Here is a 55,813-nt window from a genome sequence, read left to right as displayed (position 1 = left end):
AGCCGGTCGCCGATGTCGTGCAGCAGTGCCGCCACGATCCAGTCAAGATCCGCCCCGTCCCGCCGCGCCCGGGTCGCCGCCTGCAGCCCGTGTTCGAGCCGCGTGATCTGGTAGCCCGACAGCGTCTCCTCCGCCTGCGCGGCGAGTTCGCGCAACAACCGATCCGCCGTTCCCGCAAGGAAGGGCTTCTCCAGTTCTTCGAGCAGTTCGTAATCTTCGCGGGTGCCGTCTTTCATCTGGGTGAAGGAGACTGTCGGTCCGGATGAGGTCATCTGCGGTCCTTCCGGTTGCGGGTTTCATTCCTCGGCCGCCTCGGGCCACACCGGACATCGTGACGCGGGATGGCGAAAATGGCCAGAGCGCGGCCGCACCTTCCAGTTTCACCCCGAACGGAAAGAGGCCCTCTCCGGGGGGCGGAGAGGGCCAGTTTCGCCGATCAGGCTCATTAGTTTACCGCCCGAGCTGTTTTTAGTCTCGCCTGGGCCTTCTCGGCGTCTGGGACGAGCGCACCCGCCCCGGATCTCGTTGTTGCGCACGGCGGCGCTCAGTGCAGCGCCATCTCGCGCGCAGTCATCAGGGTGACGGTGGTCGCACCGCCGCCCATCCGGATATCGGTCACGTCGAGCGCGTGGTGATCGAGGTCGCCGCCGAGGCAGGCGATCTCGGTGCCCGTGAAAGTCGCGTCGATCAGCGAGGTCAGCCCCTCGCCCACCAGCTCGGCCTCGATGCCACCAGGGATGCGGCGCGTCGTTTTGGGGGTCACCCGCTTATTGCCGACGATCAGGTCCAATTTCCGCTCCTTGCCGCCTTTGGCGGTCGTTTCTGTCCCTCGGGCCGCGCCCGTCTTCCCTCGGCCCGGACAGACCGGACCGCGCCGTCGTCGTCGGGGCCCCGGCCGCCAGACCGAGACCCCTGTCCCTCAAGAGCAACCGCTGGTCGCCCCGCAGGTGTTGCACTTCATGCAGGTGCCGTTGCGCACCAGCGTGTAGTTGCCGCAATCTCCGCAAGCTTCGCCCTCGTAGCCCTGCATCTTCGCCTTGGCGCGGGCATCCATCTGGACCGAGCCCGAGGAGACCGCGGTGGAGCTGGAGGCACGGGCCTGCGCGCTTTGCGCGGGCATCTGCGAAGTCACCACTTCCACGCCGCCCTGCAGAGCCATCAGCTCTTGCGGCAGGCGCTTGCGCAGATAGCCGGTCGAGGAAATCTGGCGCAGCACTTCGAGCGACTTCGAAGCGTTCTCGGACATCGGCTCGACATTGCCGTCGGCGCGCTTGCCCTCGTTCTCGCCACCGCCCAGATCGTCGAAGCTGGTGCCCTGCGGCTTGATATGCGCAAGGTCGGTGCGGTCGAGATAGGACACGGCCAGTTCGCGGAACACGTAGTCGAGGATCGAGGTCGCGTTCTTGATCGAGTCGTTGCCCTGCACCATCCCGGCCGGTTCGAACTTGGTGAAGGTGAAGGCGTCCACGAACTCCTCCAGCGGCACGCCGTATTGCAGGCCCACCGACACGGCGATCGCGAAGTTGTTCATCATCGCCCGGAAGCCAGCGCCTTCCTTGTGCATGTCGATGAAGATCTCGCCCAACGTGCCGTCATGGTATTCGCCGGTGCGCAGATAGACCTTGTGACCGCCCACGACCGCCTTCTGGGTGTAGCCCTTGCGACGCTCCGGAAGCTTCTCGCGGTGGCTGCGGACGATCTCCTTGACCAGCACCTTCTCGACGATCTTCTCGGCGAGCACGGCGGCCTTTTCCTGGGTCGAGCCGGTGGCGAGGATTTCCTCGGCCTCCTCGTCATCCTCGACCAGCGCGGCAGCCAGCGGCTGCGACAGTTTCGATCCGTCACGGTAGAGCGCATTGGCCTTGATCCCGAGCGACCAGCTGAGCTCGTAGGCTGCTTTCACGTCTTCGATCGAGGCGTGGTTCGCCATGTTGATCGTCTTCGAGATCGCGCCCGAGATGAAGCTCTGCGCGGCAGCCATCATGTGGATGTGGCTCTCGACGCTGAGGTAGCGCTTGCCCTTCTTGCCGCAGGGATTGGCGCAGTCGAACACGCTCAGGTGCTCGTCCTTCAGGTGCGGTGCGCCTTCCAGCGTCATCGTCCCGCAGACATGGTCGTTCGCGGCGTCGATCTGCTTCTTGGTGAAGCCGAGGTGACGCAGCATGTCGAAGGTCGGATCGTTCAGCTTCTCGGCCGGGATGCCCAGCGTCTGGGTGCAGAACTCCTCGCCCAGCGTCCACTGGTTGAAGACGAAGCGGATATCGAAGGCGGTCGGCAGCGCGGCCTCGACCTTCTCGATCTCGCGCGGGCCGAAGCCGTGGCCGATCAGCGCGGTGGTGTTGATGTCGGGGCAGTTGCCAAGGCTGGCGTGGCCCACGGCATAGGCGATGATCTCTTCGATCTGCGCCGAGCTATAGCCCAGCGTTTCGAGCGCGCCCGGCACCGAGCGGTTGATGATCTTGAAGTAGCCGCCGCCTGCAAGCTTCTTGAATTTCACCAGCGCGAAGTCCGGCTCGATCCCGGTGGTGTCGCAATCCATTACCAGACCGATCGTCCCGGTTGGCGCGATCACCGACACCTGCGCGTTGCGGTAGCCGTGCTGCTCGCCCAGGGCCAGCGCCTCGTCCCAGGATTGTTTGGCCAGCGCGATCAGTTCCTGATCGGGGCAGCCCTTGTGATCGAGCGCGACCGGCTTGATCTCGAGGCTCTCGTAGCCATCGGTCTTGCCGTAAGCGGCGTTGCGGTGGTTGCGGATGACGCGGAGCATATGCTTCGAGTTCTTCTCGTAGCCCGGGAACGCGCCCAACTCGCCCGCCATCTCGGCCGAAGTGGCGTAGGAGACACCGGTCATCACGGCGGTCAGCGCGCCACACAGCGCCCGGCCCTCTTTCGAGTCGTAGCCCAGACCCATATTCATCAGCAGGCCGCCGATATTGGCATAGCCGAGGCCCAGCGTGCGGAAGTCGTAGCTGCGCTGCGCGATTTCCTTCGAGGGGAACTGCGCCATCAGCACCGAGATTTCCAGCGTCACGGTCCACAGGCGGGTGGCGTGCATGTAGCTTTCCGCGTCGAACTTGCCGTCCTTGTAGAAGGTCAGCAGGTTCATCGATGCGAGGTTACACGCCGTGTCGTCGAGGAACATGTATTCCGAGCACGGGTTCGAGCCGCGGATCGCGCCGTCTTCGGGGCAGGTGTGCCATTCGTTGACGGTGTCGTGGAACTGGATGCCCGGATCGGCGCAGGCCCAGGCGGCGTGGCCGACCTGCTCCCACAGATCGCGGGCTTTCACGGTCTTGGCGACCTTGCCGTCGGTGCGGCGGATCAGTTCCCAATCGGCATCGTCCTTAACCGCTTTCAGGAAAGCGTTGGTGACGCGGACCGAGTTGTTCGAGTTCTGACCCGAGACCGAAACGTAGGCTTCCGAGTCCCAATCGGTATCGTAGGTCGGGAATTCGATCGAGCTGTAGCCCTGCCGCGCATATTGCAGCACGCGGTTGATGTAGGTTTCCGGGATCATCACGCGCTTGGCGGATTTGATCGCGGCTTTCAGCGCCTCGTTCTGAGTCGGATCGACCGAGGTCTCGTCGGAGCCGTCGAATTCGCGGATCGCGGTGAAGATGCCGTTCAGCTCACGCTCATGCAGCTTGGAGCCCGCGACCAGCGAGGCCACTTTCTGCTCTTCGATGACCTTCCAGTTGACGAATTCCTCGATATCCGGGTGATCCATGTCGCAGATCACCATCTTCGCGGCGCGGCGCGTGGTGCCGCCCGACTTGATCGCGCCCGCCGCGCGGTCGCCGATCTTGAGGAAGCCCATCAGGCCGGAGGATTTGCCACCGCCCGAGAGGCTCTCGCCTTCGGCGCGCAGGCTCGAGAAGTTGGTGCCCGTGCCCGAGCCGTATTTGAACAGGCGCGCCTCGCGGACCCAGAGATCCATGATCCCGCCCTCTTTTACCAGATCGTCCGAGACCGACTGGATGAAGCAGGCATGGGGCTGCGGATGCTCGTAGGCCGAGGTCGAGGAGGTCAGCTTGCCGGTCTTGTGATCGACATAGAAGTGGCCCTGACCGGGACCGTCGATGCCGTAGGCCCAGTGCAGGCCGGTGTTGAACCATTGCGGCGAGTTCGGCGCGGCCATCTGTTCGGCCAGCATGAAGCGCATCTCGTCATAGTAAGCCTGCGCATCAGCTTCCGTGGTGAAGTAGCCGCCCTTCCAGCCCCAATAGCACCAGGCACCGGCGAGACGGTCGAACACTTGCTTGGCCGAGCTTTCGCCCGTGAAGCGCGCCTCTTCGGGGAGTTGGGCCAGCGCCTCTTCATCGGGAACCGAGCGCCACAGGAATTCCGGCACGCCCTTTTCCTTGACCTTCTTCAGCGCCGCCGGGACGCCGGCCTTGCGGAAGTATTTCTGCGCCAGAACGTCCGAGGCGACCTGGCTCCAACCGCTGGGCACTTCGACCGACTCGTTGCGGAACACCACCTTGCCGTCGGGATTGCGAATCTCGGATGCGGTCGTCGTGAACTCCAGCGCGCCGTAGGCGCCGGTTTCGTCGGTGGTGAACTTGCGTTCGATCTTCATTGCCCTGTCCCCGTTTGCAGTCAGTCAAATCCGGTGTCGGCGGGAGCCGCAGAGAACAGAAAGCCCGGGCCTCGCAGTCGACACCGCGAGGGCTGCGCGCCCCGGATTCGGGGGTGCAATGTCCGAAATCTGTCCCTTGGCCCTAGGCTCCACTACATCTGGTGGGTTGGCCTCCGACACCACACAACCTGCCGTAGGCGCACCGAGCCGTCAACGAAACTTTCACCTTGAGTCAGTCCATTTTTCAGTTGACCGGCCCCAAGGGAAGCGGACTGCACGATTCCTCCACATTTGGTTAACGCTAGGACGCCGCGCTGCGGCACCAATAAGGGCCAAATTTCATTGAGGATTCCCGCGCGTTTGCGGCTCATCTGGGAATTTCAATCCACAGCACGCAATATCTTGTGGATAGCCGCGCCGGCTTTGCGCAAAAAATGGGCAAATTCGCGGATCGTGTCGCTAGTGCCACAATCAAGACCTGCCACTAGATGTAGTCAGGGCCGGAATCGGCAATTTGGAGGGATGGTCGGGGCGGCGAGATTCGAACTCACGACCTTCTGTACCCAAAACAGACGCGCTACCAGGCTGCGCTACGCCCCGACGCCCTCTCCTTACAAAGAGGTTCGGCACAAGAAAAGGGTCATTCGCAGGGAAATGCGGCTTGTGTCGGATCGACGCTGGGATGCGCAAGCTCCGCACCCGGCGCGATCCCGTAGCGCGCGGCCATCCCGGCATTGATCTCGAGCACGTAGCGTACCGGCGCGCCGGAGGGAATCGGCGTGTCGTCATTGGGAGTGGTGTTCGCCGCGACCTTCACCACGCGCCCTGCCGGATCGATGAAAACCATATCGAGCGGCAGCGGCGTGTCGTGCATCCAGAAGGCGACCTCGCGCGGGCGGTCATAGATGAAGAGCATCCCTGCCCCCGCGTCCATCTCGCGCCGACCCATCAAGCCCTGCGCACGCTCTGCACTGTCATCGGCAATCTCGATGGTGAAATTCACCAACTGGCCATCGGTGCGCAGAATCGCGAGATCGTCGCGGCATTGCGCTCCGTCCGCCGCGGCGATGCCCGGCGCCAAACTCAGAAGAAGGGCGGCGCTCAGCGCCCGGATTTCAAACCAGCATCCCATGCGAGCACCTGTGCCGCCATCCGCCCCCTCTTGCCTTCGATCACCCGCAGGCACACCGCTTCGCCGGGGCTGAGATCGGCGAAGCCCGATCGACGCAGAACCTCCATGTGAATGAAAATATCCTCTTCGTTTTCGAAGATGTTGGCAAAGCCGAATCCCTTGGCCTTTTCAAACCACTTCACCCGCGCCGGTTCCAGCGGCAGGGCCGCGATATCGTCGAAACTGTTGTCACCCAAATCTTCGATCGGCGCGACGGGCTCGCCTTCCGGGGGTAAAATCTCCAAGACCTCGACCGCCTGCGCGCCGCGCGGGGTCAGCTGCATCTGGACACGAATCCGTGCGCGGTCAGCAATCGAGCCCTGGCCGAAATTGCGAAGCACATTCGCGTGTAGAAGGATATCCGGCCCCCCTTCGCCATCGACGATGAAGCCGAACCCTTTGACTGGGTCAAACCATTTAACGGTGCCGGTGACTTCGCGAGGCTCGGCCTCCGACTCCCCCAGCATCTTCCATCCCGTTTGCATACTTCGGGCTTTCCTGTTCGCATTTCCGCCCGCACCTCACTCAGGAGATGCGGTATTCACGCGACACTTCAAGAGAATTCTCAAAGTTTCAAGACCCTATGCAATTCACGAAGCGCGAGTTTCAGGGGTTTAGGCGGGTCACTTCCCACGCATCGGCAAGGGTTTGCCGGCTCCAACGGAAACGATCGTGAAGGCGAAATGCGCCGTCCGCCCAAAATTCCAACTCCAAGGGCTTGATTCTGAACCCTCCCCAGAAAGGCGGTCGTTCCGGATTTGTGCCATGACCCGCGGTCACCTTCGCGACCTCCGCCATCAGCGCGCTGCGCGAGCTCAGCGGCTCACTTTGTCGCGAGGCCCAGGCCCCGAGACGCGATTTCAAGGAGCGTGACTTGTAATAGACATCGGCCTGCGGCCCTTCTTCGCGTTCAACCATACCGCGAACCCGAATCTGGCGGCGCAATGACTTCCAATGCATCACGAAAGCAGCTTTTCCGGCGCTCTCGATCTCCTGCGCCTTCACCGATCCGTAGTTGGTGTAGAAAACGAACGCCCCGCCCGAGGGCATGTCGCGCCCCTCTATTTCCTTGAGGAGAACCATGCGCGCATTGGGCAGCCCGTCCGGATCGACCGTCGCCAGCGCTATCGCATTGGGATCGTTGATCTCGGTCTCTTCGGCTTCGCTCAGCCAAGCCTGCGCGATCGCGAAAGGATCGTCGCCCGCGAAAATTCCGGTTCTGTCACTCATACTCGCCTCCAGTCTGGCCCGTCGCATGGCACACCGTGCCCAACGCTCCGATCGGCAACACGATCCACACGATCATGCTTGACCGGAGGTCAGTAGCCTTGATGCGTCTTCACCTTTCGCCTAAAGCATTCGGACTTACCAGAGCGAAGCGGGGGACAACCTGACATGTCGAACAACCTGATGGCGGGCAAACGCGGGCTGATCATGGGCCTTGCGAATGACAAATCCATCGCCTGGGGCATCGCCAAGGCCCTCGCGGATGCGGGAGCGGAACTCGCCTTCTCGTTCCAGGGCGAGGCGCTCAAGAAGCGCGTGGGACCGCTGGCCGAACAGCTCGGCTCCGAGATCCTCGTCGAATGCGACGTCGCCAACGGCGACTCGATCAAGAGCCTTTTCGAGACGCTGCGCACGCATTGGGACAGCATCGATTTCGTCGTCCACGCGATCGGTTTCTCCGACAAGTCGGAGCTGCGCGGGCGCTATGTCGACACCTCGCGCGACAACTTCAAAACCACGATGGACATCTCGGTCTATTCCTTCACCGCAGTATGCAAGGAAGCTGCTGCGATGATGAACGAGGGCGGCTCGCTGCTCACGCTGACCTATTACGGTGCCGAGCAGGTCATGCCGCATTACAACGTGATGGGCGTGGCGAAAGCGGCGCTGGAAGCCAGCGTGATGTATATCGCAGAGGACCTCGGCAAGGACGGAATCCGCTGCAACGCGATCTCCGCCGGTCCGATCAAGACGCTCGCGGCTTCGGGCATCGGCGATTTCCGCTACATCATGAAGTGGAACGAGCTGAACTCGCCGCTGCGCCGCAACGTGACGCAGGAAGAGGTCGGCAAGGCCGCGCTCTACCTGCTCTCCGATCTCGGCTCCGGCACCACCGGCGAGACGCTGCATGTTGACGCGGGCTATCACGTCGTGGGCATGAAAGCGGTCGACGCACCCGATATCGACGTGGTCACCAAGCGGAAGGAATGAGATGACCCTCGCGGCCCTCACCGCGATCTATTTCGTGCATCTGGCCGCGGCGATGTCGCCGGGGCCAGCTGTGCTGCTGGCCGCGCGCACGGGACTGCGCGACGGGTTCCAGCGCGGCATCTGGCTCGCACTCGGGATCGGCTTGGGCGCGGTTATCTGGGCGGCGGCGGCGCTGTTCGGTCTCGCCCTCATCTTCAAGATCGCCCCTGCCCTGCTTACCACGCTGAAAATCGCCGGCGCGGCCTATCTGCTGTGGCTCGCATACAAGATGTGGCGCCACGCGGACGATCCGATGGACGATGAGATTCCCGACCTGCCCCGCACCCGCTCGGCTCCGCGTCTGATCTGGCTCGGCATCTCGACCCAGCTCGCCAACCCGAAACCCGCCGTATTCTTCGGCACCGTCTTCCTGACCTTCATCCCGCCCTCGGCGCCCGCATGGGCCTATGCCGCGATCCTCGGCATCGTGATGTTCAACGATGCGGGATGGAACGTCATCGTCGCGCGGATATTCTCGCTCGAGAAGACGCGCGCGGCCTATCTGAACCTGAAAACCGTGATCGAGCGCTGCTTCGGCGGCCTGCTGGCGCTGCTCGGTCTGAAACTCGCTCTGAGCTGAGGAGACCCCCGATGTCCGATCGTCTGCCGCATGAAAAAGGCTTCCACGTCAGCTGGGACCAAATCCACCGGGACGCCCGTGCGCTGGCATGGCGCCTCGACGGCAAGGGGCCGGGCGACGGCAGCTGGCGCGCCGTGGTAGGCATCACCCGTGGCGGCCTCGTTCCGGCGGCGATCGTCGCGCGCGAACTGGACATCCGCACGGTCGATACGATCTCGGTCAAAAGCTACAACCATCAGGAACAACGCGAAGCGCAGGTCATCAAGCCCACGCAGGAGAGCCTGATGGAAAACGGCGGCGAAGGCGTGCTGATCGTCGACGACCTCGTCGATACCGGCAACACGCTGAAGCTGGTGCGCGACCTCTTCCCGAAGGCGCAATTCGCGACCGTCTACGCCAAGCCGATGGGCGCACCGCTGGTCGACACCTTCATCACCGAAGTCAGCCAGGACACTTGGATCTTCTTCCCCTGGGACATGGCGCTGCAATATGTGCAACCCTATCGCGGCACGGACTGATCAGTGCGGTTCGGCGCACCCGGAACCCCTCTCGGGCGGTTCCTGCACTGGCTTTTCGAGGTCAGCCTGATCATCAAGGCGATCTTCGAGATTGCGGAAACGCTGTCCGGCCTCGCGCTTCTCGGGCTGCCGAAGAATGCGGTCTTCGACGCCGCGCATTGGCTGACCGCGCGCGAGCTGCGCGAGGATCCCAATGACCGCATCGCCAATGCGTTCCTCAACGCGGCCCATCACTTCTCGATCCAGACTCAGGATTTCTACGGTTTCTATTTCACCAGCCACGGCTTGCTGAAGCTGGTCGTGGTGATCCTGCTGATCCGTGGACTGATCTGGGCCTACCCGATGGCGATCGTGATGATGACCGGCTTCGTGGCCTACCAGATGTATCTCTACAGTCTGAACCATGGCGCAGGCATGCTGGCGCTGACGGTGCTGGATCTCGTGGTCATCGCGCTGACCCTACGCGAGTGGTATGTGCGGCACAGCTTCGCATGGCGCAACCACCATGAGGGACGCAGCTAGGGCGCGCTGCCCGCTTATCTGCCTCCGTTTGCGCCTCACCCCCGAGATATTCCCGACAAGAGGAAGCGCAGCCCCCTTCTTCTCGATCCAAATATCCCTGCCGGAGGCTCCCGCCTCTTGCCAAGCGCGCGGCGCTCTGCTGATCTCGCGCCGATCAGCCAAGAGGACCTTCATGCCCCATCCGCTCAACCCCGCCCTCGCCGCCACCTTCCCGCCCCCGGTCATGGAGGCGCGGCGCTGGCTCGACGGGGTCGAGTTCACCGCCGATCGCCCGCTGATCAATGTCTCGCAGGCAGCCCCCGTCGATCCGCCGCCCGAGGCGCTGCGCCAAGCCATCGCCGAAGCCGCGCTGAACGATCCGCAGGCGCATCTCTACGGACCGGTTCTGGGCCTTCCCGATCTGCGCGCGGAACTCGCGCATCAATGGTCGCTGGCCTATGGCGGCGAGGTCGCCGCGCGTCAGGTCGCGATCACCCAAGGCTGCAATCAGGCGTTCTGCGCGACGCTGGCCACGCTCGCAGGCCCGGGCGACGAGGTGATCCTGCCGACGCCTTGGTATTTCAATCACAAGATGTGGCTCGACATGGCGGGCGTGCACACGGTGCCGCTCGCCCCCGGCGCGGGGCTTCTGCCCGATCCCGAGGAGGCCGCCGCGAAGATCACCGGCAAGACCCGGGCGATCGTGCTCGTCTCGCCCAACAACCCGGGCGGGGCGGAATATCCGGCCGAGCTGCTGCGCGCCTTCGCCGATCTGGCCAAGCGTCACAAGCTCGCGCTGATCGTGGACGAGACCTATCGCGACTTCGACTCGCGCAATGGAGCTCCGCATGACCTGTTCTCCGATCCCGACTGGCCGGACTATTTCATCCATCTCTATTCCTTCTCGAAAGCCTATCGCCTGACGGGGCATCGCGTCGGCGCCATCGTCGCAGGCGAGGCGCGCCTCGCAGAGGTCGAGAAATTTCTCGACACGGTGGCCATCTGCCCCTCGCAGCTTGGTCAGATGGCAGCGCTGTGGGGGATGGTCCACCTGTCGCAATGGGTCGCGGGCGAGCGCGAGGAAATCCTGCGCCGCCGCACCGCGATGGAGGCGGCCTTCGCCGATCTCGAAGGCTGGAAGATGCTGGGCTGCGGCGCCTATTTCGCCTATGTCACCCATCCCGATCCGCGCCCCTCTCCTGATTTCGCGCAGGCTCTGGTGCGCGAGGCGGGCGTGCTGATGCTGCCCGGCACGATGTTCATGCCACAGGGCGCAAACGGAGCCGCGCAGCAGATGCGGATCGCCTTCGCCAATGTCGACAGTGACGGGATCGCGGCGCTGCGCGACCGGCTGGCGAGCCTCGCGCGCAGCTAGCCTTGCAGGCCAGTAATCAAAGCCCTAAACAGCGCCAAAAGACAATTCCCGAGGAGGACCCCCGATGAAGATGCGCAGCCACGGCAAGAGTGTCGTCGTCTGGATCTTGCTGGCCATGCTGATCCTTGGTCTCGGCGGTTTCGGGCTACGCAGCTTCTCCGGTTCGGCCAAGTCGGTCGGCGCGGTCGGCGAGACCAAGATCACCGTGGACGATTACGCTCGCGCTCTGCGTCAGGAAATGCAGCAGCGCTCGCAGCAGCTTGGCCAGGCGGTGACGATGGCGCAGATGAAGGCGTCGGGCGCGGACCAGCGGGTGCTGGGCAAGCTGATCGGTCAGGCCGCGATCGGTGAGGGCGCGCGGCGTCTTGGCGTCTCGGTCGGCGACAAGCAGCTGCAGCAGAAGATCTACGACATCCCGGCCTTCCAGAACGCCTCGGGCAAGTTCGACCGCGAGACCTACAAGTTCGCGCTGCGCCAGCAAGGCTATTCCGAACAGCAATTCGAAGCGCAGCTGCGCGACGATCTCGCCCGCTCGATCATTCAGGGCGCAGTCGCGGGCGGCGTGGATGCCCCCAAGCCCGTCGTGGATGCCTATACGCAATATGTAGGCGAGAAGCGCGGCTTCACTTGGGCGGAAGTGACGGAGAGCGATCTGACCAAGGCGATCCCGGATCCGACGGACGAGCAGCTCAAAACCTATTACAACGACCATATCGATCAGTTCACCGCGCCCGAGACGCGTGACATCACCTATGCCTGGCTGACGCCTGAGATGCTGGCCGACAAGGTGAAGATCGACGACGCCACGCTGAAGGCCGAATACGAGCGTCGGATCGACGAGTTCAAGCAGCCCGAGAAGCGCCTCGTGGAGCGTCTCGTCTATTCCGACATGGATGCCGCGAAAGCCGCTAAAGCCAAGCTGGACGGCGGCGCGACCTTTGCCGATCTTGCGAAGGATCGCGGCCTGACGCTGGACGATGCCGATCTGGGCGACGTGACTCGCGACGATCTGGGCAAGGCCGCCGACGCGGTCTTCTCGGCCGAAAACAACACCGTGGTCGGCCCCGTCGAGACCGATCTGGGCCCGGCGCTGTTCAAGGTGAACGGCATCATCGATGCACAGGAGACCTCGTTCGCCGACGCGCGCGACGAACTGGCGGGCGATGCCGAGGCCGAGAAGGCCCGCAACGAGATCGGCAAGATGAGTGAAAACCTGCAGGACCGTCTGGCCGGAGGCGCGACTCTGGAGGAGATGGCCAAGGAAACCGACATGGAGCTTGGCCAGATCGCTTTCACCGCCGACAGCACCGACGGCATCGCGGGATATGACGAATTCCGCAAGGCGGCGAACGAGGCGACGACCGACGCCTATCCCGAGCTGCAGACCCTGTCGGATGGCGGCGTCTTCGCGTTGCGCCTGAACAAGATCGTGCCGCCCCAGCCCAAGCCCTTCGACGAGGTGAAGAGCGACGTGGCCGATGCGTGGCGCGCCGATCAGGTCGTGCAGGCGGAAGAGGCCCGCGCCAAGGAGATCGTCTCTGCGGTCGAGGGCGGCAAGTCGCTGGGCGAGACCGGCGTGCTGACCACCAAGGTGGCGAGCATCGGGCGCGGCGGCTATTCCGACGAACTGCCGCCGCCCGTGGTCTCGAAGGTCTTCAAGACCGAACCGGGCAAGCCGGCGCAGATCACCGCCAGCGGCAAGGTCTATGTCTTCGTCACCGACAAGGTCATCCCGGCGGATATGGAAGATGCTGACACCAAGCTGATCTCGGGTCAGATCGGCAAACAGCTGTCGAACTCGCTGGCCAATGACCTGCTCAATTTCTACGCGACCGCCGTGGAGTCGGAGGCCGGGCTCGATCTCGACAGCCAGACCGTGACCGCGGTGCAGTCGCAGATGCAGTAAGGAGGCCCGTCGTGGTCGCTCTCTCCCCCTCTTTCGAGGCGTTCGAGGAACGCTGGGCCAAGGGTGAAAATCAGTTGGTCTACGCCCGGCTCGCGGCCGATCTGGACACGCCCGTCTCGCTGATGCTCAAGCTCGCCGAGGCGCAGCCGAATTCCTTCATGCTGGAATCGGTGACCGGTGGCGAGGTGCGCGGGCGCTACTCGATCGTCGGCATGAAGCCTGACGTGATCTGGGAGTGCCGGGGCGAGCAGGCGCAGATCAACCGCTCGGCACGCTTCGACGAGGCATGGGAAGATCTTCCGGGCCACCCGTTCGATAGCCTGCGGGCGCTGATCGCGGAGAGTCGCATCGACATGCCCGACGATCTGCCTGCCGCGGCGGCGGGTCTGTTCGGCTATCTCGGCTATGACACGATCCGGCTGGTGGAGAAGCTGCCGAACGTGAACCCCGATCCGTTGGGCGTACCCGACGCGATGCTGCTGCGCCCGTCGGTCGTGGCCGTACTCGACGGGGTGAAGGGCGACGTGATCATCTGCGCGCCGGCCTTCCAGTCGGCCGGTCTGTCGGCGCGCGCCGCGTATGCGCAGGCCGCCGAGCGCGTCTCGGATGCGCTGCGCGATCTCGACCGCACGCCGGTCGAGAGCCGGGATCTGGGCGAGAGCCTGCAGGTCGGCGAGATGCGCTCGAACTTCACCAAGGAGGGCTACATGTCCGCCGTGGAGACCGCGAAGGATTACATCCGCGCGGGAGACATCTTCCAGGTGGTTCCGGCGCAGCGCTGGTCGGCGCATTTCCCGCTGCCGCCCTTCGCGCTTTACCGCAGCTTGCGACGCACGAACCCCTCCCCCTTCATGTTCTTCCTGAACTTCGGAGGCTTCCAGATCGTGGGCGCGTCGCCTGAAATCCTCGTGCGGGTCCGCGAGGGCGAGGTGACGATCCGCCCGATCGCGGGCACCCGCCCGCGCGGGGCTACCCCTGCCGAGGACAAGGCGCTGGAAGAGGATCTGCTGGCCGACAATAAGGAGTTGGCCGAGCACCTGATGCTGCTCGATCTCGGTCGCAACGATGTCGGCCGCGTCTCGAAGATCGGCTCCGTGCACCCGACCGAGAAGTTCATCATCGAGCGATACAGCCACGTCATGCATATCGTCTCGAACGTGGTGGGCGAGCTCAGCGACGATCAGGACGCGCTCTCGGCGCTGCTGGCTGGTCTGCCTGCGGGCACTGTCTCGGGCGCGCCCAAGGTTCGCGCAATGGAAATCATCGACGAGCTGGAGCCCGAGAAGCGCGGCATTTATGGCGGTGGCGTGGGCTATTTCGCGGCCAATGGCGAAATGGACATGTGCATCGCGCTGCGCACGGCGGTGGTGAAGGACAAGACGCTCTACATTCAGGCGGGCGGCGGCGTGGTCTATGACAGCGACCCCGAGGCGGAATGGCAGGAGACGGTCAATAAGTCCAAAGCGCTGCGCAAGGCCGCCGAGGATGCGGGGCTGTTCGTGGCGACACGCGGCAACGGCTGAGCACCGTCACCACAGGCGAAAAGAGAGAAACGCGGGCTTACTGGCCCGCGTTTTCCATTTTCGGCTCGGTCTCCGGGGCGGGCGCAGCTTGCGTCACGGTATCAAGTGCGAGCGCCGAGACCGGGGTGAGCGTCACCTTGTCCTGCGCGTCAACATACCAATCCTCGATCCCCTGGAACGACTCCGGCCAAGCGGACAGCATTACCACCACCGAGCCATTGCGCTCTGCTTCGAAATCGGCGCGCGCCAGCATCCGCGAGATCACGGCAGCCTTCTCGCGCCCGTCATCGATCACGCGCCAGACCTGCGCGCGCGGCAGATCGGCGGAGATCGCGATCTGGTTGGCGCTGTCGAACCCCTTCTTCTGCGTGACCACGCCCAGCCCGCTGCGCCCGAGCGCCGAGACCATCTGACGCGCGAGCGGACGGTTGTTCTGGAACTGCGGCTCCGGCGGCTCCACGACGGCGACGGCCTCGGGGATCACGTGACGCCACGCCTCGAGCGCCACCTCGACATCCTCGGGGGCGGCATTGGCGGGCAGACCGGACGCAAGGATCGCGACCTCGAACCCCGCCGCGCGGAAGGCTTTGGCATCTTCGGCAGCGCCGTCCCGGGTTGGATCGATCGCGATGGTCATCGGCAGATCGCTCGCCGTGATCGTCGCCGGATCGAGCCCGCCCTTCGCCACGCCCGGATCGATCAGAACCAGCGAAATCTCCGGCTTGTCGCCGGCTGGCGCGGGGGCTGCGAATTTCTCGATCGGGCTCAGGTCAGCCGCATCGACCTGCGCGGTCCCCGGCGCATCCTGCGCGCCGCCGCCGTCAGGTCCGTCCCCGAGGGCGGGCGGCGTCGAAGGCGTCACCTGCGGCAAGCGATCCACCACGACGCCGGGCGCTGATTTGAACCCGCTCGCGGGCTTGCCCGGCATCGAGGGCGCATCCTGCAACGAGAAGATGCGCGGCTTGGTCGGCACCGCATCCCCGCCTTGCGGGAGGGCGCGCCCGGCGGGCAGGTCCGGGCTTGCCGATGGGTCGGTCGAAATCTCGGGTCTATCCGCCTGCGCGGTGTCGATCCCCTCCCCTTCGGACGGCAACCGATCAGGTGCGGGCATGTCCGCCAAAGACGGAGCCGTTTCGGGCTCCGCTTTGGGGGGCGTCAGTTTGGCCCCGGGCAGTGCCGGCATATCGGTCGCGACGACAGCCGTATTACCCTCATCGGCGGGCGGCGTTGCTTTCTCGGGCGCTTTCGGCGGCTGCAAGCTCACCTCCGGCAAGGCGGGCATCTCGGCTGCGGGCGCATTTTCTGCAGTCATATCCGGCTGCGCCTCGCGGGCGGCGGGCGTCGTCGCAGGTGTGTCCACGGTCGGCGCGCTCATCGCCGACGCGACATTCGGGGCTTCCGGCGATGTCTCGCGCGCAGGCGCGGGCTCGATCACCGGCGCAACCTCGGGTGCGGTGTCGGGCGCAGGCGCACCTTGCAGAGCGGAAGGCGGCGCGTTGTCCGGTTGCGCGCCCGCCTCCGGCGCGACCGGCGCGGCGAGCGCGACCGTCTCGCCTTGCGCTTCGGGACGCGGCTCGGCCATGTCGGTCGACATCTCGGGGCGCGCGGCGCTTTGGATTTCGTCGGCACTGGGCGGCGCGAGGCTTGGCTGCGGCTCGGACACGCGGGGCGCCCGGGTCGGTGCCGAGAGCGGCGCCCCGTCCGGGGTCGGCATCGCGGGCGTTCGATCGGTCGCCGGGCGCGAGAAATCGGAGCCCGCGGGCAAGTCCACATTCGCGGGTTCTTCGGGCGTCGGGCTTCCGGCGAGCTTGATCTCCGCGCCGGGCTCTTTCGGGGCCGGGAAGATCAACGACATCACCGCCGTGCCGAAAACCGCGACCAGCAGACCGGCCAGCCCGCCCTTCATCACAGATCGCATCATTGCCTGCCTCCATCTTCACCGCTCTTGATACGCGGCTTTTCCCGGGGACTGCCCTTGACCCCGGCCCTTCGCTGATAGCATCTATAGCCCGACCCGATCCCCGGTTCACCCCCCTTGATAGGCGCATCCGCGCCTGACCGCATCGGGGACGCCGGGGGCCAACAAACGAAAGGGCCCGGCCATGCTGCTGCTCATCGATAATTATGACAGCTTCACCTACAATTTGGTGCACTATTTTGGCGAGCTGGGCGCCGATGTGAAGGTCTGGCGTAACGACGCGCTGAACGTTCAGGACGCGATGGGCATGGGTGCCGAGGCGATCGTACTCTCGCCCGGGCCTTGCGATCCCGATCAAGCCGGCATCTGCCTGCCGCTGGTGATGGCCGCGGCCGAGGCCAAGCTGCCGCTGTTCGGCGTCTGTCTGGGGCATCAGACCATCGGTCAGGCCTTCGGCGGGAAAGTCGTGCGCGCCTCCCAGATCGTGCATGGCAAGATGGGCGAGATCCGCCACGAGGGCAAAGGCTGCTTCAAGGGCCTGCCCTCTCCGCTGAAAGCCACGCGCTACCACTCGCTGATCGTAGAGCGCGAGAGCCTGCCCGACTGCCTCGAGATCACCGCCGAGCTGGATGACGGCACGATCATGGGGCTGCGCCATCGCGAGTTGCCGATCGAGGGCGTGCAGTTCCACCCGGAATCCATCGCCTCCGAGCATGGCCACGCGATGCTGAAGAATTTCCTGACAGAGGCAGGCGTCAGCCTGAAGGTGCCCGCATGAGCCAGCCCATGAGCGAAGCGATGAAGCCGCTGATCTACTCGGCCTCCGAGGGTCCGCTGAGCCGCGCGCAGGCGGAGATGGCCTTCGAAATCCTGTTCAACGGCGAAGCTTCTCCCGCGCAGGTCGGCGGCTTGTTGATGGCGCTGAGGGCGCGCGGGGAATCCGTGTCGGAATATGCCGCTGCCGCCGCCGCGATGCGCGCGAAATGCGTGCCGGTCAAAGCCCCCGAAGGCGCAATCGACATCGTCGGGACCGGCGGCGACGGGATGCACACGCTCAACATCTCGACGGCTGCGGCCTTCGTCGTGGCGGGCGCGGGCGTTCCGGTCGCAAAGCATGGCAACCGCGCGGCCTCGTCGAAATCGGGCACGGCGGATGTGCAGTCCGAGCTCGGCATTGACGTGATGGCGGGGCCGGAGGCGACAGAGCGCGGTCTGGCCGAGGCGAATATCGGCTTCATGATGGCGCAGATCCACCACCCCGCGATGCGTCATGTCGGGTCGGTGCGTCAGGAGTTGGGCTGCAAGACGATCTTCAACATCCTCGGCCCGCTGACCAACCCCGCAGGCGTGAAGCGACAGCTGACCGGGGCCTTCGCGCCCGACCTGATCTTCCCGATGGCCGAGACGTTGCAGATGCTCGGCGCCGAGAAGGCATGGCTTGTCCATGGCTCGGACGGCACCGACGAGATCACCATCTGCGGCACGACCGAAGTCGCTGCGCTGGAAAACGGCCGGATCGAGTCGATCCAGATCCACCCCGAGGATGCCGGGTTGCCCGTCCATCGCTTCCGCGATCTGATCGGCGGCACCGCAGCCGAGAACGCCGCCGCCCTGCGCGCACTGCTCGAGGGTGAGCCCTCGGCCTATCGCGACGCGGTGATCTTCAACGCCGCCGCCGCGCTCGTCGTGGCCGACAAGGTCTCGGACCTGAAATCCGGGGCGGAAATGGCGGCCGAGAGCATCGACAGCGGAAAGGCCAAGACCGCTCTGGAAACGCTGGCCCGCATCACGCAGGAGGTCGCCGGATGAGCACGATCCTCGACAAGATCAAGGCCTACAAGCTTGAAGAGATCAAAGCGGCCAAAGCCGCCCGCCCGCTGAGCGAGGTTGAAGCTCAGGCCAAGGCGCAGGCGCCCACGCGCGGTTTTGCCAACGCCCTGACCGCGAAGGCGGAAACGGGCTACGGGCTGATCGCCGAGATCAAGAAGGCCTCGCCCTCGAAAGGGCTGATCCGCCCCGATTTCGACCCGCCCGCGCTGGCCAAAGCCTATGAGCAAGGCGGTGCTGCCTGCCTATCGGTGCTGACCGACACGCCGTCTTTTCAGGGCGCGCCGGAGTTCCTGAGTGCGGCGCGCGCGGCCTGCTCGCTGCCCGCGCTGCGCAAGGATTTCCTCTATGACACCTATCAGGTCGCGGAGGCCCGCGCCTGGGGCGCCGATTGCATCCTGATCATCATGGCTTCGGTCGAGGATGATCTTGCGGCTGAGCTGGAAGACGCAGCCTTTGGTTGGGGCATGGATGTGCTGGTCGAAGTGCATGACATGGAAGAGACCGAACGCGCGCTCAAACACCTGAGGTCGCCGCTTCTGGGCGTGAACAACCGCAACCTGAAGACCTTCGAGGTCACGCTCGACGTGACCCGCGAACTTGCACCGAGCATCCTCGCCGAGGGCCGCGATCTGGTCTGCGAAAGCGGCATCTTCACCCGCGACGACATGGCCGCGATGGCCGAGGTCGGCGCGCGCCGCTTCCTGATCGGCGAAAGCCTGATGAGGCAGGACGATGTCGCGGGCGCCACCCGGACGCTTCTGGAGGTCGCATGAGCCTGTCGCATTTCGACAAGGACGGTCAGGCCCATATGGTCGACGTCTCCGACAAGGACGTGACCGACCGCATCGCCGTGGCCGAGGGGCGCGTGGTAATGCTGCCCGAGACGCTGGATTATGTCCTGAAGGGCACCGCGAAGAAGGGCGACGTTCTGGGCATCGCGCGGATCGCGGGCATCATGGCCGCGAAGAAGACCTCCGATCTGATCCCGCTCTGTCACCCGCTGCCGATCACCAAGGTCACGCTCGATCTGGAACCCGACGAGGCGCTGCCTGGTGTGCGCATCCGCGCCACCGTGAAAACCTCGGGTCAGACCGGCGTCGAGATGGAGGCGCTGACCGCCGTGTCGGCGGCTGCGCTGACAGTCTATGACATGCTCAAGGCGGTCGAGAAATCCATGCAGATCGAGGGTATCCGCGTCGTGCTGAAAGACGGCGGGAAATCCGGCAAATACGAGGCTGAAGGGAGCGCAACATGAGCCTGTTGCCCGTCGAAGAAGCGCTTGAAAAGGTTCTGACGCTGGTCGAACCGCTGGGTACCGAACGCGTGAGCCTGCGTCATGCGCTCGGTCGTGTGATGGCGGAGCCCGCGACCGCGCAATTGACCCAGCCGCCCTTCTCGGGCTCGGCGATGGATGGCTATTGGCTCGACAAGGCCGACCACCTGCCCGGCGCGACGCTGACCGTCGAGGGCGAAGCCGCCGCGGGTCGCGGCTATGAGGGTCAGCCCAAGCCCGGCCAGGCGGTACGCATTTTCACCGGCGCGCCAGTGCCGGGGCCGAATGGCGTGGTCGTGCTGCAGGAGAACGTGACGCGCGAAGGCGACACGATCACGCTGCCGCAAGAGCTTGATAGCAATACCAATATCCGGCCGAAGGGTCAGGATTTCGCGCAAGGCGAGAGCTTCTGCCCCGACCGCCCGCTGACCGCGCGCGACCTCGGGCTGCTGGCGGCGATGAACGTGCCCGCCCTCACCGTGCGCCGCCGCCCCATCGTCGCGATCATCGCGACTGGCGACGAGTTGGTGATGCCGGGCGAAGAGCCGGGGCCGGACCAGATCATCTGCTCCAACAGCTTCATCGTCGCGGCATTGGCCGAGCGCATGGGCGCAGAAGCGCGCATGCTGCCGATCGCTCGCGACGACCGCGACAGTCTGCGCACCGTGTTCGACCTCGCGAAGGGCGCCGATATGGTGGTGACCTCCGGTGGCGCCTCGGTCGGCGCGCATGATCTTGTGGGCGACGTGGCCGAGGAACTGGGGCTCGAACGCAGCTTCTGGAAGATCGCGATGCGCCCGGGCAAGCCCTTGATGGCGGGCCGGATGGGCGAGGCCGCGATGCTGGGCCTTCCGGGCAACCCGGTCTCGGCAACGGTCTGTGCCGAACTGTTCCTGCGCCCGATGCTGCGCAAGCTTTCGGGCCTGTCGCCCGAAACTCGCGTGAAACAGGCAATCCTCGCGACCGATACCGGCCCCACCGGTCCGCGCACGCATTACATGCGCGCCACGCTCGTGCCCGGCGATCCCCTGCCCCGCGTCACGCCCTTCGACAACCAGGACTCCGCGATGCTGAGCCTCCTGTCGCAGGCCGATTGCCTGCTGATCCGCCCCATCGGCGACGGGCCGCGCAAGGCGGGCGAGACGGTCGAGATCCTGCCGCTCGACTGAGCCGCGCCCGCCTCGGCCGTTGACAGCCCCCGTGAACAAGGGTAGAACAATCCTTGAACATGTGCCTTGACCGGGGAACGGAGGGTCGCGGATGCTGACGCGCAAGCAGCTGGAATTGCTGGAATTCATTCAAAAACGGATGATGAAGGACGGTGTTCCGCCCTCTTTCGACGAGATGAAGGACGCGCTGGACCTGCGCTCCAAGTCCGGTATCCACCGGCTGATCACCGCATTGGAAGAACGCGGCTTCATCCGCCGTCTCGCTCACCGGGCCCGCGCGATCGAGATCGTGAAACTGCCCGAGGCTCTCGAGAAGAAATTCGGCGCGCCAGCGACCGAGGATACAGGAAGCTTTGCCCCCAGAGTGATCGAGGGGGACAAGGCCGATCCGCCGCGCGGCGCGATGCCGGTTGACGTGATCCACGCGCTGGAACTGCCGGTGATGGGCCGGATCGCCGCCGGTGTCCCGATAGAGGCGATTTCGGAGGTTTCGCATCACGTCGCCGTTCCGGGCTCGATGCTGAGCGGACGCGGAGAGCATTACGCGCTCGAGGTCAAAGGCGACTCGATGATCGAGGCCGGGATCAACGATGGCGACGTCGTGGTGATCCGAGAACAGGGCACGGCGGATAACGGCGATATCGTGGTCGCCTTGGTCGAAGGCCATGAGGCCACGCTGAAGCGTTTCTACCGTCGCAGCGGAATGATCGCGCTGGAGGCCGCCAACCCGGCCTATGAGACGCGGCTCCTGCGCGACGATCAGGTGAAGGTGCAGGGTCGCCTCGTCGGGCTGATCCGCAGCTACTGACATCCATTGAGTTTCTGGAAAAGGGCGTCCTGCGGGGCGCTCTTTTTCATTTGCTGCGCCGGTGGCAGAGGGCGAAGCCTCCGGCGGGCATATTTGCGAAGAGCGAAGGTCAGGGGCGCGTCCAGAGACGGCGACCCTTGACTTGCGCGGTCGTCGTGATTTCCCCGGCTGCACTGATCGCGACCGCGCCGGTTCCGCGCTGGCGCTGCGCGTCCCACAGATCGCAAGGGCCTATGGCGCTGTCGAATTTGGCGGAAGTTACGACAATTCCGCCTTTGGCGCAGACCGCAGGCAGCGCGTCTTGCACGGCTTTTCCCGTGAAATGGGCAAGCTGCGCCCCGCGAAACCGCGCAATCCGCGCGCCGCGCGGCCCGGAGAATGCAGGCCGCGCGGCCGCCACCTCCAGCGTCGCCGCGTCGCCATCCGCCGCAAGCCAGCGGTCCGAGATGAACCCCGCGCCGGGTTTCGACAGAGCCCGGCCTAGCGGCGTCATCACCCCGACCTGCCGGCCCTCGGGTGCGATCAGAAGTGCAGGTCGCTCGTCGTCGGCGCGCAGCCAAAACACGCAAGCCGTCGCAATGAGGCCGATGCTCGCTGTCCGTCCCGCGCCGCGGGTCAGGATCAGCCCCAAGGCTCCAAGCGCGATCAGCGGCAGCACATAAGGCCCCGGTTGAACGATGGCGAGAACGGAGCCATCGAGGTCGCTGACCCATCGCGCGACGCGCAAGATCCACGCCGTACCCTGCCCCACCGCCCAAAGCGCGGGGCCGCTCAGACCGAAGGGGGCCAGCAGCGCCGCGAGGACCCCCATCGGCATGATCACCAGCCCCATTGCGGGCACCGCGAACAGGTTCGCCAGAACCCCGTATTCCGACAGCCGGTGGAACTGCGCGGCCACGATCGGCGCCGTAGCAGCGCCAGCGATGAGCGAGGTCGCGACCAGCATCAGCGCGGGCCGCAGAAGCCGCGGCAGGTAGCGCGCGGCGCGGGTCCACGGCCCGAGCATCACGATCAGCGCGGTCGTCGCCGCGAAGGACATCTGGAAGCCGGGCGCGGTCAGGCTCTCTGGTTGCCAGATCAGCAAGAGCGTGGCGGCGAGCGCGACGGTGCGCAGGCTCAGCGCACGACGGTCGGCGAGCACGGCGAGGAGCATGATCGACACCATGATCCAGGCCCGCTGGGTCGACACTGCGGGTCCCGCGAGCCAGAGGTAGGCGCTGGCCGCGATCAGCGCCGCAATGGCGGCCAATTTCTTCGTGGGCCAGATCAGCGCGGGTCGGCCTGCCAGCGCCAGCCCGTAGCGCACGAGTCCAAAGACGAAACCCCCGAGGATTCCCATATGCAGCCCCGAGATCGCGATCAGATGCGCGAGGCCGGAGCGGCGCATAACCTCGCGCGAGACCTCGCTCAGACCCGAGCGGTCGCCGGTCATCAGCGCCGCCGCGACCGCGCCGGGCTGGCCCGCGATCCGCGCCTGAATCGCCGTCGAGAGCCGCATCCGCGCGCGATGCGCCGCCATCGCCCAATCAGCGGGATCGGGCGGCGCGACCCGCATCACCGGCGCGCGGGTATAGCCGATCGCGCCGAGGCGATCGAACCAGGCGGTGCGGCGAAAATCGTAATCCCGGGGCGCGGCTGGCGGCGGCGGGGGCAAGAGATTCGCCGTGAGCATGACCTGCGCGCCGGGCTCCGGGGTGAACTCGCTCTGATCGCCATGCAGCGTGACCCGGACCCGCGCGGGCGTATTTCCGGGGGGGACCCGGTCGATCCGCACCTGATCCAGCGTCAGCCGGATCAGGTCCGAGCGCGCGCGGTCGATCTTCACGATCCGCCCGGCGACGGGGCCGTAATAGCGGTATTGCAGCACCGGCGCTGCGACGAGATGGGCGCGTAGCCCCGCCAGCAGCAGGCCCAGAGCCGCGAGGGCAATGAGTGCCGCCGGCAACCGAAACCATACCGCGTCACGCAGCCAAAGCGTCAGAGAGATCGCGCAGATCGCGAGCGCGGTCAGGTAGATAAGCCAGCCCGGCTCCACCTTGAGCGTGAAATACGCACCGACCCCGCCCCCGAGCGCCACCGGCATCCACAGGAAAAGCTGCGCCCGCGCCCGCGCCAAGGCACCAAGCGGATCGGAGAGGCCAGCGAAAAGCGCCGCGATCAGACGAGAGCTGCGGCCCGCGCCCTTTGCGCCCTCCGGCAGCGCCCAGTCGCCCGGTTCCGCATTGATCGCCATGCTTGTCCTCGGCCCCGTCCCTGCTTATGCATCGAGCCGAGAAAGCCTATGCGCTTGATGGTTTCCGAAAGGTAAAGGCGGGCCGGTGAGAGCCCGCGAAGAAAGGCTCCGACATGTCCGACCAGATTGTCACCCGTTTCGCCCCCTCGCCCACCGGCTATCTGCATATCGGCGGTGCGCGCACGGCGCTGTTCAACTGGCTCTATGCGCGCGGGCGCGGCGGTAAATTCCTGCTGCGTATCGAGGATACCGACCGTGAACGCTCGACCCCGGAGGCGACGGCGGCGATCCTGCAGGGGCTCGAATGGCTGGGGCTCGACTATGACGGCGAGGTGGTGAGCCAAGCCGCGGGCGCGGCCCGCCATGCCGAGGTCGCCCATCAGATGCTGGAGAAAGGCCACGCCTACAAATGTTTCTCCACGCAGGAAGAGATCGCGGCCTTCCGCGAGGACCCGGCGAACAAGGGCCAGATGTTCCCCTCGCCGTGGCGCGACGCCGATCCCGCGACTCATCCGGACGCGCCCTACGTGATCCGGCTGAAAGCCCCTCGCGAGGGCACGACCGTGATCCAGGACGCGGTGCAGGGCGAAGTGACGATCCGCAACGATCAGCTCGATGACATGATTTGTTTACGTTCGGATGGCACACCGACCTACATGCTGGCCGTTGTCGTCGATGACCATGATATGGGCGTGACCCATGTGATCCGCGGGGACGACCATCTCGTCAATGCCGCGCGGCAGATGCTGGTCTATCGCGCGTTGGATTGGGACGTGCCGACCTTCGCGCATATCCCGCTGATTCACGGCCCCGACGGCAAGAAGCTGTCGAAGCGCCACGGCGCGGTGGGCCTCGAGCAGTATCAGGCGATGGGCTACCCGGCGACGGGCATGCGCAACTACCTCGCGCGGCTCGGCTGGAGCCATGGCGACGACGAATTCTTCACCGACGAACAGGCGAAGGAATGGTTCGACATCACCGGCATCAACAAGGCGCCGGCGCGGCTCGATTTCAAGAAGCTCGAGAATATCTGCGGCCAGCATATCGCGGTCACCGACGAGGCCGAATTGCTGCGCGAAATCGAAGGTTATCTCGCAGCTGCAGAAAAACCGTCGCTGGATGACGCACAGAAATCTGCGCTTATGCGCACGCTTCCCGTGGTAAAGGGATCAGCGAAACTTCTGCCGCAACTCCTTGAAAAGGCTCACTTCTCTCTGACGCAGCGCCCGATCGAGATCGAAGAGAAAGCGGCCAAGGCACTGGATGATGTATCCCGTGGTATACTGAGTGAATTGACCTTTGCGCTGCAACGCGCTAATTGGTCGCGGGAAGACCTGGAAGCCGCTGTCGGACAGGTTGCCGAAGCGCATGGGCTTGGCCTTGGGAAGGTCGCAGCTCCGATGCGGGCGGCCTTGGCGGGACGTGCGGCAACCCCCAGCGTATTCGATATGATGCTCGTTTTGGGCCGGGAGGAGACTCTGGCTCGACTCGACGATCAGGCGGCCTGAGGCCTGGCCGCCCTCTCCGGACGACTGTCCGGACGCGATAGACCGGCGCGGCCCAGCCGGAGGATGAAAGGGAATTTACATGGCAGACAACTCGAAGACCGCCACGCTCTCGCTTGACGGACAAACCTATGAGCTTCCCGTGCTCTCGCCCTCGGCTGGTCCCGACGTGCTCGATATCCGCAAGCTCTATGGCCAAGCCGACGTCTTCACCTACGATCCGGGCTTCACCTCGACCGCAGCCTGCGAATCCAAGATCACCTTCATCGACGGTGCCAAGGGTGAGCTGCTGTATCGTGGCTATCCGATCGACCAACTCGCGTCGAAGTCGCATTACCTCGAAGTGTGCTACCTGCTGCTCTACGGGGAACTGCCGACCAAGGCGCAGATGGAAGATTTCGAGTTCCGCGTGACGCGTCACACGATGATCCACGAGCAGATGAAGCAGTTCTTCCAGGGCTTCCGCCGTGACAGCCACCCGATGGCGACCATGGTCGGCGTCGTGGGCGCGCTGTCGGCCTTCTATCACGACAGCCTCGACATCTCGGACCCGTGGCAACGCGAAGTCGCCTCGATCCGCCTGATTGCGAAACTGCCGACGATCGCCGCGATGGCCTACAAGTATTCGATCGGTCAGCCCTTCGTCTATCCGAAGAACGAGCTGAGCTACGCCGAGAACTTCCTGCACATGTGCTTCTCGGTCCCGGCCGAAGACTACAAGATCGAGCCTGCGCTGGCCCGTGCGATGGACCGGATTTTCACGCTCCATGCCGATCACGAGCAGAACGCCTCGACCTCGACCGTGCGTCTGGCGGGCTCCTCGGGCGCGAACCCGTTCGCCTGTATCGCGGCCGGCATCGCCTGCCTCTGGGGCCCCGCCCACGGCGGCGCCAACCAAGCCTGCCTCGAGATGCTGCGCGAAATCGGAACCGTCGACCAGATCCCGGAATACATCAAGCGCGCCAAGGACAAGGACGATCCCTTCCGCCTGATGGGCTTCGGTCACCGCGTCTACAAGAACTTCGACCCGCGCGCGAAGGTCATGAAGGAATCGGCAGACGAGGTGCTCGACCTGCTCGGCATCCACGACAACGAGACGCTTCAGGTCGCCAAGGAACTGGAGAAGATCGCTCTGGAGGACGAATATTTCGTCTCCAAGAAGCTCTATCCGAACGTCGACTTCTACTCGGGCATCATCCTCGAGGCGATGGGCTTCCCGACCTCGATGTTCACCCCGATCTTCGCGCTGTCGCGCACCGTCGGCTGGATCTCGCAGTGGAAAGAGATGATCGAGGATCCGACCGGCAAGATCGGTCGCCCGCGTCAGCTCTATACCGGCGCGACCTACCGCGATTACGTCGATCTCGAGAAGCGCTGAGCATAGACCAGATCATTGCGGGCCGGAGGGGAAACCTTCCGGCCCGTTTTCCATTCTGCTACCCCGGTGACAGGGGACGGCGCCCCGCTTGGCTGCGCCGGCCTCCCCCGGGATAATTACGAAAGAGCGAAGACATAGCTGACCGTCTGACATACCGCCCGCATCATTTCCTCTGCTCGCTCGGGTTCGTGGGGAAGGGATATTCGGATGCCTTCACTGCGAACATGACCGATATCGTCGGGGGGCGACTGCGGCGTGTGGAAGGCGCGGCGGTGGAGATCGAAGTGGTGGGCGCGGCCGATGACATCTGCGGTCCCTGCCCGTCGCGGCGCGGGTCCGGTTGCACCGGGCAGGCGAAGATCGACCGGCTGGATGCAGCCCATGCGAAGGCATTGGGAATTGCGCCGGGCGATGTGCTCAGCTGGGGCGAGGCGCTGGAGCGGATGGCCGCCCTGCCCGCCGATGTCCACCAGACGATCTGCGCCGAGTGCCAATGGCTGAGCGAGGGCATGTGCGAAGCCGCTCTCGCTCGGCTTCAGGGCAAAGCGTAACGCCATTCCCAGCCGGGGGACAGCGCTTCGATTTCGAGGCAGGGTTCCGCCGCGTCTGCGCGGCGCCGACCAGTTGCCCGCGACGGCGAGTGGCGCAGCCGCCATTGCGCAGCATTGCTAAGCGGGCCGACTCGCCCGCGCGCAAATTCGCAAATCATCGGGAGAGGCTCGGATCGTGCATCTGACGCTTGCGCGAAGGCGGGCGTGGTGGCAAGAAACGCGCCATGAGCACGGATCAGACCCAAGACCCTTCGCAGGGCAAGAAACTGGCGCTAGTCACCGGCGCTTCGCGTGGCCTCGGCGGGGCGATTGCAGAGGCCTTGGCCGAAAACGGCTGGCATATCATGGCCGTCGCGCGGACCACCGGCGCGCTGGAAGAACTCGACGACCGGATTCAGGCGAAGGGCGGCACCGCTTCGCTCGGCCCGCTGGACGTGACCGACCCCGATCAGATGGCGCATCTCGCGCAGTCGATCGGCGCGCGCTGGGGCGGGCTCGATCTCTGGGTGCATACCGCGATCCATGCCGCGCCGCTCTCGCCGACGGGGCATATCGACGCCAAGGAACTGGCCAATTCGGTCAAGGTGAACGTGACCGCGACCGCGCAGCTGATCGGGCTGATCGAGCCGCTGCTGCTCGCCCGCCAAGGCACCGCGCTGGCCTTCGACGATCCGCGTGCGGGCCAGAAATTCTTCGGCATCTACGGGGCGACGAAAGCGGCACAGATGGCGATGCTGCGCTCGTGGCAGGCGGAGACCGTCAAGATCGGGCCGCGCGTGGTCATCGCCGAGCCTGCGCCGATGGCGACCGCCTTGCGCGGGCGGTTCTTCCCCGGCGAGGATCGCGACGCTCTCGCCGATCGCCATGCCGAAGCACGGCGTATCCTCGACACGCTCTGACGCCCCGGCCAAACGCCGCGGACCGCTTGGCCTGCGGCGCTTTGGCGACACATCCAGGCTGTTGCCTGCCCCCGCTTTACCCTTCATCCACTGCAAGGTAAGCATCGGGTGACGCGACGGGGAACTGGGGGCAACATGCGTATTCTCATCACCAATGACGACGGCATCGACGCGCCGGGTCTGGCCGTTCTTCTCGAGATCGCCGAAGAACTCGCAGGTCCCGATGGCGAGGTCTGGACGGTCGCGCCCGCCTTCGAGCAATCGGGCGTGGGCCATTGCATCTCCTACACCCGGCCGATGATGATCTCGAAGCTGGCCGAGCGCCGTTTCGCAGCCGAAGGCAGCCCCGCCGACTGCGTGATGGCCGGGCTTTACGACGTGCTGGAAGGGCAGCGGCCCGATCTGGTGCTCTCGGGCGTGAACCGGGGCAACAACTCCGCCGACAACGCGCTCTATTCCGGCACGTTGGGCGGCGCGATGGAGGCGGCGCTGCAAGGGGTGCCCGCGATTGCCCTGTCTCAATTCATCGGCCCCGAGGTCTTCAATGCCCCCGACATGTTCGAGGCGGCGCGGGTGCATGGCGCGGGGCTCGTGCGCAAGCTCCTCGATCAGGGCATCTGGGACGATGGCGATTACCGGGTGTTCTACAATGTCAATTTCCCGCCGGTGCTGGCAGCCGACGTCAAGGGCCACAAGGTCGCCGCCCAAGGCTTCCGCAAGGATTGCTTCTTCTCGACCGAGGCGCACCACGCGCCCTCGGGGCGGCGCTTCCTGTGGATCAAGGGTGGCCCGCAGCATACGCCGACGCAGCCGGGCACCGATGCCGCCGTCAACCTCGACGGCTATATCTCGGTCACGCCGATGCGCGCCGATCTGACGGCGCATGACGTGATCGCCGATCTGGAGGCCCGTCTGGGATGAGCGAGGATGCGGAAGAGGATCTGGCCGAGCGCAAGATGCGGTTCCTCTTCGCACTGCGCTCCAAGGGCGTGACCGACGCGCGCACGCTGCACGCGATGGAGGGGATCGACCGCGGCCAGTTTGTGCGCGGTATCTTCGCCGATCGTGCCTATGAGGACATGCCCCTGCCGATCGCCTGCGGACAGACCATCTCGCAACCTTCGATCGTGGGGCTGATGACCCAGGCCGCGGATGTCGGCTCGCGCGATACCGTGCTCGAGATCGGCACCGGATCGGGCTATCAGGCAGCCATCCTGAGTCAGCTCGCCCGACGGGTCTACACGGTGGATCGCCACAAGCGCCTCGTGCGCGAGGCCGAGGGCGTCTTCACGGCGCTGCGGCTCACCAATATCGTTGCGATTTCCGGCGACGGCTCGCATGGGCTGCCCGATCAGGCGCCCTTTGATCGAATCATCGTGACTGCCGCCGCGGAAGACCCTCCCGGGCCGCTCTTGGCCCAGCTGAAGATCGGGGGTATCATGGTTCTGCCCGTGGGCCAGTCGGACACGGTGCAAAGCCTGATCCGGGTGCGCCGGCTCGAGACAGGCTTCGATTACGAAGAATTGCGTCCGGTGCGCTTCGTCCCCCTTGTAGAGGGCGTGGCAAACGACTGAGTGGCAGGCAAGAACGGACCCCGTAGAGGTCTGAGAGACAGTGAGGACGAGCGGATGGCAACGAAGAATTCCCGGCTGCGGCTGATCCTGGCAGGTGGAGTCGCGCTGACGGCGCTGGCCGCCTGTAACCCGAACGGGTTCGATCTGGACATGCGCGGCTACGGCAATGGCGGGCTCGACACGAGCGCGGCTGCCCGGCAGGCCGTACAGGATCGCCCGCGCCCGAATGCGCAGGGCATCATCACCTACCCGAATTATCAGGTCGTCGTGGCGCGCCGCGGCGATACGGTCAACTCCGTCGCACAACGCATCGGCACCGATCCCGGCGCGCTGGCCCGCTACAACGCGGTCGCGCCCGACGCGGTGCTGAACGCGGGCGAAGTGCTGGCCCTGCCCAACAAGGTCGCGACGACAGCCGGCACCGCGGCGCCGGGCAATTCCAGTGCACTGACCTCGGAGACGATCGACATCACCTCGCTCGCGTCGAACGCGATCGACAAGGCGCAGGCGAACCAGCCCGCGAAGGCGACCCCGGCTTCGGCCCCGGTCTCCACAACCAGCCCCGAGCCGATCCGCCACAAGGTCGCGCGTGGCGAGACCGCCTACTCCATCGCGCGCTACTATTCGGTGCCGGTGAAGGCACTGGCCGAATGGAACGGGCTACCCAACGATCTGCGCGTGCGTGAAGGTCAGATGCTGATCATCCCGGTCGCCTCCGGCCGCCAACCTCCGAAGGTCGAGACCGCTACGGCCACGACGGCGCCCGGCACCGGCTCGCCGACCCCGGTGCCGCCCTCCGCGGCAGAGCCCCTGCCCGACAAGACGCCGCCGAAAGCCTCCGAGCCGGTCAAGACGCAGACCCCGGACATGAGCACCGATCGCACCAAGGCGTCGGACACGTCGAAGATGATGATGCCGGTTCCCGGCTCGATCATCCGCCCCTACAAGAAGGGCAAGAACGACGGTGTCGATATCTCCGCGTCGGCCGGAACTGCGGTCAAAGCCGCCGAGAGCGGCACCGTGCTGCTGATCAGCCAGGACACCGACGATGTCGCCTTCCTCGCGATCAAGCATCCCGACAATCTGGTGACGGTCTATTACAACGTGACCGGCATCACGGTGAAGAAAGGCGCGAGCGTCAAGCGCGGCCAGACCATCGCGAAGGTCGCGTCCGGCGATCAGGGCTATCTGCATTTCGAGGTCCGCAAGGGCATCGATTCCGTCGATCCGATGCCGTACCTCAACTGATCTTGCGCGGCGGGCCGGAGATATTCCGGTCCGCCCGCGCCCCTGCCCGCCTAGCCCGCAACAGGCGCGAGCAGCAGACAGCTCTCGCTGTTGAGCACCCCCGGAATTTCCCGAATATCGCGCAAGGCCCGGTCGAACTCGCCCAGAGTCTCGGCCCGGATTTCCGCCACCAGATCCCAGTTTCCATTGGTCGCGAAAACCGTCGTGACCTCCGGAATCCGGTGCAGCGCCCGGATCACAGCGCGCGACATCTTGCCCTGTAACTCGACCAGCGTGATCGCACGCACCTGCCCCTCGACATCGGTCTCGGTCTCGATGGTAAAGCGCCGGATTTGCCCCGACGCCACCAGCGCCTCCAGCCGGGCGCGTGCTGTGGTGCGCGACACCCCCACCTGCAGCGCAAGATCAGTCACCGAGAGCCGCGCGTCCGCCCGCAATGCGGTCAGGATCGCGCGGTCCGTATCGTCGAGCTGCATCGCCCCTCCGTTTTGATCAATCAATTAGCCAGGCTGATCAAATTTAGTTCCGATTTGCGCAAATTGACAAGCGAAACCTCTGCGCCATTTCGTCAGACTGAGTCCAACAAGGGAGATCACGATGACACGCACAGTATCGATTCTGGGCGCGCCTATTCAAACTGGCGCTTCGCAACCCGGCTGCGTCATGGGACCGGCCAGCCTGCGCATCGCCGGGCTGGGCGATATCCTGACCGAGCTGGGCTGGGAGGTGAACGATCTGGGCGACCTGTCGATCCCGGCGCAAGACCCGGTGCCGCACAAGAACCCCGCGATCCACGATCTGGCCGAGACCCGCGCCTGGATCGAGGCGTTGTCGGACGCAGCCTTCGATGCCGCCCAGAAGCACGACCGCCCGATCTTCATCGGTGGCGACCACGCGCTGGCTGCCGGCACGCTGAGCGGGCTGGCACGTCATGCGAAAACCCAGGATCGCCCGCTTTTCGTTCTGTGGCTCGATGCCCACCCGGACCTGCACACGCTGGAAACCACGACCAGCGGCAACCTGCATGGCACGCCCGTGGCCTACGTCACGGGACAGCCGGATTTCGAGGCATTCCCGCCGCTGGAAGCCAGCATCGATCCCAAGAACTTCTGCATGATGGGCATCCGCTCTGTCGATCCGGCAGAGCGCGAGCGCATCAAGCAGATCGGCTTGGAAGTCCATGACATGCGCGCCATCGACGAGACCGGCGTGCTGGCTCCGCTGCGCGCCTTCCTTGACCGCGTGCGCGAAGCCAACGGCCTTCTGCATGTCAGCTTCGACGTCGATTTCCTAGACCCCGGGATCGCGCCCGCCGTGGGCACGACCGTGCCGGGCGGCGCCACGTTCCGCGAGGCGCATCTGATCATGGAAGAGGTCGGCGACAGCGACCTCGTCACTTCGCTCGACATTGTCGAGCTTAACCCCTTCCTCGACGAACGCGGCCGCACGGCGAAACTGCTGTGCGACCTCGCGGCCAGCCTCTTCGGCCGCCGCGTTCTTGACCGCATGACACGGAGTTTTTGATGGACAAGTCCCCGCTCGCCCCCTCCGAACTGGCCTTCGTGCCCTTCGTTTCCGTCGCCAACATGATGAAGCTGGTGAACGAGATCGGCCCCGAACAGGTGATGCGCGACCTCGCCGCCTATATCGAAGAGGATTTCCGCCGCTGGCCGGATTTCGACAAGACGCCGCGCGTCGCGAGCCATTCTGCGGAGGGCGTGATCGAGTTGATGCCGACCGCGGATAGCGAAAATTACGGTTTCAAATACGTCAACGGGCACCCCAAGAACGGCCGCACCGGGCACCAGACCGTGACGGCGTTTGGCGTGCTGTCCTCGGTCGCTACGGGCTATCCGCTGCTGATGACCGAGATGACGATACTGACCGCGCTGCGCACCGCCGCCACCTCGGCGCTGGTGGGCAAATACCTCGCCCCGAAAGGCGCGACGGTGATGGGCATGATCGGCAATGGCGCGCAATGCGAGTTTCAGGCGCTGGCCTTCCGCGCTATCTGCGGCATCGACACATTGCGGCTTTACGACATCGACCCGAGCGCGACCGAAAAAGCCGCGAAGAACCTGATCGCGCAGGGGTTCAACGTCACCAAATGCCGCTCCGGCGAGGAAGCGGTCGAAGGCGCGCAGGTCATCACCACCTGCACCGCCGACAAGCAATATGCGACGATCCTGACCGACAACATGGTCGGCTCGGGCATCCACATCAACGCGATCGGCGGCGACTGCCCCGGCAAGACCGAACTGCATCGCGACATCCTCACCCGCTCGGAGATCTTTGTCGAATACCCGCCGCAGACCCGCATCGAGGGCGAGATTCAGGCGCTCGACGAGGATCACCCGGTGACCGAGTTGTGGAAGGTCATGCGCGGGGAGGCCGAGGGCCGCCGCGACGCGAAACAGATCACGCTGTTCGATAGCGTGGGCTTCGCGATCGAGGATTTCAGCGCGCTGCGCTACATCCATGACCGCGTGAAGGGTGGCGATTATGCGCAGATGCTCGATCTTATGGCAGACCCCGACGATCCGCGCGATTTGTTCGGGATGCTGACGCGGGCGGGCTGAGCCCGCTTGCGCTTGACGCGCGCGCGTGGCACCGAAAGCGAAACGCCCCTTTCAGACGAGAGCGCGACATGACCGACAAGACCCATCCCTATGCGGGCGACGGCAGACACACCGACAGCTACTACGCGGCTTCGGCCAACCCGGCCCCGCTCCGTCCGGAACTGGAAGGCGCGGTGGAGGCCGATATCTGCGTCGTGGGCGCGGGCTTTTCGGGCCTCTCGACCGCGCTGCATCTGGCCGAAAAGGGCTATAGCGTCACCGTCGTGGAAGGCGCACGCATCGGCTGGGGCGCTTCGGGCCGCAATGGCGGTCAGGTCGTCAACGGGCTGAACGCGAGCCTGGACGTGATCGAGAGCCGCTACGGACAGGACACCGCGAATTTCGTCGCCGGTCTGGTGATGGAAGGCGGCGACATCATCCGCGAGCGCGTCGCGACCTACGACATCCAATGCGACCTGAAGCCCGGCAACGTCTTCGCGGGGCTCACCGGCAAGCATATGCAGGAGCTGGAAGCGCGCTGGAAACTCTGGCGCAGCTACGGCATCGAAAGCCAGGAGATGCTGAGCCGCGAGCAGATGCGCGAGCACGCGGCTTCCGACCTCTATGCGGGCGGCATGATCGACCACAAGGGCGGCCATCTGCATCCGCTGAACCTCGCGCTTGGCGAGGCGGCGGCGGTCGAGAAACTGGGCGGCACGATCTACGAGATGTCCCCCGTCAATTTCGTCGACACCGAAGCCACGCGCCCGGTGATCAGGACCGCGAAGGGGCAGATCACCGCGAAGACGCTGGTTCTGTGCGGCAACGCCTATCTCGGCCATGTCGTGCCCACGCTGGAGCGCCGTGTGATGCCCGTCTCGACGCAGGTGATGGCGACCGAGCCGCTGGGCGAGGCGAAGGCACGCGAATTGATGCCGTCAGATGTCTGCATCGAGGACGTTCGCTACATCCTCGACTATTACCGCATGTCCGCCGACAACCGCCTGCTGTTTGGCGGCGGCACGGTCTATGGCGGGGCAGACCCGAAAGACATCAAGGCGAAGCTCTGGAAGAACCTCGAGAAAGTCTTCCCGCAGCTCAAAGGCACCAAGATCGACTACGCGTGGTCGGGCAATTTCGCGCTCTCGTTCAGCCGCGTGCCGCAGATGGGACGGATCGGGCAGAACACCTATTTCGCGCATGGCTACTCGGGGCATGGCGTGACCGGCTCGCATACTTTCGGGCGCATCCTGTCGGAGGCGATCAACGGCGATCTGAGCCGGTTCGATACGTTCGCGAAACTGCCGTGGATTCCGTTTCCCGGCGGGCGCACTTTCCGCGTGCCCTACTCCGTCGCGGGGTCGTGGTGGTATGCTCTGCGCGATCGGCTGGGGGTGTAAGCCCCCTACCCGCGCCTTGGACGATGCGGAGAGACGCGCTTACAGCGCGATCCCGCGCCGTCCGGCCAGATCGGTGAAATACTGCCATGCCACGCGGCCCGAACGCGCCCCGCGCGTGGCCTGCCATTCGATGGCTTCGGCGCGCAACTCCTCGTCGGAGATCTCTACGCCATAGCTGTCGCAATAGCCGCGGATCATCGTGAGATACTCGTCTTGGCTGCAGGGATGGAAGCCCAGCCACAGCCCGAACCGATCGGACAGCGAGACTTTCTCCTCCACCGCCTCGGAGGGGCTGATCGCAGTCGAACGCTCGTTCTCGATCATGTCGCGCGGCATCAGGTGACGCCGGTTCGACGTGGCATAGAGGATCACGTTCGCGGGCCGCCCCTCGATCCCGCCATCCAGCACCGCCTTGAGCGATTTGTAATGCTGGTCGTCATGACTGAACGACAGGTCGTCGCAGAACAGGATGAAGCGCATCTCCGGCGCGTCGCGCAGATGCGCGAGCAGACGCCCGACGGACGGCAGATCCTCGCGCGCAAGCTCCACCAGTTTGAGCGGCAGCCCCTCGGCCACTGCCGCCGCATGGGCCGCCTTCACGAGCGAGGATTTCCCCATCCCGCGCGCGCCCCAGAGAAGCGCATTATTCGCCGCCGCACCGCGCGCAAACTGCAGCGTGTTGGCCAGCAGCGTATCGCGCGAGCGGTCGATGCCGTGCAGCAGGCTCAGGTCGACGCGGTTCACCTGAGGCACGGGCTCCAGCCGATCCGGCGCGGTGTGCCAGATGAAGGCGTTGGCCGAGGCGAAATCCGGCGCGGGCTGTGGCGCGGGCGAGAGCCGCTCCAGTGCCGTGGCGATCCGGGTCAGCGTCGCGTCATTCATCCCTTGGTATCCTCGTCGTCTTCGTCTTCATCCCATTCGTCGGGATCGATCCAGGTGCCTTCGGCGCGCATTCGAGCTTCACGGGTCTTCTCGATCCGCTTCACGAGTTGGATGGATATCTCGTAGAGACCGTAGACCACCGAGAACAGGATGACCTGGGAAATTACGTCCGGAGGCGTCGCGATCGCGGCCACGACAAGGATCGCGACCACGGCGTATTTGCGCATATTCGCGAGGCCTTGCGAGGAGACCAGACCCGCCTTGCCCATCAGCGACAGCAGGACGGGCAGCTGGAAGCAGATCCCGAAGGCCATGACGAACTTGATCGTCAGGTTGAGATATTCCTGCACCGAGCCCTGGAAGCCGATGGCGGCCATCTCGTTCGCGCCGGACGTCGCGCCGATCTCGCCCTGCTGGAAGCCGAGGAAGAAGTTAAAGGCCAGCGGCAGGATGATGTAATAAGCGAACGCCGCGCCAAGGAAGAACATCACCGGCGAGGCGATCAGGAACGGCAGAAACGCGTTCTTCTCGTTGCGGTAAAGGCCCGGCGCCACGAAACGCCACATCTGGTAGGCGATGATCGGGAATGCCAGGGCGAAACCGCCGAGGAAGGAAATATTGATCGCGACGAAGAAACCTTCCTGCAGCTTGATCAGATAGAGGCCGCATTGCTCGCCGCGCGATTCCAGCGCCGAGCAGACCGGCCGGGTCAGGAAGTTGAAGATCGGGTTCCAGACCGTGTAGCAGACCACCATCGCCGCGATGAAGGCCCCCAGCGAATAGAGGATGCGCGTGCGCAGTTCCGCGAGGTGTTCGATCAGCGGGGCGGCGCTGTCCTCGATTTCGTCATGGTCGCTCATGCGTCACCCTTCTTCGCGGCGGGTTTCTTCGCCGCCGTCTTCTTGGCCGCCGGTTTGGCACCGGTTTTCGCGGCAGGTTTACTGCTCGACTTGGTCGCCGGCTTGGCGCTGGATTTCGCTGCGGTCGAAGCGCCCGTCTTCGCGCCAGTCTTGGCTGCGGTCTTTGACGCGGCTTTTTTCGCAGCGGGCTTGGCCGCCGGCTTGCTTGCCGTCTTGGAAGTCTCGGGTTTGGCCGTCTCGGCCGGGGTCGCCTCGGGTTGGGCAGCCTCGGGCTTGGGCGGCTCCGCCTCGGGATCGGGCTTGAGCGAGGTCCGCTCGGACCGGCCCGGCTCCCATTTCTCGAAAGCGTCGGTCGCCTTTTCCAGCGCGTCGAGCCCGAGCGACTTCTTCGAGGCCAGCGATTTCAGGTCGCGCACGGAGCCCGCGGCCTCGTCGAGCCCGGTATCCTTCGCCGCATCTTCCATCGCCCGCGAGAATTCGCGCGCCATCGACTTGGCCTTCGCGGTGATGCGGCCAAGCTGGTGGAACATCTTGGGCAGATCCTTCGGCCCCACGACGATCAGCGCCACGACGCCGATCAGCAGAAGCTCGCTCCAACCGATGTCTAACATGAGTGCTCAGGCCTCCGGCCAAATGAGGACGCAAAGGCAAACGGGCATCAGCCCGCAACCCCTAAAAGCGATCAGGCTCAGGCCTTGTCTTTTTCTTTCTGAACTTCGTCAGCCGGGGTCACGTCGCGTGCCTCGTCGACGGAGCCGTCTTCGATTTCCTTCGTGCCGTCGCTCACGCCTTTCTTGAAGGCGGTGATGCCTTTGCCGACTTCACCCATGAGCGAGGAAATCTTGCCGCGGCCGAAAAGAACCAGAACCACGACGGCGATCAGAAGCAGACCGGGAAGGCCGATATTGTTGAGCATTGTTGTCTCTCCTCTGGTCACGGGCCCGCCGCCCGCGCCTTATGTCGATCCCGAGTTTTAGGATCATGCGGGCCTCAATCCTAGACCGATTCCGCCCAAACGGCGCTGTGAGGCGCAGATTACTGACAGTTCATTGTCAGTTGCCCCGCCCCGCGCTACCCTTAGCTTGACCTCACGGGAGAGACCCATGACCCGCGACGAGCGGCTGCAACAGATCATCGCCATCCTGCGCGACGGCAAGATGCACCGTGCCAGCGATCTGGCTGAGCGGCTGGGAGTCTCGGTCCGCACGATCTGGCGCGACATGGCGGAAATCTCGGCCTATGGCGTGCCGGTCGAGGGCGAACGCGGCGTCGGTTATATCCTGCGCCGGGCGGTTGGCTTGCCGCCTCTTGTGCTGACCCGCGAGGAGTTGGCCGCGCTCGATCATCTGCTCGATCTCGCCGAGGCGATGGAGGATCCGCGCCTTGCCGGAGGCGCCGCGAGCCTGGCCGCTAAGATCCGCGCAGCCCTGCCCTCCGCGCCGCTCGAGCCGTCTGCCGAAGACGCCGGGGAAGGGCTGGCGGGCGGTCGGGGATGAGGCTAGGCTCGACGGCGAAACTTGGAAGGGATGCCCCTGCGTGATCGGTGCCGAATACATCACTGCTTTCGTGACACTTTTCGTCATCATCGATCCGATCGGGCTGGCCCCGGTCTTCATCGCACTGACCTTGGGCGAAAGCCATCGCGCGCGACTGCGCATCGCCCTGCGTGCTCTCATCATAGCCGCCGTGCTGCTGACCTTGTTCGGCATTTTCGGCGACAAGATCCTCGCCGGGATCGGCATCTCCATGCCCGCATTCCGCATCGCGGGCGGGGTGCTGCTGTTCCTCACCGCGCTCGACATGCTGTTCGAACGCCGCACCAAACGCCGCGAGGCGCAGGGCGAGGAGCACGAGGCCGACCCCGAAACAGACCCTTCCGTATTCCCTCTGGCGACGCCCCTTCTCGCCGGGCCCGGCGCGATGGCGACGATGATCCTGCTGGCCGGCCGCGAGGGCGGCGACTGGCTGCATGTCGTGGTCATCATCGCGATGATGCTGCTGGTGCTTTGCTGCGTCTTCGTGATGTTCCTGCTCGCCACGCCGATCGAGCGCGCGCTAGGGCGCACCGGCACGATGGTCGTCACCCGGCTTCTGGGGATGCTGTTGGCGGCGCTGGCGATCCAGTTCATCCTCGACGGGCTGCATGGCGCGGGGCTGATGGGCGGGAGCCCGGTAAGCTGAGGCAATCCGCCCTCTGGGAAAGCCGCGCAGGCGATCCTATCTGAATTAGGTTGGTAGGGGTAACGAGGATCATGGTCGAGACGATCATCAGCGAGAATTGGGGACGGCTCGTCTATCTGGGCCTCCTGCTCGTCGCCGTGGGCGGGTATTTCCTGCTGGAAATCCGTCGCCGTCCGGGGCGCACGCTGCAACAGGCCGCGATCTGGGGGCTGATCTTTCTGGGCACGCTCGCCGCCGTGGGGCTTTGGACCGACATCCAGCGACAGGTCTCGATCCCCGATCAGGCCGTGATGCGTGATGGGCGGATCGAAGTGCCGCAAGCGCCCGACGGGCATTACTACCTCACCGCCGAGGTCAACGGCACGCCGATCCGCTTCGTCGTCGATACCGGCGCGAGCCAGATCGTCCTGACCCAGCGCGCCGCCGAGCGCGCGGGCATCAAGACCGCCGATCTCGCCTATATCGGGCAGGCGCGCACAGCCAACGGCATCGTCGCGACTGCGCCGGTGCGGCTGGAGCGCTTCGATTTGGGCCCGATCCACGACAGCAACCTGCGCGCCGTGGTCAATCGCGGATCGATGGACACATCACTGCTGGGGATGACCTACCTCACCCGCTTCGCGAAGGTGGAATTCGCGCGGGGCACGCTGATCCTCGAACGCTAAGCGGACCCGGCCCTCAATCGCCGTGATCGTGCCTTTTTTGCGCCTCAATCTTTGTCGAGGGTCCCAAGGTGGCCGCCGTTCAGGCTCGGCCCTCCAGGCTTCGTTACGAGGAAAACGCCCATGGTTGCCTTCGACACCTTCGCGCTTGCGATCATCACCGTCGCCGTCATCCGCGAAGCCTATCTCCGTCTGCGCCCGATGATGCGCTCTGCCGAAGCAGAGCGCGGCTAAGCTAGCCTTTCACCAGAACCGCAAGATCGGCCACATTCGTGCCGGTCGCTCCCGTCATCAGCAGCGCATCCGCCGCCTGCAGGACGTGATAGCTGTCATTGCGGGCGAGCGCCGCATCGCAGTCGACGCCAGCCGCCCGCGCCGCCGCGCAGGTCCCCAGCCCCACCAGACCGCCCGCCGCATCCGTCGGCCCATCGCGGCCATCGGTACCGCCCGACAGGAAGCGCCAATCACCCTCGAGACCCGCCGCCTCCGCGGCACAAGCCACCCGCAGCGCGAGTTCCTGATTGCGACCGCCCAGCCCGTCGCCCTTGATCGTCACGGTGGTCTCGCCCCCCAAGACGAGCGCCCCTGAGGGCATATCGCGCAGCAGGGCCACGATCTGCGGCGCAAGGTCGGCCACGTCCCCGTCGAGCGCGAAGGGCGCGGCCTCGGCTCCGGCCGACACCATCGCCGCGACCGACAGCCCGTTCGCCCCGATCAGACGGTTGCGCGCCGCAGGCAGAGCTGGCTCCGCGCCGGAGGCTTCCAGATGCGCTCGCACAGGCGCGGGCAAAGCGTCCCAGATCCCGAGATCACGGCACAGCTGCGCTGCCTCGGCCCGCGTGCCGATCGGCTCGACAGTGGGCCCCGAGGCGATGACGCGCAGATCATCGCCCGGCACATCTGAAAGGATCAGCCCCGTCACGGGGGCCGCGCAGGCCAACAGCCAGCCGCCGCCCTTGAGCTGCGACAGCTGCTGGCGGATCAGGTTCATCTGCGTGATATCGGCCCCGCAACCGAGGAGAAGTCGGCTGACCTCGGCTTTGTCCGACAGGCTCAGCCCCTCTGCTGGTGCGACCGCGAGCGCGGAGCCGCCACCGGAAATCAGCGCAAGAACGCGATCCTCTGGGCCACAGGCTTGCAGGCACTGCAGGATCGCGCGCCCTGCCCGTTCACTGCCCTCCCCCGGCACAGGGTGATCGCCCGCGATCAGCGTGACACCCGCACGAGGCGCGGCCGCTTCGGCATTCTCGGGATTGGTCACGACGAGCGCTTGCGCATCTTCGGGCAAAGCCTCCAGCGCCGCAGCACTCATCGCCAGCGCCGCCTTGCCGAGCGCGACCACCTGCCAGCGCCCGCCCGGCCCCGGCGGGTTGTCCATCGCCCATCCCATCGCGCGGGACACACCCGCCGCCGGATCGGCCGCCTTCACTCCGATATCGAACAGCTCGCGTGCGCGTGCATCCAGATCCATGCCCTCTCCCTTCGCTTTTGCCCAACTATGCCCGGGGGGCGCCGGGGTGCAAGTGCGCCAGGCGAAGGCAGTCCTGGCCGTGGCGCAGAAACGAAAAGACGCCCGCGGGGAGCGCGGGCGTCGAAACACGATCAGGCGGAAGGGCCCTGTCGGTTTAAGTGAGCGGGAGCCGAGGCCCCCGCCCGGGGAGGGTCTTAGCCACCTTGGCTTTCGATATAGGCGAGCACCGCCTTGACGTCTTCGGGGTCCTTCAGGCCGGCGAAGGACATCCGGTTCTTCGGAATGTAGCCCTTCGGGTCGGCGAGATATTCCTCGACCGTCTGTTCGGTCCAGATCAGACCGTCTTCACCGTGCTGCTTCATCGCGCTCGAGTATTTGAACCCATCAGCCGTCCCGGCCTGACGACCGATCAGGTTGTTGAGCACCGGGCCGACGCGGTTCTTCGCATCTTCGCCGACTTGGTGGCAGGCCTTGCACTTCTTGAAAACCTTCTCGCCAGCCTCGACCAGGGCCGGATCGGCAGAGAGCGTCTCCTTCGGCTCGGAGGTGGTTTTCTCCACCTGCGCCGCCGCCGGAGCGTCCTGCGCCATCGCCTCGGCCGCGTCGCTCTGGGTAGCGTCGCCTGCGACGACGACGTCGGCCGGAGCGCTATCGTCCGCAGCCGCCGTATCTTCGCCGCCGCCCTGGTTGGGCGTCACGTCGAGCACGGTGGCTTTCTTGGTGATGTGCACGTCGGTCTTACAGTCGCTCATGCAAGCGGCTTCCGAAAACTTCGGCACTTCGACCTCGTCGCGGTTATCCACGATGAACCCGTCCGCGTTCGGCATCTCCACGTCGAGGAAGTTATCCTTCGTGAGGACGAAATCGTCTTCCACGAGGTAGTTCGAGTAGAGAATATAGGCGACGATGGCATAGGTCTCGTCGACGGTCAGCGTCTGCGCGTTGCCGAACGGCATCGAGCGGTGCGCATAGTCCCAGACGGTGGACAGGTAGGGCCAGTAGGAACCGACGGTTTTCACCGGATGCTTGTTGGCCAGCGTCCCTTCGCCCCCGGCCAGTTTCGGCCAGTTGTCGACGCCCTCGGCGAAGTCGCCATGGCAGACCGCGCAGTTGTCGGCGAAGATCTTTTCACCGTCGGCGACCGAACCCGAGCCTTCGGGAAGGTTCTTGCCATCGGGGAAGACCTCGACGGTCCAGGCGTTGATTTCCTCGGGCAGCGCTTCGCGTCCCAGACCGAATTTCTCGGCCAGGGCGGGCGTCGCGACGAGCGGAGCGGCCAGAAGCGTGGCCAGCAGCAGATTACGACGACACTTCGACATTCTCGGACTCCCCGTTTTCCTTGACCCACCAGGTCTGGATACCGTTGTTGTGATAGACCGAATTCTCCCCGCGGATCGCGCGCAGCGCGTCCTTGGTCGGCTGAACGTAGCCGGTGGAATCGGTAGCGCGGGACTGCAGGAGCATTTCCGAACCGTCCCAGTCGATCTCGAGATAGAAGCGCGAGACCGCCTTGTCGGCGCCCGGCTCGGCCAGACGGGCCTCTTGCCAGTTCGCGCCGCCGTCGAGCGAAACGTCGACCTTGGTGATGTGACCGCGACCCGACCAGGCCATGCCTGTGATGACCAGCGGACCCTTGCCGTGCTTGATCGGCATCTGCGGGCTGGGCGAGGTGACGACCGATTTGGCGTCCATGACCCAGGTCCACTTGCGCGACGTTCCGTCGGCGAGCGTGTCGGTGTATTTCGAGGTTTCTTCGCGCGACTGCACGGCCTCGTCGGTGACTTCGAGACGACGCAGCCACTTCACCCACATGTTGCCTTCGAAACCCGGAACCACGAGGCGCACCGGATAACCGTGCTCCTTGCGCAGCGCCTCGCCATTGGCCTTGATGGCTACGAGACAGTCGTCGAGCGCTTTCTCCAGCGGGATCGAGCGGCCGTTCGAGGACGCGTCGGCGCCTTCGGCATAGACCCACTTGTCCTTGATCTGGTCGCCGAGATTGGTGATCCCCGCTTCTTCGAGCAGCGTCCGCAGCGGGATGCCCGAATATTGCATGTTGTGGATCATGCCCTGGGTGAACTGCGCGCCGTTGAGCTGCGCACCGGCCCATTCCATGCCCGAGTTCGCGGCGCATTCGAGGAAGTAGGTGCGGTTCACACGCGGGAAACGCTCCAGATCCTCGTAGGTGAAGACCAGCGGCTTGTCGACGAGGCCGTTGATCATCAGGCGGTAGTCTTCCTTCTTCAGTTCGATCGCGCCCGAATGGTGACGCTCGAAGGCGCAGCCGGTGGGCGTGATCGTGCCGTCGAGGGCGTGGATCGGCGTAAAGTTGATCGACGAGATCACGTCCGCGGTCAGCCAGCCGACATTGCGGCGGATGACGTCATCTTCGAATTCGATCGGCAGGCCGTAGGGGGTGGCATCGACGCCGTCGCCCCAGCCCGAAGCCCAAGGCTGAACTTCGGTGATCAACGGATCGGGTTGCTGTTCTGCGCGCGCGGCACCAGCCCCTGCGGCCATCGCACCGACCGCAGCCCCTGCGCGGAGGAATCCGCGGCGGCTGAGGGCGGCATTGGTGGCCGGGTTGTCCTGGCGTTCCTTGTCGTCCATGTGTTTTCCTCCAGTCTCTAACCCCCTGCGGGGCGTAATCATCGACGGGCGGGACCGGCTCAGATGCCGGTCACGACCACCGAGTCATTCGGTTTCAAGTCAACGGTTTTGATCTTGCGCAGGTGATCGGCGATCACGTCCCAGATCTGCGGCCCTTCGGTACCTTCGTTGACCGAGGCCCAGCCCGTCACGACATAGTTGCGTGCCGGGTCGATATCGGAGCCGTCCTTCAGCAGCGTCATGTTGGAAATCCGCTCGCCGATCGGCTTCGAAACGTCGATGTGGTAGCCCATGCCACCCACTCGAACCATGTCTCCACCCTGCTGGTAGTAGGGGTCGGAGTTGAAGATGTTGTCGGCCACGTCCTCGAGGATGGTCTTGATCATCTCGCCCGACATTTCGGAGCGATAGTTCTCGCCATAAGTCATCGAAGTGGCGTTGAGCACGTCTTCCATGGTGATTTTCTGACCGGGGATCAGCGACGGTCCCCAGCGCACGCCCGGGCTCATCGCGATCTCGGCGTCACGCTCTTCGAGCATCGCCTCGCAGATCAGGTCGTCCCAGGTGCCGTTGAAGTTGCCGCGGCGATAGAGCAGCGAGTTGGTCTCGCCCACGACTTCCTCGAGTTCGGCCTTGTAGGGCTCGCGATGGCCCATGATGACGTCGGTCATCTCCTTGTCGGGCTCGATCACGTCGGAGAAGATCGGGATCAGCTTGTGGCGGAAGCCCATCATCTTGCCGTCGCGCACGTCGAGATCGACGCGGGAGACGAATTTGCCGTTCGAGCCCGAGGCGATCAGGATCGTCTCGCCTACGAGGATCGGCTCCGGAACGGCGTCATGGGTGTGACCGGTGAGGATCACGTCGATGCCCTTCACGCGGCTCGCCATCTTGTGGTCCACGTCGAAGCCGTTATGCGACAGGCAGACGACCAGATCGACGCCCTTCGCACGAACCTCGTCGACCATCGCCTGCATACGCTCTTCGCGGATGCCGAAGGAGTAGTCGGGGAACATCCAGCCGGGGTTCGCGATCGGCATGTAGGGGAAGGCCTGACCGATGACCGCGATCTGCGTGCCGTTGCGCTCGAAGATCTTGTAGGGTTCGTAAGCGGGTTCGTCCCATTCGGCGTCGAAGATATTCGCACCGAGGAAGGGGAAGGGAAGGCCGTCGACGATCTCGTTCACCCGGTCCTGGCCATAGGTCCATTCCCAGTGCGAGGTCATCGCCTCGACGCCGAGCTTGTTCATGATGTCGACCATGTTCTGGCCCTTGGTCTTCAGCGCGACCATCGAACCGTGCCAGGTGTCGCCGCCATCGAGGATCAGCGCGTCGGGGCGTTCGGCCTTGATCGCCTTCACGACGGTCGCCACACGGTCCATCCCACCCATCTTGCCGTAGCTCTTGGCGAGATCGGTGAAGTTCTCGTAGGTCAGCGCGTAGGCATCGGGGGTATTCGGCTCGATGTTGAACATCTTGAGGAAATCCGCGCCGGTGACGTGCGGCGGACGTCCCTTCGCCTCACCCACGCCGAGGTTGATTTCCGGCTCGCGGAAATAGATCGGCATCGCTTGCGCGTGGATGTCGGTGATGTGGATCAGCGTGACATTGCCCAGCGGCTCGAACTGCAGGAGCTGGTCTTGGGTAATCGACTGCTGCGCCATGGCGCGCGACCAGCGCGACAGGCCCGAAGCACCGAGGATGGTCGAGGCGGCCAAGCTCGCCTGAAGAAATTCCCGCCGGGATATCATGCGATGTGTCTCCTTCTTCTCACCGGGCCAGTGCGCCCGGCGGTCGTTTCATTCGGGTAAATAGACAAACGAATTCAGACAGATATGAAATTTTGAATATGTTGAAACGAAACGCGCGGGACAGGGAGGCCCTGCCCCGCGCATCAATTCACAGGTCAGGGACGGACGCCGCCACCCTCGATGTCGAGACCCAGGCCGCGCGAAGCGACGTAGAGTTCGAGATTGCGGAACTCGTCCGAACCGGGGCTGTAGGTTTCCGCGCGCGTGTCGCGGATGCAGCCCTTGAAGCGGTTGTGGATCGACACGACGCCCGCGTTCTTCAGACGGTAGGTCGGGAAGCCCTGGATCTGGCCTTGGCTAAGATGGTCAGCGCGGATGTAGTTGCCGTAGTTCTCTTCATGGCACGACGCGCAGGACAGCTCGAGCTGGCCATAGCGGGTGTAGTACATCTCCTTGCCCTTCTCCCAGAAAGGCTTGGCCTCGCCGTCGATCTTGACCGCGACCGGCATGCCACGCGACTCGACCGCGATCGCGGTGGTCATGTTGTGCATCGGAGCGCTGTCCCAACCCCAGGCTTCGGCGCCCATGCGGTTGGTGCGGCAATCGTTGATGTAATCCTCGACCGACCACAGCTTGCCGGCTTCGTTCACCTTAGGCATCGAGGCTCGCACGCCCTTCATGCCTTCGCTGATGTCGCCGTGGCAATCCGCGCAGGATTTGCCCTCGGAGCCGTCGGCGGTCGACCAGGTTTCCTGGCCCTGCTCGGCAAAGATCATGATCGGGTTGTCGAAGTCGTCCTGTTCCATCGCGCGGGTCTCGTCCGTGCGGAAGAGCCAGCCGGAATAGACCTCGTCGAGATGCCCTTTGAGGTGATCGGCGGCGGGCGCCTTCACCGTGATCGGGGTGTCGCCGTTGATGACGAGCTCGTCATCCGCCATTTCGGCGTGCAGCGCCGCGGTGCTGAGCGCGAAGGCTGCAGTGGCGGCAAGGATGGTGCGGCTGGTGCGCAACGTCATATTCTGTGTCCTCCCTGGGTGTGCCCCGCGCCCATCGATCTCCCCAAACAGGCGCGGTTCTCTGTTCTTGGTGAGGCGGCGCGCTCCCTCACGCGCCGCTGGCCGTTCGGCCGATCAGCTCACTTCGATCTTCTGGCTGTCTTCGTAGGTCGAACCGTCATCATCGTACCAGGTGAACTTGAACTCACCCGATTCCGGGACTTTCGCCTCGAATTCGATGTAGGGGTTCGTCGAGATCGCCGGCTCGAGGGTGACGTCGATGACGTTCTCGCCGTTGAAGTCGCAGGTGAAGCGATTGATGATCTCGCGCGGGATGACGTTGCCATCCTTGTCCTTGCGCTGACCCGATTCCATCGGGTGCGAGATCAGGGTCTTGATGGTGATCGTGTCACCGGCCGAAGCTTTTTTCGGCACTTTTACGCGGGGTCTCACGCCTTTCATGGTCTTGTCTCCTCAGATACCGAAAAAATTAGCCGCCGCAGCCGCCGATGGTGACCTTCACGGTCGATTTCGCCTGGACGTAGCTGCCGTCGGCCATCTTGGCGACAGCGATGACGTCCTGGGTCTTCGAGAGGCGAATCCGGGTCGAGGCCATCTGCGAGCCGGCCAGCGGACCGAACTTGAAGGTCACGACGTCGGGCGTCGGGTTGCCGGGCGCGAAGACCGCGATCTCGGTTGCGCCGGGCGCATCGACGGAGATCGGAACGGTATTCCCGTTCTCGGCGATTTCCGGCGCGGTCAGGGTGACGCCGTCACCCATTGCGGCATCTGCGCCGCCGGTGAACTTGGCGATGGCGTCAGCACCGGCATCGGCCAGCGCGGGCAGCGGCAGCATGGAAGCGGCAACGCCGCCCATCGCCAGCGCCAGCGCGTCACGTCTGGTCATGGTCATGTTGTATCTTCTCCTCTCGGGTTTGTCGTTCAGAGGGTCACTCGTCCTTGAGGGTCATCAAGAAAGCGACCACATCCTCAACCTGTTGTGCATTCAAGATCGGCGGCAGATCGGCAGGCGCAGCCTTGCCGGTGTACCCGTCGCCGGGGCGAATGAAGGGACCGGTTTTGTACATCGCCGGCATTACCGTGCCTTCGAAGGTGTGCTTGGCGTCGACGACGATGCCGCGCAGCTGCGACTCGTCCCAACGGTCGCCCGCGCCGTTCAGCTCCGGGCCGACATTACCTTGGAACGACGCGTCGAGCGCCGAGACCTTATGGCAGGCCACGCAGTTGCCCAGCGACTTGGTCGCCGCGACTTCTGCGCCCTTTGCGGGATCGCCCGGCTGACCGGTCAGCGACTCGGTCACCGCGCCCACATCGGTGAATTTGACATCCATCGGCGCGGTTTCTGCGATCGCGGCGCTGGCTGCGAAGGTGGCGGCCATTGCGGCCCACGCAACGTGGCGTTTCATAGAAGTCCTCCCAAATTCTCTCCCTGACTCACTTTTAAGCGAGCGCATCACAGCGGCGCAATGGATAAATTCAAAAATCCGCATATTTTCCAATATGTTCTCTGGAACATATCGGCGTATACCGCAGCATACCCAAGATTTCTTAAGCGAAATCAGAAACATTCGCGGGCGCAGCACGAATGCTGCGCCCGCGAGCACGAGATCACGACTCTGTCAGATTCGCGAAACTCGCGATCACTTCGCCATAACTTTGTCGGCAACGTACTTCTGAAAATTCACGCCACTCTCGTAGCCGTGAGTCTTTACCCACTCGAGCAAAGCCATCGTCGTACCCTTGCCGAAAGCGCCCGGCATCTGTGCAACGGCCTGCTTGTTGGCGGGCTGATCGGAGGCCTCTTCGGGGAAGAACATCATGGTCGGCGTGAACATCACGCCCCACTTCATCGCCATCTCTTTTTCGGGCAGAGCCTCGCCGTCGAAATCGGTCACTTCGACATCGCCGAACAGGTTCATCTGCACGACATAGTAGTTGTCGGTGATGTATTGCGCGATTTCGGGATCGGAGAAGACCTCCTCGTGCATCTTCTTGCAGTAGAGGCAGCCGCGCTGCTCCCAGATGACCATGAAGCGCTTGCCCTCGTCATTGGCCGTCGCGAGATCGTCCGACATGTCCTTGAACGTGTCGTGGAACCACGGCTCCTTGTGCAGCCCGTCATCGCCCATCTCGGCGGCGTGACCCGGCAGGGCCAGCATCGCCGCGGTGAAAGCGGCAGTCAGAAAATGACGCATGATCGTCCTCCCTTGAAACAGATCCTCAGCCAAGACTCCCGCTCGGCATGACGTCGATCAGAAACTCACCAATGTAGCGCAGCCCCCCGGTCACGATGAGAACCGCGAACAGGATCAGCATAACCCCCATCGCCTTCTCCACATAGCCAAGCTTCGCGCGATGCTTCGCCATGAGGGCGAGGAAGGGGCGCGTGAAGAAGGCCGCGATGATGAAGGGCAAGGTCATCCCGATCCCGTAGGCAAAGAGCAGCAGCCCGCCCTTGGAGATCTCTCCCATGCCCGACGCCACCATAAGGATGGCGGCGAGCGCCGGGCCCACACAGGGCGTCCAGCCGAAGCCGAAGGCGAGCCCCATCACGTAAGCGCCAAGGAAGGTCGTCGGATCGGTCTTCGCCTCCATCCGGGCCTCGCGATAGAGGAATGGGATCCGGATCACGCCGAGGAAATGCAGACCGAAGACGAGAAGGACCGCGGCCGCCACCCAGCTCAGCGGTCCCATCCATTCGCGGAACGCGGCCCCGAGCGCAGTGGCTCCCATCCCCATCAGCACGAAGATCGTGGTCACGCCCAACGCGAAAGCGACCGAAGAGGCGACCATCCGCGCCTGCGCACCGGGGACGATCTTGCCGTCACCGCGCAGCTCCGACATCGACAGCCCGGCCATGTAGGACAGGTAGAACGGCACCATCGGCAAGATGCACGGCGTCAGAAAAGACAGCAGGCCGGCAAAAAACGCCCCGCCATAGGTAATATCGATCGGCACTGTTTCCTCCCTCGTGACGCGCCCTAGCCTATATGGCCTCGGTCTCCCAACCGTCCTTGAAGGGGCCCGTCAAACACATTACGATCTTTATATGTAAAAAGGGGTCCGTCAATGTTCCGCATTGTTTGGCATACGATTTCCATGGCTGCGGCGCTGGCGATTTCGCTGAGCGCGACGGGCCACGCCTCATGGGCCGACGCCGCGGGGGCCGACGCCACGTCGCAATCCGCCGAGACGACGACCGATGTCGGCTCCGCGACCGAAGAAGCCAAGGCCGAGAGCGAGTTTCGCCTCCTGATGGTCGAGCAGGTCGGCTGCGTCTATTGCCGCATGTGGAACAACGACCTCGCGTCGATCTACCCCAAGACCCCCGAGGGCAAGACCGCGCCCCTGCAGCGGGTCGATCTGCACAAGCCCTTCCCTGACGACATCACGATCACCGGGGGCAAACCGCTCTTCACACCGACCTTCATCCTGCTGCAGGACGGGGTCGAAGTCGCCCGCATCGAAGGCTATGCGAGCGAGGACTTCTTCTGGGGGCTGCTGGATCAGGCCCTGAAAAAGAATGGCGCGGACTATCAGCCCCCCTCAAACTGAGGTTTGATGTGCGTGCTTTTGGCCCGCCCCGTGCGGGTTTTTGTTCTCTCGGGCTTTGTTCCGGCGAATCGTCATGCTAAAGCCTGAAACATTCGATTAATACGGTCGCGCTGCGCGCGGCTCCAAGGAAGGACGATGCGGTGCGGCATCTGGTGCCTGACGGTCATGCCGAAAAGCTTGCCTCTGCCACGGCCGAGTCGAGATGTGCCCGCATGGATGCAGAAGAGCTACTCGATCGCGCACAAGACGCCTCCAACCTCATGAAGGCGCTCGCCCATGAGGGACGGCTGATGATCCTGTGCCATCTCAGTTCGGGCGAGAAATCGGTGACCGAGCTGGAAAACCTGCTGGAATCGCGCCAGGCCGCGGTCAGCCAGCAATTGGCGCGGCTGCGTCTCGAGGGGCTCGTCAGCGCGCGCCGCGAAGGCAAGGCGATCTACTACACGCTCTCGGACCCGCGCGCGCGCCGCCTTGTCGAAACGATTTACGATATGTTCTGCGCCACCGACGGAACGCGGTGAGCCATGAGACCGGACGCTGAGTGATCCGGGGGGAGAAGGGCAATGGAACAGATTCCGATGGGCGCCATGGCGGCCCTGGTCGGGGCGCTCGGCGGTGTGATTCTCGGCCTCGCCGCGCGCCTGGGCGATTTCTGCACCCTCGGCGCACTGGAAAGCGCCGCCTATGGCGATGACCAGAGGCGCCTGCGCCTTTGGGGCGTGGTGCTGGGTGTCGCGATCTCCGGCGCCTTCCTAGCCGAGGCTCTGGGTTATGCCGACATCACCCACAGCTTCTATCAAACGATCAAGTGGTCGCCCTTGGCCTCGATCGTGGGCGGGCTGGTCTTCGGCTACGGCATGGCGCTCGCCGGAAATTGCGGCTTCGGGGCGCTGGTGCGTTTCGGCGGCGGCGACCTGCGCGCGATGGTGATCGTTGTCGTGATGGGGATTTTCGCCTTCGTGACGCTGTCCGGCCCCCTCGCGCATCTGCGCCTGCTGATCTTCGACCAGCAGGCCGCCACCTCCCCTCAAGGCATCGCGCATTGGCTCTCGGCGCGGACCGGGCTGCCGCCGCTGACCTTCGCCCTGCCCGTCGCCGCAGGCTTCCTCGCATGGGCGCTGAGCTATCAGCCGCTGCGCGCAGACAAACGCCGGCTCGCCTGGGGCGTGGCTGCGGGCCTTGCCGTGGTCTGGTGCTTCGTCGGCACCTCCTACCTCTTCAGAGAGAGCATGGGCGCGACCGGCGTCGAGGCCCCCTCCTTCACCGCCCCGCTTGGGCGCACGATCCTGTATTTCATGACCTCCACCGCGGGAGGGCTCACCTTCTCCGTCGGGCTCGTCGCGGGCGTTCTCGGCGGGGCCTTCCTCGGCTCGGCCATTCGCGGCCTCTTCAAATGGGAAGCCTGCGAAGATCCGCGCGAACTGGGCCGTCAGGTCAGCGGCGCCGCCCTGATGGGCATCGGCGGCACGATCGCCGTCGGATGCTCCATCGGCCAGGGGGTAAGCGCGATGGCCGTGCTCGCCTTCTCCGCGCCCGTCACGCTGGCCTCCATCGTGATCGGCGGGTTGATCGGCCTGCGCCAGTTGATCCACGGCTTCCAGCCCGAATAGGCCGGAGCCGCACGTCCCCCTCCCGTTTTTGGCTTGGCCGAAATATCCCGGGGGTGAGGCGCGGACGCGTCGAGGGGGCAGCGCCCCCTCTCCCCGCGAAGTCTTGCCGCACAACGCTTGCGAATCTGATCCGGGTTTCCTATATCGCCCCTCGAGAGGTTGGCGCGGGCGAGCGCCTCGCCAACCCGGTCAGGTCCGGAAGGAAGCAGCCGCAACGAGCCCCGCTTGGGTCGCTGTCCAGCCTCTCACCCCCCTCCTTCCCCACGAAACGCACCAAACTTGTCGGCGCGTCACCATGCCCGATTGTGGGCTGATGTCGCCGCGTTAAGCTTCCCGTCAAAGGGGAGGTTTCACCATGTTTCGTTTTGCTCTGGCCGCTCTGGCCATTCTGCCTGTGCCGCTCTTTGCCGGGACGCTTACCGCCGTCGAAGTCGCACCGAACACCTATGCGATCGAGGGCCCCTTCGGGCAGCGCGATGCCGAGAACCTCGGCAATAACGCGACCTTCGGGCTGATCGTCACGGATGAGGGCGCGGTGCTGGTGGATGCGGGCGGCACCTACAAGGGGGCGGCGGCGCTCGACGAGGTGATCGGCACGCTGACCGATCAGCCGGTGAAATATGTGATCGACACCGGTGGGCAGGATCACCGCTGGCTCGGCAATGGCTACTGGAAAGAGCATGGCGCCGAGATCATCACCTCGACGGATGCGCTCGCCGACCAGAAGGCCCGCGCCTCGCTGGAACTGACGATGCTCGACGCGCTGGTCGGCAAGGACGCGCTCGCCGGCACGGAGCCGGTCTACGCGGACACCACCTTCGACGAACGCTACACGCTCACCCTCGGCGGGCGCGAGATCGAGATCACCCATCCCGGCCCGGCCCACACTCCTGGCGACAGCTTCGTCTGGCTGCCTGCGGAAAAAGTGATGTTCACCGGCGATATCGTCTTCGTGGGCCGCATCCTCGGCGTGCTCGACATGTCGTCCTCGAAAGGCTGGGTCGAAGCCTTCGAGGCGATGGCCGCCTATGAGCCCACCCATATCGTTCCCGGCCACGGCCCCGCCACCGATCTCGCGACGGCGACTCGCGACACCTATGATTACCTGACCAATCTGCGCAGCCGGATGGCCGATTATATCGATGACGGCGGCGACATCATCGGCTCGGTCGACGTGGACCAGTCGCAATTCGAATATCTCGCGGACTTCGACACGCTCGCCAAACGCAACGCGCAGGCGGTATTCAGCCAGATGGAGTGGGAATGAGCCGGGTGGACGTCGACGCCCGGGGGGCCTAGTCTGGCGGCTGCTTATGATACCGGAGCTTCGATGACCGACACCCAATATCAGGTTCTCGCCCGCAAGTACCGCCCCGAGACCTTTGCCGATCTGATCGGACAGGCACCGATGGTGCGCACGCTCAAGAACGCCTTCGCGGCCGACCGGATCGCGCAGGCCTTCATCATGACCGGGATTCGCGGCACCGGGAAAACCACCACGGCGCGGATCATCGCCAAAGGGCTGAACTGCATCGGCCCCGACGGCAACGGCACCCCCACGACCGATCCCTGCGGCGTGTGCGAACATTGCCGCGCGATCATGGAAGGCCGCCATGTCGACGTGATGGAGATGGACGCCGCCTCGCGCACCGGTGTGGGCGACATCCGCGAGATCATCGAGAGCGTGCATTACCGGGCGGCCTCGGCGCGCTACAAAGTCTATATCATCGATGAGGTTCACATGCTGTCGACGAGCGCGTTCAACGCGCTCCTGAAGACGCTCGAGGAACCGCCCGCCCATGTGAAGTTCATCTTTGCCACCACCGAGATCCGCAAGGTGCCCGTCACCGTGCTCTCGCGCTGCCAGCGCTTCGACCTGCGCCGGATCGAGCCCGAGGAGATGATCGCGCTGCTGCGCCGGATCGCCGATGCGGAAGGTGCCGAGATCGCCGATGACGCGCTCGCGCTGATCACCCGCGCCGCCGAAGGCTCCGCGCGGGATGCGACCTCGCTGCTCGATCAGGCGATCGCGCATGGCGCAGGCGAGACCACGGCGGAACAGGTCCGCGCGATGCTGGGTCTGGCCGACCGTGCCCGCGTCCTCGACCTCTTCGACATGATCCTGCACGGTCAGGCCGCCGAGGCGCTGACCGAGCTCGCCGCGCAATATGCCGACGGCGCCGATCCGATGGCGATCATGCGCGATCTGGCCGAGATCACCCATTGGGTCTCCGTCATCAAGGTCACGCCCGAAGCCGCCGAAGACCCGACCGTTCCGCCCGAGGAACGCACTCGCGGTCAGGAGATGGCGGCCGCGCTTCCGATGCGTGTGCTGTCGCGGCTCTGGCAGATGCTGCTCAAGGCGCTCGAAGAAGTCGCAGGCGCGCCCAATGCGATGATGGCCACCGAAATGGCCGTGATCCGCATGACCCATGTGGCTGACCTGCCCGACCCGGAAACGCTGATCAAGAAAATCCAGCAAAGCAACACCCAGACCCAAGCGGCAGGCCGGGGCCCCGCGCCTTCGACCGGGCCGGTGCATGGCGCGACGCTGCGCGCCCGGCGTGCCGGTGGCGGCGCTGTTGCCGCCGCCGCCCCCGCCCAACAGCACGATCCGATGGCCGACGCGCTTGCCCGTTTCGCCAGTTTCGACGACGTGGTCGACCTGATCGCCCGGATGCGCGACATGACCCTGCTGCTGGAGGTCGAGAGCAACCTGCGCCTCGTGAATTACCGCCCCGGCCGGATCGAGTTCGAACCGACCCCACAGGCCTCGCGCGACCTCGCCGCGACGCTTTCGGCAAGGCTGCAGGGCTGGACCGGCGCGCGCTGGGGCGTGTCGGTCGTCTCCGAAGGCGGCGCGCCGACCATAGCCGAGGTGAAGGCGGAAGAGCTCGCGAAGGCCGAGGCCGAGGCGATGAAGAACCCGCTGGTCGCAGAGATTTTCGCCCGCTTCCCCGGCGCGAAGATCGAAATCCTGCCCGAGGAAGACACCACCGCGATCGAGGCCGAGGCCCTGGCCGAGGTCGAAGACGAATGGGATCCCTTCGAGGAAGGCTGAGCCGCGCCGGGGGCGCTCCCGCGCAATCGCACGCGCCGTCCCTGCCGCGCCGTTTTCCCAGCTTGTCCCTTGTTCCTCCGCGCAGCGATGCGTATCTCTCACTCAAGCCAAACGTGACGGAGAAAGCGATGTTCAAGGGATTGGGCGCCATGGGCGACATGGCCAAGATGATGAAGGCCGCCAAGGAAATGCAGGAGAAGATGGGTCAGCTCCAGGAAGAGCTCAAATCCATCGTCGTCACCGGCGAGGCCGGGGCCGGTCTCGTACAGGCCCGCGCCACCGCGAAGGGCGAATTGACCGGGCTCTCCATCGATCCCTCGATCCTGCAGGCCTCCGAGAAGGAAGTCGTCGAAGACCTGATCCTCGCTGCGATCAAGGACACGCAGGAAAAGGCAAAGTTCCGCGAGCAGGAAGAGCAGAAACGCCTTCTGCGCGAATTGGGCCTGCCCGAGAACATGGACCTACCGGTCTGATCCTATGAGCGGCGCGCGCGACGATATAGAGGCGCTGATCGCCCTTATGGCGCGGCTGCCGGGGCTTGGCCCCCGCTCCGCCCGGCGTGCGGTGCTGCATCTGATCTCGAAACGCGCGCAGCTGATGGGCCCCTTGGCCGAGGCGATGGCCGGGGTCGCCCGCAGTGCGCGCGAATGCCAGCGCTGCGGCAATATCTCCACCGCGCCGATCTGCGACATCTGCGAAGACCCGAAACGCGCCACCGGCGAGATCTGCGTGATCGAGGATGTGGCCGATCTCTGGGCGATGGAGCGCGGCCACGCCTTCAAGGGCCGCTATCACGTCCTTGGCGGCACGCTCTCCGCGCTCGATGCGATCGGCCCGGAAGACCTTCGCATCCCCGACCTGCTCGAACGCGCCACAGAGGAAGGCATCACCGAGGTGATCCTCGCCCTCAACGCCACCGTCGAGGGTCAGACGACCGCCCATTACATCGCCGAGGCGCTCGAAGGGCGCGGCATCGCAGTGACCAGCCTCGCCCAGGGCGTGCCGATCGGGGGCGAGCTGGACTATCTCGACGACGGCACGATCCAGGCGGCGCTGCGCGCGCGTAAAAGTTTCTGACGGCCTCCCTACCCGCCCCGAAACCGAAGTCCAAACCGATACCCCAGCGCTGAGCGCTCCTTTCGGCTTGGGAAAAATATCCCCGCCGGAGGCATCCGCCCCATGCGGCCCGCGCGCCCTCCCGGCAAGGGAGCGCCCATCGGCGGGCTCGTCGCCATTGAACCCGCCCGCGCCCGCCGTTATCACTTCCCCCAAATCCCCAACGAGAATTGCGAGCGTCGCCCCGATGATCCGCCTCTACCATGTCGCCCTCTCCCCGTTCTGCCGCAAGGTCCGCCTCACGCTCGCCGAGAAGAAGCTGGAGGTGGAACTGGTCGAGGAACG

Annotated in this window: 57 protein-coding genes, 1 tRNA gene and 1 other RNA gene (2 of these 59 only partly in view); 35 read left to right on the top strand and 24 right to left on the bottom strand. The window is 64.8% G+C overall.

Features of this window, described 5'->3' with window-relative positions; translation table 11 throughout:
- From B6V76_RS14170 to pdxH, 7 genes are all read right to left on the bottom strand, one after another.
- Nucleotides 1-272, bottom strand: partial view of an HD domain-containing protein gene (locus B6V76_RS14170; RefSeq protein WP_240497872.1) — the 5' portion only. Its footprint begins 343 nt before the window's first position; only the first 272 of its 615 coding nucleotides appear in the window; it begins with the start codon at nt 270-272; the stop codon falls past the left edge of the window.
- A gap of 272 nt (nt 273-544) precedes the next feature.
- Complete coding sequence (locus B6V76_RS14165; RefSeq protein ID WP_075775644.1) at nt 545-790, bottom strand: hypothetical protein; 246 nt, start codon at nt 788-790, stop codon at nt 545-547.
- Nucleotides 791-919: 129 nt separating this feature from the next.
- Nucleotides 920-4,579 carry a vitamin B12-dependent ribonucleotide reductase gene (locus B6V76_RS14160; RefSeq protein WP_088727748.1) on the bottom strand — a complete coding sequence of 1,220 codons (3,660 nt, stop codon included), beginning with the start codon at nt 4,577-4,579 and terminating at the stop codon, nt 920-922.
- 523 nt (nt 4,580-5,102) lie between these two features.
- Nucleotides 5,103-5,179, bottom strand: a tRNA-Pro gene (locus B6V76_RS14155).
- A gap of 40 nt (nt 5,180-5,219) precedes the next feature.
- Nucleotides 5,220-5,711 carry a DUF192 domain-containing protein gene (locus tag B6V76_RS14150; protein ID WP_088727747.1) on the bottom strand — a complete coding sequence of 164 codons (492 nt, stop codon included), beginning with the start codon at nt 5,709-5,711 and terminating at the stop codon, nt 5,220-5,222.
- Nucleotides 5,681-6,217, bottom strand: coding sequence for a cold shock domain-containing protein (locus tag B6V76_RS14145; RefSeq protein ID WP_075775745.1), 537 nt, complete (start codon nt 6,215-6,217; stop codon nt 5,681-5,683). The genes B6V76_RS14150 and B6V76_RS14145 overlap by 31 nt, the downstream gene beginning before the upstream one ends.
- 139 nt (nt 6,218-6,356) lie before the next feature.
- Entirely contained in the window at nt 6,357-6,980 is a 624-nt protein-coding gene (pdxH, locus tag B6V76_RS14140; RefSeq protein WP_075775647.1) for a pyridoxamine 5'-phosphate oxidase, read from the bottom strand.
- A gap of 165 nt (nt 6,981-7,145) precedes the next feature.
- Here pdxH and fabI point away from each other — a divergent pair, with 165 nt between their 5' ends.
- The 7 genes from fabI (at nt 7,146) to trpE (ending at nt 14,409) form a co-directional block, all read left to right on the top strand.
- A complete protein-coding gene (gene fabI, locus B6V76_RS14135; protein ID WP_075775648.1) occupies nt 7,146-7,967 on the top strand; it encodes an enoyl-ACP reductase FabI in 822 nt (273 codons plus the stop codon).
- Between the two features lies 1 nt (nt 7,968).
- Nucleotides 7,969-8,586, top strand: coding sequence for a LysE family translocator (locus B6V76_RS14130; RefSeq protein WP_088727746.1), 618 nt, complete (start codon nt 7,969-7,971; stop codon nt 8,584-8,586).
- 11 nt (nt 8,587-8,597) lie between these two features.
- Entirely contained in the window at nt 8,598-9,104 is a 507-nt protein-coding gene (gene gpt, locus B6V76_RS14125) for a xanthine phosphoribosyltransferase (protein ID WP_075775650.1), read from the top strand.
- Nucleotides 9,105-9,107: 3 nt separating this feature from the next.
- A complete protein-coding gene (locus B6V76_RS14120; RefSeq protein ID WP_075775651.1) occupies nt 9,108-9,626 on the top strand; it encodes a DUF2127 domain-containing protein in 519 nt (172 codons plus the stop codon).
- Nucleotides 9,627-9,798: 172 nt separating this feature from the next.
- Nucleotides 9,799-10,980, top strand: a complete 1,182-nt coding sequence (locus B6V76_RS14115) for an aminotransferase (protein WP_075775652.1) — start codon at nt 9,799-9,801, stop codon at nt 10,978-10,980.
- 64 nt (nt 10,981-11,044) lie between these two features.
- Nucleotides 11,045-12,886, top strand: coding sequence for a SurA N-terminal domain-containing protein (locus B6V76_RS14110; RefSeq protein WP_088727745.1), 1,842 nt, complete (start codon nt 11,045-11,047; stop codon nt 12,884-12,886).
- An 11-nt stretch (nt 12,887-12,897) separates the two neighbouring features.
- On the top strand, nt 12,898-14,409 hold the full coding sequence (trpE, locus tag B6V76_RS14105) for an anthranilate synthase component I (RefSeq protein ID WP_088727744.1): 1,512 nt from the start codon (nt 12,898-12,900) through the stop codon (nt 14,407-14,409).
- 37 nt (nt 14,410-14,446) lie between these two features.
- On the opposite strand, the gene B6V76_RS14100 is transcribed toward trpE, so the two are convergent.
- Nucleotides 14,447-16,330: a divergent polysaccharide deacetylase family protein gene (locus B6V76_RS14100; protein ID WP_088727743.1), complete on the bottom strand. Its 1,884-nt coding sequence runs from the start codon at nt 16,328-16,330 to the stop codon at nt 14,447-14,449.
- Nucleotides 16,331-16,511: 181 nt separating this feature from the next.
- On the opposite strand from B6V76_RS14100, the gene B6V76_RS14095 reads away from it, so the two are divergent.
- From B6V76_RS14095 to lexA, 6 genes are all read left to right on the top strand, one after another.
- Nucleotides 16,512-17,105 carry an aminodeoxychorismate/anthranilate synthase component II gene (locus tag B6V76_RS14095; RefSeq protein WP_088727742.1) on the top strand — a complete coding sequence of 198 codons (594 nt, stop codon included), beginning with the start codon at nt 16,512-16,514 and terminating at the stop codon, nt 17,103-17,105.
- Nucleotides 17,106-17,113: 8 nt separating this feature from the next.
- Complete coding sequence (trpD, locus tag B6V76_RS14090; RefSeq protein ID WP_088724861.1) at nt 17,114-18,136, top strand: anthranilate phosphoribosyltransferase; 1,023 nt, start codon at nt 17,114-17,116, stop codon at nt 18,134-18,136.
- The gene (gene trpC / locus B6V76_RS14085) at nt 18,133-18,930 is read left to right on the top strand and encodes an indole-3-glycerol phosphate synthase TrpC (RefSeq protein WP_088727741.1); all 798 of its coding nucleotides are present in this window, start codon (nt 18,133-18,135) and stop codon (nt 18,928-18,930) included. The genes trpD and trpC overlap by 4 nt, the downstream gene beginning before the upstream one ends.
- A complete protein-coding gene (gene moaC, locus B6V76_RS14080; protein WP_075775658.1) occupies nt 18,927-19,412 on the top strand; it encodes a cyclic pyranopterin monophosphate synthase MoaC in 486 nt (161 codons plus the stop codon). Before trpC ends, moaC begins: the two co-directional genes overlap by 4 nt.
- 2 nt (nt 19,413-19,414) lie before the next feature.
- Complete coding sequence (glp, locus tag B6V76_RS14075) at nt 19,415-20,599, top strand: gephyrin-like molybdotransferase Glp (protein WP_088727832.1); 1,185 nt, start codon at nt 19,415-19,417, stop codon at nt 20,597-20,599.
- 91 nt (nt 20,600-20,690) lie between these two features.
- Nucleotides 20,691-21,407 (top strand): transcriptional repressor LexA, encoded by a 717-nt coding sequence (gene lexA, locus B6V76_RS14070; RefSeq protein WP_088727740.1) that lies wholly within the window; start codon nt 20,691-20,693, stop codon nt 21,405-21,407.
- 109 nt (nt 21,408-21,516) lie between these two features.
- On the opposite strand, the gene B6V76_RS14065 is transcribed toward lexA, so the two are convergent.
- Nucleotides 21,517-23,640 (bottom strand): ComEC/Rec2 family competence protein, encoded by a 2,124-nt coding sequence (locus B6V76_RS14065; protein WP_088727739.1) that lies wholly within the window; start codon nt 23,638-23,640, stop codon nt 21,517-21,519.
- 113 nt (nt 23,641-23,753) lie between these two features.
- Between B6V76_RS14065 and gltX the strand changes: the two genes are divergently transcribed.
- The 7 genes from gltX to B6V76_RS14030 all read left to right on the top strand — a co-directional run bounded on the left by gltX (nt 23,754) and on the right by B6V76_RS14030 (nt 30,795).
- Nucleotides 23,754-25,148, top strand: coding sequence for a glutamate--tRNA ligase (gene gltX, locus B6V76_RS14060; RefSeq protein WP_088727738.1), 1,395 nt, complete (start codon nt 23,754-23,756; stop codon nt 25,146-25,148).
- Nucleotides 25,149-25,227: 79 nt separating this feature from the next.
- Nucleotides 25,228-26,523, top strand: coding sequence for a citrate synthase (gene gltA, locus B6V76_RS14055; protein ID WP_075775661.1), 1,296 nt, complete (start codon nt 25,228-25,230; stop codon nt 26,521-26,523).
- Nucleotides 26,524-26,711: 188 nt separating this feature from the next.
- Entirely contained in the window at nt 26,712-27,074 is a 363-nt protein-coding gene (locus tag B6V76_RS14050; RefSeq protein ID WP_276206139.1) for a DUF1284 domain-containing protein, read from the top strand.
- A 224-nt stretch (nt 27,075-27,298) separates the two neighbouring features.
- The gene (locus B6V76_RS14045) at nt 27,299-27,973 is read left to right on the top strand and encodes an SDR family oxidoreductase (RefSeq protein WP_088727736.1); all 675 of its coding nucleotides are present in this window, start codon (nt 27,299-27,301) and stop codon (nt 27,971-27,973) included.
- 135 nt (nt 27,974-28,108) lie between these two features.
- Nucleotides 28,109-28,894 carry a 5'/3'-nucleotidase SurE gene (gene surE / locus B6V76_RS14040; protein WP_088720174.1) on the top strand — a complete coding sequence of 262 codons (786 nt, stop codon included), beginning with the start codon at nt 28,109-28,111 and terminating at the stop codon, nt 28,892-28,894.
- Nucleotides 28,891-29,547: a protein-L-isoaspartate(D-aspartate) O-methyltransferase gene (locus B6V76_RS14035; RefSeq protein ID WP_075775665.1), complete on the top strand. Its 657-nt coding sequence runs from the start codon at nt 28,891-28,893 to the stop codon at nt 29,545-29,547. Before surE ends, B6V76_RS14035 begins: the two co-directional genes overlap by 4 nt.
- 54 nt (nt 29,548-29,601) lie before the next feature.
- A complete protein-coding gene (locus tag B6V76_RS14030) occupies nt 29,602-30,795 on the top strand; it encodes a LysM peptidoglycan-binding domain-containing M23 family metallopeptidase (protein WP_075775666.1) in 1,194 nt (397 codons plus the stop codon).
- A gap of 50 nt (nt 30,796-30,845) precedes the next feature.
- Here the strand turns inward: B6V76_RS14030 and B6V76_RS14025 are convergent, their stop codons facing one another.
- Nucleotides 30,846-31,271, bottom strand: coding sequence for an Lrp/AsnC family transcriptional regulator (locus B6V76_RS14025; RefSeq protein WP_075775667.1), 426 nt, complete (start codon nt 31,269-31,271; stop codon nt 30,846-30,848).
- A gap of 121 nt (nt 31,272-31,392) precedes the next feature.
- Between B6V76_RS14025 and rocF the strand changes: the two genes are divergently transcribed.
- From rocF to B6V76_RS14010, 3 genes are all read left to right on the top strand, one after another.
- The gene (rocF, locus tag B6V76_RS14020) at nt 31,393-32,319 is read left to right on the top strand and encodes an arginase (protein WP_088727735.1); all 927 of its coding nucleotides are present in this window, start codon (nt 31,393-31,395) and stop codon (nt 32,317-32,319) included.
- On the top strand, nt 32,319-33,374 hold the full coding sequence (locus B6V76_RS14015) for an ornithine cyclodeaminase (RefSeq protein WP_088722554.1): 1,056 nt from the start codon (nt 32,319-32,321) through the stop codon (nt 33,372-33,374). Before rocF ends, B6V76_RS14015 begins: the two co-directional genes overlap by 1 nt.
- A gap of 68 nt (nt 33,375-33,442) precedes the next feature.
- Nucleotides 33,443-34,753 (top strand): FAD-binding oxidoreductase, encoded by a 1,311-nt coding sequence (locus B6V76_RS14010; protein ID WP_088727734.1) that lies wholly within the window; start codon nt 33,443-33,445, stop codon nt 34,751-34,753.
- 39 nt (nt 34,754-34,792) lie between these two features.
- Here B6V76_RS14010 and B6V76_RS14005 read toward each other — a convergent pair whose 3' ends face one another.
- The 4 genes from B6V76_RS14005 to B6V76_RS13990 form a co-directional block, all read right to left on the bottom strand.
- Nucleotides 34,793-35,635 carry an ATP-binding protein gene (locus B6V76_RS14005; protein ID WP_088727733.1) on the bottom strand — a complete coding sequence of 281 codons (843 nt, stop codon included), beginning with the start codon at nt 35,633-35,635 and terminating at the stop codon, nt 34,793-34,795.
- Nucleotides 35,632-36,495 (bottom strand): twin-arginine translocase subunit TatC, encoded by an 864-nt coding sequence (gene tatC / locus B6V76_RS14000; protein WP_075775672.1) that lies wholly within the window; start codon nt 36,493-36,495, stop codon nt 35,632-35,634. Before tatC ends, B6V76_RS14005 begins: the two co-directional genes overlap by 4 nt.
- Complete coding sequence (tatB, locus tag B6V76_RS13995; RefSeq protein WP_088727732.1) at nt 36,492-37,106, bottom strand: Sec-independent protein translocase protein TatB; 615 nt, start codon at nt 37,104-37,106, stop codon at nt 36,492-36,494. Before tatB ends, tatC begins: the two co-directional genes overlap by 4 nt.
- 77 nt (nt 37,107-37,183) lie before the next feature.
- Nucleotides 37,184-37,411: a twin-arginine translocase TatA/TatE family subunit gene (locus B6V76_RS13990; protein ID WP_075775674.1), complete on the bottom strand. Its 228-nt coding sequence runs from the start codon at nt 37,409-37,411 to the stop codon at nt 37,184-37,186.
- A 187-nt stretch (nt 37,412-37,598) separates the two neighbouring features.
- Between B6V76_RS13990 and B6V76_RS13985 the strand changes: the two genes are divergently transcribed.
- From B6V76_RS13985 to B6V76_RS13975, 3 genes are all read left to right on the top strand, one after another.
- On the top strand, nt 37,599-37,991 hold the full coding sequence (locus B6V76_RS13985) for an HTH domain-containing protein (RefSeq protein WP_088727731.1): 393 nt from the start codon (nt 37,599-37,601) through the stop codon (nt 37,989-37,991).
- A 40-nt stretch (nt 37,992-38,031) separates the two neighbouring features.
- Nucleotides 38,032-38,676, top strand: coding sequence for a MarC family protein (locus B6V76_RS13980; protein ID WP_075775676.1), 645 nt, complete (start codon nt 38,032-38,034; stop codon nt 38,674-38,676).
- 71 nt (nt 38,677-38,747) lie between these two features.
- Nucleotides 38,748-39,341, top strand: a complete 594-nt coding sequence (locus B6V76_RS13975) for a TIGR02281 family clan AA aspartic protease (RefSeq protein WP_088722550.1) — start codon at nt 38,748-38,750, stop codon at nt 39,339-39,341.
- A gap of 232 nt (nt 39,342-39,573) precedes the next feature.
- On the opposite strand, the gene B6V76_RS13970 is transcribed toward B6V76_RS13975, so the two are convergent.
- From B6V76_RS13970 to B6V76_RS13925, 10 genes are all read right to left on the bottom strand, one after another.
- The gene (locus tag B6V76_RS13970) at nt 39,574-40,809 is read right to left on the bottom strand and encodes a DUF4147 domain-containing protein (RefSeq protein WP_088727730.1); all 1,236 of its coding nucleotides are present in this window, start codon (nt 40,807-40,809) and stop codon (nt 39,574-39,576) included.
- A 194-nt stretch (nt 40,810-41,003) separates the two neighbouring features.
- A complete protein-coding gene (locus B6V76_RS13965; RefSeq protein ID WP_088727729.1) occupies nt 41,004-42,128 on the bottom strand; it encodes a c-type cytochrome in 1,125 nt (374 codons plus the stop codon).
- Complete coding sequence (soxC, locus tag B6V76_RS13960) at nt 42,109-43,419, bottom strand: sulfite dehydrogenase (protein ID WP_088727728.1); 1,311 nt, start codon at nt 43,417-43,419, stop codon at nt 42,109-42,111. Before soxC ends, B6V76_RS13965 begins: the two co-directional genes overlap by 20 nt.
- Nucleotides 43,420-43,478: 59 nt before the next feature.
- Nucleotides 43,479-45,170: a thiosulfohydrolase SoxB gene (gene soxB / locus B6V76_RS13955; RefSeq protein WP_088720165.1), complete on the bottom strand. Its 1,692-nt coding sequence runs from the start codon at nt 45,168-45,170 to the stop codon at nt 43,479-43,481.
- 155 nt (nt 45,171-45,325) lie between these two features.
- Nucleotides 45,326-46,186, bottom strand: coding sequence for a sulfur oxidation c-type cytochrome SoxA (gene soxA, locus B6V76_RS13950; protein ID WP_088720164.1), 861 nt, complete (start codon nt 46,184-46,186; stop codon nt 45,326-45,328).
- Nucleotides 46,187-46,300: 114 nt separating this feature from the next.
- The gene (gene soxZ / locus B6V76_RS13945) at nt 46,301-46,627 is read right to left on the bottom strand and encodes a thiosulfate oxidation carrier complex protein SoxZ (protein ID WP_075775683.1); all 327 of its coding nucleotides are present in this window, start codon (nt 46,625-46,627) and stop codon (nt 46,301-46,303) included.
- A gap of 28 nt (nt 46,628-46,655) precedes the next feature.
- The gene (gene soxY, locus B6V76_RS13940) at nt 46,656-47,078 is read right to left on the bottom strand and encodes a thiosulfate oxidation carrier protein SoxY (RefSeq protein WP_075775684.1); all 423 of its coding nucleotides are present in this window, start codon (nt 47,076-47,078) and stop codon (nt 46,656-46,658) included.
- A 37-nt stretch (nt 47,079-47,115) separates the two neighbouring features.
- Nucleotides 47,116-47,592 (bottom strand): sulfur oxidation c-type cytochrome SoxX, encoded by a 477-nt coding sequence (gene soxX, locus B6V76_RS13935; protein WP_075775685.1) that lies wholly within the window; start codon nt 47,590-47,592, stop codon nt 47,116-47,118.
- A gap of 234 nt (nt 47,593-47,826) precedes the next feature.
- Nucleotides 47,827-48,381, bottom strand: coding sequence for a thioredoxin family protein (locus B6V76_RS13930; protein ID WP_075775686.1), 555 nt, complete (start codon nt 48,379-48,381; stop codon nt 47,827-47,829).
- Nucleotides 48,382-48,406: 25 nt separating this feature from the next.
- Nucleotides 48,407-49,144, bottom strand: a complete 738-nt coding sequence (locus B6V76_RS13925) for a cytochrome c biogenesis protein CcdA (RefSeq protein WP_240497871.1) — start codon at nt 49,142-49,144, stop codon at nt 48,407-48,409.
- 111 nt (nt 49,145-49,255) lie between these two features.
- On the opposite strand from B6V76_RS13925, the gene B6V76_RS20185 reads away from it, so the two are divergent.
- The 9 genes from B6V76_RS20185 to B6V76_RS13880 form a co-directional block, all read left to right on the top strand.
- On the top strand, nt 49,256-49,741 hold the full coding sequence (locus tag B6V76_RS20185) for a hypothetical protein (protein ID WP_240497870.1): 486 nt from the start codon (nt 49,256-49,258) through the stop codon (nt 49,739-49,741).
- Nucleotides 49,742-49,953: 212 nt separating this feature from the next.
- Complete coding sequence (locus B6V76_RS13915; protein WP_075775687.1) at nt 49,954-50,262, top strand: metalloregulator ArsR/SmtB family transcription factor; 309 nt, start codon at nt 49,954-49,956, stop codon at nt 50,260-50,262.
- A gap of 42 nt (nt 50,263-50,304) precedes the next feature.
- The gene (locus B6V76_RS13910) at nt 50,305-51,351 is read left to right on the top strand and encodes a YeeE/YedE family protein (RefSeq protein ID WP_088720162.1); all 1,047 of its coding nucleotides are present in this window, start codon (nt 50,305-50,307) and stop codon (nt 51,349-51,351) included.
- Between the two features lie 153 nt (nt 51,352-51,504).
- Nucleotides 51,505-51,601: signal recognition particle sRNA small type (gene ffs / locus B6V76_RS13905), an RNA gene on the top strand.
- A 105-nt stretch (nt 51,602-51,706) separates the two neighbouring features.
- Complete coding sequence (locus B6V76_RS13900; RefSeq protein WP_088727727.1) at nt 51,707-52,618, top strand: MBL fold metallo-hydrolase; 912 nt, start codon at nt 51,707-51,709, stop codon at nt 52,616-52,618.
- A 63-nt stretch (nt 52,619-52,681) separates the two neighbouring features.
- Nucleotides 52,682-54,412 (top strand): DNA polymerase III subunit gamma/tau, encoded by a 1,731-nt coding sequence (locus B6V76_RS13895; RefSeq protein WP_088727726.1) that lies wholly within the window; start codon nt 52,682-52,684, stop codon nt 54,410-54,412.
- A gap of 128 nt (nt 54,413-54,540) precedes the next feature.
- A complete protein-coding gene (locus B6V76_RS13890) occupies nt 54,541-54,885 on the top strand; it encodes a YbaB/EbfC family nucleoid-associated protein (protein ID WP_075775691.1) in 345 nt (114 codons plus the stop codon).
- Nucleotides 54,886-54,889: 4 nt separating this feature from the next.
- Nucleotides 54,890-55,489 carry a recombination mediator RecR gene (recR, locus tag B6V76_RS13885; RefSeq protein WP_088720153.1) on the top strand — a complete coding sequence of 200 codons (600 nt, stop codon included), beginning with the start codon at nt 54,890-54,892 and terminating at the stop codon, nt 55,487-55,489.
- A 226-nt stretch (nt 55,490-55,715) separates the two neighbouring features.
- Nucleotides 55,716-55,813, top strand: partial view of a glutathione S-transferase family protein gene (locus B6V76_RS13880; protein WP_075775693.1) — the beginning only. Its footprint extends 568 nt past the window's final position; the window shows 98 of its 666 coding nt (coding positions 1-98); the start codon lies at nt 55,716-55,718; its stop codon lies beyond the right edge, outside the window.

Origin of the sequence: Thioclava sp. IC9 (assembly GCF_002213225.1) — a bacterium.
Classification (GTDB): domain Bacteria; phylum Pseudomonadota; class Alphaproteobacteria; order Rhodobacterales; family Rhodobacteraceae; genus Thioclava; species Thioclava nitratireducens.
The sequence above is the reverse complement of the archived record's forward strand: the minus strand, read 5'-3'. Positions and strand labels throughout refer to the sequence as shown.

Excerpts from the sequence above, each read along its gene's own strand:
- B6V76_RS14150 (WP_088727747.1), bottom strand. The coding sequence starts at position 5,711 with ATGGGATGCTGGTTTGAAATCCGGGCGCTGAGCGCCGCCCTTCTTCTG.
- soxZ (WP_075775683.1), bottom strand. The coding sequence starts at position 46,627 with ATGAAAGGCGTGAGACCCCGCGTAAAAGTGCCGAAAAAAGCTTCGGCC.
- B6V76_RS13895 (WP_088727726.1), top strand. The coding sequence starts at position 52,682 with ATGACCGACACCCAATATCAGGTTCTCGCCCGCAAGTACCGCCCCGAG.
- tatC (WP_075775672.1), bottom strand. The coding sequence starts at position 36,495 with ATGAGCGACCATGACGAAATCGAGGACAGCGCCGCCCCGCTGATCGAA.
- fabI (WP_075775648.1), top strand. The coding sequence starts at position 7,146 with ATGTCGAACAACCTGATGGCGGGCAAACGCGGGCTGATCATGGGCCTT.
- B6V76_RS14130 (WP_088727746.1), top strand. The coding sequence starts at position 7,969 with ATGACCCTCGCGGCCCTCACCGCGATCTATTTCGTGCATCTGGCCGCG.
- B6V76_RS13930 (WP_075775686.1), bottom strand. The coding sequence starts at position 48,381 with ATGCGTCATTTTCTGACTGCCGCTTTCACCGCGGCGATGCTGGCCCTG.
- lexA (WP_088727740.1), top strand. The coding sequence starts at position 20,691 with ATGCTGACGCGCAAGCAGCTGGAATTGCTGGAATTCATTCAAAAACGG.
- B6V76_RS14095 (WP_088727742.1), top strand. The coding sequence starts at position 16,512 with ATGCTGCTGCTCATCGATAATTATGACAGCTTCACCTACAATTTGGTG.
- B6V76_RS13990 (WP_075775674.1), bottom strand. The coding sequence starts at position 37,411 with ATGCTCAACAATATCGGCCTTCCCGGTCTGCTTCTGATCGCCGTCGTG.
- B6V76_RS13970 (WP_088727730.1), bottom strand. The coding sequence starts at position 40,809 with ATGGATCTGGATGCACGCGCACGCGAGCTGTTCGATATCGGAGTGAAG.
- B6V76_RS14160 (WP_088727748.1), bottom strand. The coding sequence starts at position 4,579 with ATGAAGATCGAACGCAAGTTCACCACCGACGAAACCGGCGCCTACGGC.
- trpC (WP_088727741.1), top strand. The coding sequence starts at position 18,133 with ATGAGCACGATCCTCGACAAGATCAAGGCCTACAAGCTTGAAGAGATC.
- B6V76_RS14100 (WP_088727743.1), bottom strand. The coding sequence starts at position 16,330 with ATGATGCGATCTGTGATGAAGGGCGGGCTGGCCGGTCTGCTGGTCGCG.
- B6V76_RS13965 (WP_088727729.1), bottom strand. The coding sequence starts at position 42,128 with ATGTCGAAGTGTCGTCGTAATCTGCTGCTGGCCACGCTTCTGGCCGCT.
- B6V76_RS14110 (WP_088727745.1), top strand. The coding sequence starts at position 11,045 with ATGAAGATGCGCAGCCACGGCAAGAGTGTCGTCGTCTGGATCTTGCTG.
- B6V76_RS14015 (WP_088722554.1), top strand. The coding sequence starts at position 32,319 with ATGGACAAGTCCCCGCTCGCCCCCTCCGAACTGGCCTTCGTGCCCTTC.
- B6V76_RS14035 (WP_075775665.1), top strand. The coding sequence starts at position 28,891 with ATGAGCGAGGATGCGGAAGAGGATCTGGCCGAGCGCAAGATGCGGTTC.
- soxX (WP_075775685.1), bottom strand. The coding sequence starts at position 47,592 with ATGAAACGCCACGTTGCGTGGGCCGCAATGGCCGCCACCTTCGCAGCC.
- gltA (WP_075775661.1), top strand. The coding sequence starts at position 25,228 with ATGGCAGACAACTCGAAGACCGCCACGCTCTCGCTTGACGGACAAACC.
- B6V76_RS13900 (WP_088727727.1), top strand. The coding sequence starts at position 51,707 with ATGTTTCGTTTTGCTCTGGCCGCTCTGGCCATTCTGCCTGTGCCGCTC.
- B6V76_RS13985 (WP_088727731.1), top strand. The coding sequence starts at position 37,599 with ATGACCCGCGACGAGCGGCTGCAACAGATCATCGCCATCCTGCGCGAC.
- tatB (WP_088727732.1), bottom strand. The coding sequence starts at position 37,106 with ATGTTAGACATCGGTTGGAGCGAGCTTCTGCTGATCGGCGTCGTGGCG.
- pdxH (WP_075775647.1), bottom strand. The coding sequence starts at position 6,980 with ATGAGTGACAGAACCGGAATTTTCGCGGGCGACGATCCTTTCGCGATC.
- rocF (WP_088727735.1), top strand. The coding sequence starts at position 31,393 with ATGACACGCACAGTATCGATTCTGGGCGCGCCTATTCAAACTGGCGCT.
- B6V76_RS13975 (WP_088722550.1), top strand. The coding sequence starts at position 38,748 with ATGGTCGAGACGATCATCAGCGAGAATTGGGGACGGCTCGTCTATCTG.
- B6V76_RS14045 (WP_088727736.1), top strand. The coding sequence starts at position 27,299 with ATGAGCACGGATCAGACCCAAGACCCTTCGCAGGGCAAGAAACTGGCG.
- B6V76_RS20185 (WP_240497870.1), top strand. The coding sequence starts at position 49,256 with ATGTTCCGCATTGTTTGGCATACGATTTCCATGGCTGCGGCGCTGGCG.
- soxA (WP_088720164.1), bottom strand. The coding sequence starts at position 46,186 with ATGACGTTGCGCACCAGCCGCACCATCCTTGCCGCCACTGCAGCCTTC.
- gpt (WP_075775650.1), top strand. The coding sequence starts at position 8,598 with ATGTCCGATCGTCTGCCGCATGAAAAAGGCTTCCACGTCAGCTGGGAC.
- B6V76_RS14010 (WP_088727734.1), top strand. The coding sequence starts at position 33,443 with ATGACCGACAAGACCCATCCCTATGCGGGCGACGGCAGACACACCGAC.
- B6V76_RS14145 (WP_075775745.1), bottom strand. The coding sequence starts at position 6,217 with ATGCTGGGGGAGTCGGAGGCCGAGCCTCGCGAAGTCACCGGCACCGTT.
- B6V76_RS14065 (WP_088727739.1), bottom strand. The coding sequence starts at position 23,640 with ATGGCGATCAATGCGGAACCGGGCGACTGGGCGCTGCCGGAGGGCGCA.
- trpD (WP_088724861.1), top strand. The coding sequence starts at position 17,114 with ATGAGCGAAGCGATGAAGCCGCTGATCTACTCGGCCTCCGAGGGTCCG.
- soxC (WP_088727728.1), bottom strand. The coding sequence starts at position 43,419 with ATGGACGACAAGGAACGCCAGGACAACCCGGCCACCAATGCCGCCCTC.
- B6V76_RS14030 (WP_075775666.1), top strand. The coding sequence starts at position 29,602 with ATGGCAACGAAGAATTCCCGGCTGCGGCTGATCCTGGCAGGTGGAGTC.
- surE (WP_088720174.1), top strand. The coding sequence starts at position 28,109 with ATGCGTATTCTCATCACCAATGACGACGGCATCGACGCGCCGGGTCTG.
- gltX (WP_088727738.1), top strand. The coding sequence starts at position 23,754 with ATGTCCGACCAGATTGTCACCCGTTTCGCCCCCTCGCCCACCGGCTAT.
- moaC (WP_075775658.1), top strand. The coding sequence starts at position 18,927 with ATGAGCCTGTCGCATTTCGACAAGGACGGTCAGGCCCATATGGTCGAC.
- soxY (WP_075775684.1), bottom strand. The coding sequence starts at position 47,078 with ATGACCATGACCAGACGTGACGCGCTGGCGCTGGCGATGGGCGGCGTT.
- recR (WP_088720153.1), top strand. The coding sequence starts at position 54,890 with ATGAGCGGCGCGCGCGACGATATAGAGGCGCTGATCGCCCTTATGGCG.
- B6V76_RS13915 (WP_075775687.1), top strand. The coding sequence starts at position 49,954 with ATGGATGCAGAAGAGCTACTCGATCGCGCACAAGACGCCTCCAACCTC.
- B6V76_RS13910 (WP_088720162.1), top strand. The coding sequence starts at position 50,305 with ATGGAACAGATTCCGATGGGCGCCATGGCGGCCCTGGTCGGGGCGCTC.
- B6V76_RS14025 (WP_075775667.1), bottom strand. The coding sequence starts at position 31,271 with ATGCAGCTCGACGATACGGACCGCGCGATCCTGACCGCATTGCGGGCG.
- B6V76_RS13890 (WP_075775691.1), top strand. The coding sequence starts at position 54,541 with ATGTTCAAGGGATTGGGCGCCATGGGCGACATGGCCAAGATGATGAAG.
- B6V76_RS14005 (WP_088727733.1), bottom strand. The coding sequence starts at position 35,635 with ATGAATGACGCGACGCTGACCCGGATCGCCACGGCACTGGAGCGGCTC.
- soxB (WP_088720165.1), bottom strand. The coding sequence starts at position 45,170 with ATGATATCCCGGCGGGAATTTCTTCAGGCGAGCTTGGCCGCCTCGACC.
- B6V76_RS14115 (WP_075775652.1), top strand. The coding sequence starts at position 9,799 with ATGCCCCATCCGCTCAACCCCGCCCTCGCCGCCACCTTCCCGCCCCCG.